Source organism: Pseudoflavonifractor sp. 524-17, from assembly GCF_009935845.1.
Classification (GTDB): domain Bacteria; phylum Bacillota; class Clostridia; order Oscillospirales; family Oscillospiraceae; genus Pseudoflavonifractor_A.
On sequence record NZ_QWEK01000031.1, the window covers coordinates 1 to 48369 of the forward strand.

The following is a 48369-nucleotide window of genomic DNA, read 5'->3' on the forward strand; positions in this document are numbered from 1 at the left end:
CACAGACAACAAGCCCTTTCGGCTGCTTGAACAATTTTACCGCCTTATTTTTGTCTAACTTTTTGGGCGCACTTCACTTGGGTCCCGCGGCTTTTTTGTGGGGGACGACTTGCGCTTGTGCCCTTGAAGGGGCAGGTCCGGTATGATACAATAGGGTCCAACGCAAAATCTGAGGTTGGAGGTCCGCCGTGAAGGAACTTGAACAGCTGCCCATCCCACTGCTCCAGTGGTTTCAGGACAACGCCCGGACGCTGCCCTGGCGGTCCGACCCCACGCCGTACCATGTGTGGGTGTCGGAGATCATGCTCCAGCAGACCCGGGTGGCGGCGGTGCTGGAGTACTACCGCCGGTTTATGGAGGCCCTGCCGGAGGTGGCGGATCTGGCCTTGGTGGAAGAGGACCGGCTGATGAAGCTGTGGCAGGGGCTGGGGTACTATAACCGGGCGCGCAACCTCCAAAAGGCCGCCCGGCAGGTGATGGAAGAATTTCACGGGGCCTTTCCAAACACCTATGAGGAGATTCTCTCTCTCGCCGGGGTGGGGGAGTACACCGCCGGGGCCATCGCCTCCATTGCTTTTGGCGTTCCGGTGCCGGCGGTGGACGGCAACGTCCTGCGGGTGGTGGCCCGGCTCACCGGGGACGAGGGGGACGTCACCCGGCCGGAGACCCGCCGCCGGATGCGGCAGGCCCTGCTGGACACCATGCCCCGCAATCTCCCCGGGGACTACAATCAGGCCCTGATGGAGCTGGGGGCCATTGTGTGCCTGCCCAACGGGGCGCCCCTGTGCGGGCAGTGCCCTGCGGCCCCCCTCTGCGCCGCCCGGCGGGAGGACCGGATCGCCCAGCTGCCGGTGAAGGCGGCGAAAAAGGCCCGCCGGATCGAGAAGCGCACAGTCTACCTTCTCTTTTATGGGGGGAAGGTGGCCCTGCGGCGGCGGCCGGGGCGGGGGCTTCTGGCGGGACTGTGGGAGTTCCCCAGCCAGCCCCAGGGGGAGAAGGATGTTCTGGACCGCTGGGGGATTGTCCCCCTCCCGGAGCAGGTGTGGGCCGGGTCCTCCTGCGCCTTTGCCGCCCAATCCCGGGTGGGGCGGCACGTCTTTACCCACATTGAGTGGCATATGGATCTGAAGACGGTCTTTGCCGCGGCCGGCGTCCTCCCCGCCGGGTGGGTGTGGGCGGACGCCGCCGCCCTGGAGCGGGAATACGCCGTCCCCAACGCCTTCCGCTTCGCGGCGGACCTGGCCTTGAGCGGTATGGAGGAGAGTGCGCAATGGAATTAAAGGAACTGGTTGCCGCCCAGCGGAATTATTTTAACGAGGGTCTGACCCGGAGCATCGCCCTGCGGCGGGAGATGCTCCGCCGGCTGAAAAAGGGACTGGACCGCCACGAGGAGGCCCTTCTCGCCGCCCTGGAGCAGGATCTGGGCAAAAGCCGGTTTGAGGCCTACGAGACCGAGCTGGCGGTGGTCCGGGGGGAGCTGTCCCTGGCCTGGAAGCACGCCGAGCGCTGGGGTCAGCCCCGCCGGGCCCGCACCCCCCTGTTTTTGAGCCCCGCCAGCAGCAAAATATACTGGGAGCCCTACGGCACGGTTCTTATCCTGGCACCCTGGAACTACCCGGTGCAGCTGACGCTGGTCCCACTGATTTCCGCCATTGCCGCGGGGTGTACCGCAATCGTGAAGCCCTCCGCCTACACGCCCAGAACCTCCGCGGCGGTGGCCGCTCTCATTTCCGACGTCTTCGACCCCGCCCTGGCGGCGGTGGTGGAGGGTGGCAGGGCAGAGAATACCGCCCTGCTGGAGGAGAAGTTTGACTTCATTTTCTTTACCGGCAGCGCCGGGGTGGGCCGGGTTGTGATGGCCGCCGCGGCAAAGCACCTCACCCCCGTGGCCCTGGAGCTGGGGGGCAAGTCCCCGGTGATTGTGGCCCCGGACGCCGATCTGGACCTGGCCGCCCGGCGGATTGTGTGGGGAAAATTCCTCAACGCCGGCCAGACCTGCGTGGCCCCGGATCACCTCTGGGTGCGGGAGGACGCCCGGGACTTTTTTGTGGAGAAGCTGAAAAAGCAGATTGTAAAGTGCTACGGTGAGAACCCTCTGGCCAGCCCGGATTTGGGCAGAATTGTAAACGAAAAGCACTTTGACCGCCTCCAGGCCCTGACACGGCACGGTACAGTGGCTTTTGGAGGCGGCGGGGACCGTGCCGCCCTGAAAATAGAGCCCACTGTGCTGGTGGATGTGTCGGAGGACGACCCGGTGATGGGAGAGGAGATTTTTGGCCCCATTCTCCCGGTGCTCACCTATACGGACATTGACGATCTCATCGCCCATCTCCAGACCAAGCCCCGGCCCCTGGCGCTGTACACCTTCACCCGCAACAAGTGGATGGCCAAGAAGATCAGCGACGCCCTTCCCTTCGGCGGCGGCTGTGTCAACGACACGGTACTTCACCTGGCCAACGGCAATCTGCCCTTCGGCGGCGTGGGGGAGAGCGGTATGGGGGTGTGTCACGGAGAGGCGGGGTTCCGCACCTTCTCCCACCAGAAGTCCATCCTGCGCAAATTCGGTCCCGAGGTCCCGCTGCGCTACCCGCCCCATAAGGGAAAGGGGCTGGGCCTGCTGAAAAAGCTGATGTGATACTCTTTCTTGAACGAAAAAGTATCAAAAAGAACTTCAATTTCCAGCCGAAACCCGTTGCAGTTCTTAGATTTTTGTCTGACAATGGGGAAAGAGTTTAATATGAGGAAGAGAGAATGGCAAAGCTGTATTTCCGATATGGAGTCATGGGCTCCAGCAAGACCGCCAACGCGCTGATGGTGCGCTATAACTACCAGGAGCGGGGGCAGGAGGCCCTTCTGGTCAAACCCTCCATTGACCAGCGGGACGGGGCCCGGTTTGTGGCCTCCCGGGCGGGCCTGTCCCACCCGTGCATCTATTTTTCCGACCTGGAGAAAATGCCACCGGAGGAGCTGTGCTGCTACGCCTGCATTATCGTGGACGAGGCACAGTTCCTCACTAGGGAGGAGGTGCGCTATCTGACCCTTCTGGTGGATGAGCGTAATATTCCCGTCATCTGCTACGGCCTGCGCGCCGATTTCAAAGGGGACCTCTTCCCTGGCTCCCAGGAGCTGCTGGCCTGGGCGGACATCATCGAAGAGGTGAAGACCATCTGCTGGTGCGGTAAAAAGGCCACCTGCAACGCCCGGTTCGACAAAAACGGCGTGGTGCTCAAGGAGGGGGAGCAGGTGGTGCTGGGGGCCAACGACCAGTACATCGGCCTGTGCCGCCGGCACTGGAAAGAGGGAAATCTGGGCCCCGGACACCAGAAATGTGAAACAGTGCAGTAATAAAGGGAGCCGGTTATTATGATCTGTAATCTCTGCCCCCGGCGGTGCGGCGCTCTGCGCACCCCGGACCGGGGGGAGGGCCGGTGCGCCATGCCCAGCCTCCCGGTGGCGGCGCGCTCGGCCCTCCACCACTGGGAGGAGCCACCTATCTCCGGCGCCCGGGGGGCGGGGACTGTTTTTTTCTCCGGCTGCCCTCTGGGATGTGTCTTCTGCCAAAATGAAGCAATCAGCCACAAAAATTTTGGAAAGCCTGTGCCTGTAGACCGCCTGCGGGCCATTTTCCAGGAGCTCATTGACCAGGGGGCCCACAATATTGATCTGGTCAATCCCACCCACTTCGCCCATGTGATGGCAGAGCTCCTGGACGCGCCGCTTTCTGTCCCCGTGGTGTGGAATTCTGGGGGATATGAGCGGGTGGAGACCCTGAAAACCCTGGAGGGAAAAGTGGACATCTACCTGCCGGACCTGAAATACCTGGATCCCGCGGCGGCGGAGAGGTACTCCGGGGCGGCGGACTATCCGGAGACAGCCAAGGCCGCCCTTTTGGAGATGTACCGCCAGACTGGCCCCTGCGTCTATGATGGGGACGGCCTGCTCCGCCGGGGGGTAATCATCCGCCACCTGATTCTCCCCGGTCGGCTGAAGGAGGCCAAGGCCGTTATGGACTGGGTGGCGGAGCAGTTCCCAAGGGGGGCGGTGCCCTTCTCTCTGATGAGCCAGTATACCCCCTGGGGCCGGGCGGCGGAGTACCCGGAGATCAACCGTACAATTCGGGGCTCAGAGAGGCGCAGCGCCCAGGTTTATATGGAGAACCTGGGGCTGGCCGGCTTCGTCCAGGAGGACGGTGCCGCCCAGTCCGCCTTCATCCCCGCCTTTGACCTGACCGGGGTATAGGTTTTCCGCCTGTCTCCCGGCGTCTGTTTGAAAACCAGCAGAACGCCGTCTCATATGGGGATAATTCTGATTTTGATCATTTGAGCTTGGGGGGAATAGAATGACCACAAATCTCCTGGGGGGAGGGACGCGCCTGAAGACCATGTGGCGGCTGTCCTGGCCTGCCATTATGGAACAGATTCTCTCCACCATGGTCAGCTATGTGGACACCGCCATGGTGGGGGTGCTGGGGGCGGGGGCCACTGCCGCGGTGTCGGTGAACGCCGCCTCCCTCTGGCTCATCAGCGGGATTCTGGCCGGGGTGGGTGTGGGGTACTCGGTGCAGGTGTCCAACGCCATCGGCGCCGGGGACGACAGCCTGGCACGGGACGTGATCCGCCAGGGGATTCTGGGCACCTTGGTGTGCGGGGCGGTTTCTTTGGTAATATTCCAGATTTTGGCAGGGTATATTCCCTTGTGGCTGGGGGCGAAGCCGGACGTACTGCCCCATGCCGCGGCCTATCTGCGGTACTATACCCTGGCCATGCCCTGGATAGCGGCCAGCGCCATTTTCTCCGCCATTCTGCGGTGTATGGGCAATACAAAGGCTCCGCTGATCTTCAATACCCTGGCCAATCTGTGCAATCTTGCGCTGAATTGCCTCTTTATCTATGAGACACGGACCGTCCGGCTCTTGGGCCGGGCGGTCACCGTCCCCGGGGCCGGCCTGGGTGTGGAGGGGGCGGCCATCGCCTCCGCCCTGTCCTGGACGGTGGCGGGGAGCGCCCTGCTTTTCATCGGCCTGCGTCAGGGGGACCGGTTCCGGGTCCGTTTTGCCGAGGGCCTGCGTCCCAACCGGGCGATCATCCGTATGGCGGTGTACCTGGGCCTGCCCTCGGCGCTGGAGCGGGCCACCATCAACCTGGGGCAGATCGCCCTCACCGCCCTGGTGGCCTCCATCGGCACGGTGGCCCTGGCGGCCCACCAGATTGCCAATACTGCAGAGGGGCTGTGCTACCTGCCGGCCTACGGCATCTCCTACGCCGGCATTGCCCTGGTCGGCCAGTCCGTAGGGGCCAGGTCCAAGGAGGACGCCAAGGCCTTCGGCTCTCTGGCCGCCCTGGCGGCGCTGATTTTATGCACCGTGCTGGCGGTGCTGCTCTTTCTGTTCGCCCCCATGCTGTCCGCCCTGTTCAATACGGACCCCGCCGTGGTGAGGGAGGCGGCGCTGATGCTGCGCATTGTCTGCTTTGCGGAGCCCCCATTTGCCCTGTCCATCGTCCTGTCCGGCACCCTGCGAGGGGCGCACGACGTCCGCTTCCCCATGGCCACCGGTCTGGTGTGTATGTGGGGGGTGCGGATTACCCTGGCCCTGGTGCTGGTGGGAAAGGCCGGCCTGGGTCTGGCGGGGGTGTGGATCGCCATGAGCGCCGATCTTATCCTCCGGGGGGTGCTGTGTACCCTCCGGTGGCACGGGGAGAAATGGGTGAAAAAATGCGGCCTGTAAAGGGGCGCGGCAAAAAAGGGGGGGTGGGACAGTGAAACTGGAGTCCATTACCGGGCAGACCCAGCTGGAAGCGTTCCCCGGCATCGGGGCGGCCCGGGCCAAGGGGCTGGAAAAGCTGGGCCTGACCACGGCGGAGGATCTGCTGCGCTACTACCCCAGAAGCTACGAGGACCGCCGCGTCCGCTCGTCTATCCGCTCCGCCCCGGAGGGACAGCCGGTGTGCATCCCGGCCATGGTGGCTCAGACCCCCCAGATGTCCCAGATCCGCAAGGGCCTGTCTGTGACCAAGGTGCGGGCGGTGGACAGCAGCGGCGCCATGGACGTGACCTTTTTTAACCAGACCTATGTGAAACAGGCCCTGATTCCCGGGGAAAGCTATGTGTTCTACGGCTGCGTCACCGGACAGGGGCCGCGGCGGCAGATGAGCAACCCGGTCTTTGAGCCGGAGGGAAGGGCCCGGTTCACCGGCCGGATTATGCCGGTCTACCCCCTCACCGCCGGCATCTCCAACAACCGCCTGGCGGGGATTGCCCAGGTGTGCGTGGACGCCTGCGCCGGAGAGGTGGAGGAGATCCTCCCGCCGGCGGTGCGGCGGGACCACCAGCTGGCGGCGGCGGAGTTCTCCTGCCGGAACATCCACTTCCCCGCGTCGGAGCAGGCCTTGGATCAGGCCCGCCGCCGGCTGATTTTTGAGGAGCTGTTCTGTCTGTCCGCCGGACTGTCCCTGCTCCGGGGCCGGCGGCAGACCGCCCCCGGGCCGGTGTTCAAGGGGGGGGATCTAACCCCCTTTTTCGCCCTGCTGCCCTTTACACTGACCAAGGCCCAGCGCCGGGCCATTGACGAGGCAGCGGCGGACTGTGTCTCCGGCCGGCCCATGAACCGGCTGGTCCAGGGGGACGTGGGCTCTGGAAAGACCATGGTGGCGGCGGCCTGCTGCTTTCTGGCGTGGCAGTGCGGGTGGCAATCGGCACTGATGGCCCCCACGGAAATTTTGGCGGAGCAGCACTTTCGCACCCTGTCCGCCGTGCTGGCCCCCGCCGGACTGCGGGTGGGCCTGCTTACCGGCGGGCTGGGTGCGAAGGAGAAGCGGAATGTAAAAGCGGCCCTGGCGGCGGGGGAGATCCACCTGCTGATAGGTACCCATGCCATTCTCTCCCAGGGGGTGGAGTTTGCCAAGCTGGGCCTGGTGGTGACGGACGAGCAGCACCGCTTCGGCGTAGACCAGCGGGCGGCCCTGACCGCCAAGGGGGAGCATCCCTGCCCGCCCCATGTGCTGGTGATGTCGGCCACCCCCATTCCCCGCACTTTGGCGCTGATCATCTATGGGGATCTGGATGTGAGCGTCATCGACGAACTCCCGCCGGGGCGCACGCCCATCCAGACCTTTTTGGTGGGAGAGGACAAGCGGGCGCGGATGTACAACTTTGTCCGCGCTCAGGTGAAAGCCGGCCGGCAGGTGTATATGGTCTGCCCGGCGGTGGAAGAGGCGGAGGAGGAGAGCAGCGCCAGCCTGAAAGCGGTGACTGTCTACGCCGGACAGCTGCAATCAGAGGTCTTCCCTGACCTGCGGGTGGGCTTTGTCCATGGCAGACAGCGCCCCCGGGAAAAGGAGGCTGCCATGGCGGCCTTCGCGGCGGGAGAGATGGACGTGCTGGTGTCCACCACAGTGATTGAGGTGGGGGTGGACGTGCCCAACGCCTCGCTGATGATTGTGGAGAACGCGGACCGGTTCGGGCTGTCCCAGCTCCACCAGCTCCGGGGCCGGGTGGGCCGGGGGAGCTGTCAGTCCTACTGTGTGCTGGTGACCGGCAGCCGCAATCCGGAGAGCCGGGCCCGGCTGAAGGTGCTCACCCAGACGGCGGACGGCTTCCGAATCGCGGAGGAGGATTTAAAGCTTCGGGGGCCGGGGGACTTCTTCGGCCGGCGGCAGCATGGCCTGCCCCAGCTCCGCCTGGCGGACCTGGCGGGGGATACCCGGGTGCTCAAAGAGGCCCAGCAGGCGGCGCAGGCCCTCCTCCGCGCTGACCCGGCGCTGGACCAAGCGGAACACCAGCCGCTGCGCCGTCAGGTGCAAAGGCTCTTTACCGAGCACGCGGATATTTTTAATTGACGGGGAGACAGAGGAAACGATGTTTGAAATTCGTGAGATGACAGGGGCGGACCGGGAGCTGGTCCTGCCCATGGTGAATACCTTTTACCACAGCCCCGCGGTGGAGCATCCGGTGGACCCGGCGGTGCTGGAGCGGACCTTTCAGGCGGCGGCGGACCCGGGGGAGCCCCTGCTCCGGGGGCTGGTGCTGCTGGAGGACGGACAGGCGGTGGGCTATGCCTATGTGACCCAGTGCTACTCCGGCGAGGTGGGGGGCCGGTGCGTCTTCTTTGAGGAGATGTACCTGTCTCCCCAGTGCCGGGGCAAGGGGTACGGTACACAGGTCTTCCGCTGGCTGAAGAACGCGTACCCCAACCACGCCCGCCTGCGTCTGGAGGTCACGGACGCCAACGAAAAGGCCATCCGGCTCTACAAGCGCCTGGGCTTCCGCTTTCTGGAATACCGCCAAATGGTATTGGAAGGGGACTTGCAGGCATAAAAATACCCTGGGAACGGTGTGATTGCCGCTCCCGGGGTATTTTTTTGAGTGCGGATTTTTACATGCTCCGGTCGGCCTGGAGGCGCTGCTGGACTGGGCCGTACACCCGCTCCGGCCGCCCGCGGGTGGTCATGCGGCGGGTGGAGACCACTTTTACCATACCCACTTTTTCCAGGGCGCTGAGAAAATGGTTGGCGCTGCGGTGGGTGACGGAGAGCTTTACCGCCAGCTCCCGGGCGGTAATCTGGCCGTCTGGCATACGCTTGATGGCGGTGAGCACCTTCATTACCGTCAGGGAAGACAGGCCGCACTGTGTAAAATCCCCCGCCAGCTCTTTGGGGGTGGTGGGGACCACCAGCATGGCGTCCTGGCCCAGGGGGCCGATCAGCTCCTGCTTCTCGTTGATGAGGTAGCTGCCGCCTAAAATTTCGCTCTCCCGGGCGGCGTGGACAGCGTTGAGCTTGGCGTCGTATAAAGTGGCGCCGATGCCGTAGCCGATGTGGATATGGATCCCCAGGCGCTGGAAGAGATAGTCCTGAATCATGCAGTTTTTATAGTTATTGGTACACCAGGCCACCGCCCGGCGGTCGGTGAGCACCCGAACCCCGAAGTGGGAGCGGCGGAATTCCACCCCCAGGGCTGAGTCGGAGAAAAACTGCGTCAAGGCGTTTTGCAGCAGCAGGCACTGGGCGTCCACCCAGTCGGGGTTGAGGGGGGCCTCCTGCTGGGCCAGGGCGGGGGAGAAGTTGAAGTGGATCTCCGCAGGCTGGTTCTCCTGAAGGGCGCGGATTTCAATCTCCCGAAAAAGCCCCGCGCAGGCGTCCGCAATGGTGGACAGGCTGGGGTGAGGGTAGTACACGCACATTCCCTCCCGCCGCAGCAGGGGGATAAGCCCGCTGTAGCGGGTGATGACGGCGTCAAATTTCTGGGTCCGCCAGATGGACAGCAGCTTTTGATAGTGCAGATCCTCTGTGTACTGAAAGGTCTCCGGACTGCCCCCGTCTCCCGCCCGGCCCATGGAGTCGGACAGCGTCATCCCCGAATCCGTGGTGAGAAAGTCCTCCACGCTCATGTGGATCTGGTCCAGAAAGTCGCAGTAGATGCGGGAAAAATCCGCCACGCCCTTTTCCAGGTGGAGGTGCCACAGCAGGCGGTAGAGGGCCGCGTCATCGTAATTCACCGGCACCACCGGACGCCGGCCCTTCCCCTCCAGAGACACCAGCGCCGTGGTGAAGCGCCGGCCGATGGTGAGAATGCCGTCTATGCTGGCAGGAACCTGATGGTAGGTCTTCTCCATTCCCTGGAGGGGGTCGTAATTGTAGAAGCTGGCCTCGCAGTCAAGCGCCAGCCGGTGGAACGCCTCCTCAAAATAGGGGCGGATATACTCTGTAATGATAACCGCGATTTTATATTGTTTCAAAGGGCACACATCCTCCCAAAATGTCCGTGTTTCCTCTATTGTAGCACAAATACCCCGGAATGCAACCGGTTTTCCTAATTAAAGTCTTATTAGCTCTTTTATTTTTCTTTAATTTAAGAACAAGGGGTTTTTAACTGGAATTAAGAGGGAAGATTTATCCTAAATACACAAAAATAGATGTGCTATTTAATTAAATATTGACATTGATGTGCCATGGATTATAATTATAGCATAATCTTCTTTATTAATTCTTTTAATTGGCGCTGCAGCCGGAAGAAAGGGGCGGATCATCTCATGGATCAGACAAAAGTGCGGTATAACAACCCGAAAAGGGCCCGGATTGTGGTGGAGAAGTGCCCGGTGGATCACACCGGCCGGCCCTGCCACTGCCACACCGAGGGCCAGGTTTTTGAATTTGACTTTGAGCGCTGCCCCAGCAATTTCTGCGCCGCGGCGTTCCACAATCTGTGGCCCCAGCTCCGAGTGCTTGAGCTGGGGGGGCGGCATCCCTGGGATGGGGAACCCAACGTGACCCGGGTGGCTTGTCCGGACCCGGATAAGCCCACCATTTTCCGCATTGAGGTATGGGAAGCGCCTGAGAAATAGGGCCTGGACCGTGAGATCGCAGAGAGGGGGGATGGGCCGGAATTGGCCAAACTGTTTGGAAAAGACCAAAAAGGGCAGATATGATTGATTGACAGGAGGATATGACAATGAAGATCAGAAAACAGCTTGCACAGATTCTCTCCGGCGCGCTCTTGGTGACCATGCTGGCCGCCTGCGGCGGCGGTGGCGGCGGAAGCAATCCCTCCGCGGCCCCCAATCCCTCCGACGGCGGCGGCGAGGGCGGCTACAAGGTGGCCATGCTGCTCACCGGCTATATCAACGACGCCGGCTGGAACCAGTCCGCCTATGAGGGCCTTCAGATGGCCCAGGAGGAGTTCGGCGTCACCGGGGCCTATACCGAGGCCATTCCCCAGCCCGACTTTGAGGCGGTCATGCGGGACTATGCCGACCAGGGCTATGACATGGTCATCTGTGTGGGCAATGAGTTCTCTGACGCGGCCCTGGCCGTGGCCCCCTCCTTTCCCAATGTGAGCTTTGCGGTGATGAACGGCAACAACGCCGCCGAGCCCAACGTGGGCGCCTACCGGTTTAACACCCCCGAGGCCGGCTTTACGGCGGGCGCCATCGCCGCCATGTACTCTCAGGGCGGCACCGTGGGCGTCATCGGCGGATCCACCGCCCCCCACATCAAGGACGCGGCGGAGGCCTTCAAGGTGGGTGCTCAGTACATCAATCCTGACATCAACGTGCTGATTGGCTATACCGAGACCATGACCGACGTGGCCAAGGGCAAGGAAATGGGCGTGGCGTTTATTGAGCAGGGCGCCGACGTGCTCAGCGCCAACGCCAACTCCGCCTCCCTCGGCGTCATCGACGCCGCCAAGGAAAAGGGCATCCTCCACATCGGCTACATCAGCGACCAGTACGACGTGGCCCCGGAGACCGTGATGGTGTCCATGATTCAGAGCAACCCCTTTATGATCCGCGCCATTGTGGAGTCTGGGGTGAACGGCACCTTTGAGCCCAAGCTGAACCTGTTCGGCATGAAGGAGGGTGCCCTCTACCTTAGTGACTTCCACGGCAACGACTCCAAGCTGACCGACGAGCAGAAGGCGAAGATTGACGAGATCGTGGCCGCTATCAAGGACGGCTCCTTGAAAGAGGCCGGCATCCTGCCCAAGTCCTCCTTTGAGCAGTAATCTGATTGCAAATAACCAGGGCCGGGGGCGGCGGCCCCCGGCCCTATTAAAAACAGGTTTTTAAATGCGGAAGGGAGAAAACGCTATGGGAGAAAAGGTATTGGAGATGAGGAACGTCACCAAGCGCTTTGGCAGGCTCATCGCCAATGACAAGGTCAATTTTGACCTGGAAAAGGGCGAGGTCCACGCCCTTCTGGGGGAGAACGGCGCGGGAAAGACCACTTTGATGAACTGCCTGTACGGCATCTACAGCCCGGAGGAGGGGGAGATTCTGCTTCGGGGCCAGCCCCTGGCCCTCAACGGGCCCAAGGACGCCATCGCCCACAATATCGGCATGGTCCACCAGCACTTTATGCTGGTGCCGCCCCTGACGGTGCTGCAAAATATTGTGCTGGGGCAGGAGTGCAGGCTCTCCCCCATGAAGCTGGACCGGGCCCGGCGGGAGGTGGAGGAGCTGTGCCGGCTGTACGGCTTCCAGCTGGATCTGGACACCAAGGTGGCGGACCTGTCCGTGGGCGCCCAGCAGCGGGTGGAGCTGGTCAAGGCCCTCTACCGGGGGGCGGATATCCTGATTCTGGACGAGCCCACCGCGGTGCTCACCCCCACAGAGGTGGAGGGGCTCTTTGAAATCCTGCGGCAGTTTGTCTCCCAGGGGAAGTCCATCATTATTATTTCCCACAAGCTGTGGGAGGTGAAGCAGATCTCCAACCGGGTCACGGTTCTGCGCAGCGGCGCGGCGGTGTCCACCGTCTTCACCGCCGACGTGGAGGAGTCCGACCTGGCCGACATGATGGTGGGCAAAAAAGTATCCCTCCAGTACGAAAAGACGCCGGTGAAGTCTCAGGAGGCCATCTTTGAGATGCGCAATGTAAACGTAACCGGCAGCCAGCGGGCCTCGTCCCTGAAGGATCTGTCGCTGCATATCTGCAAGGGAGAGATATTGGGCATTGCCGGCGTGGACGGCAACGGCCAGCTGGAGCTGTCCGAGGCGGTGATGGGCCTGGCGGAGATCCAGTCGGGACAGGTCTTCTTCGACGGGGAGGAGATCACCCGCGTGCCCACCCGCCGGCGCATTGAGCGGGGCTTCGCCCACATCCCCGAGGAGCGGATGACCCAGGGGCTGGTGATGAACTTCAGCGCCAGTGAGAATATGATTCTCAACTGCTACGACCGGCCGCCCTTTACCAAAAACCATATCTTTGACAACCGCGCCGTCAGGGAGAACGGCAAAAAGCTGGTGGAGGAATACGATGTCCGCCCCCGCAGTCCGGAGGCGGCGGCCCGGTCCTTTTCCGGCGGCAACCAGCAGAAGGTGATCATCGCCAGAGAGTTTTCCCAAGATCCCAAGCTGGTGGTGGCGGTCCAGCCCACCCGGGGCCTGGACATCGGCGCCAGCGAGTTCGTCCACCACAAGCTGCTGGAGCGCAAGGAGCAGGGGGCCGGCGTGCTCCTCATCTCCGCCGACCTGGACGAGGTTCTGGCGGTGTCCGACCGGGTGTTGGTCATCAATGAGGGAGAAATTATGGGGGAATTTATCCCCGGCACCATCAGCTACGGCGATATTGGTCTGATGATGGGCGGAACCAGACAAGGGAAAAAGGAAGGTGATCCTGCGTGAGTTTTTCGTTTGGAAGGCATGAGGTGCGTGTGGAGCGCAGAAAACCGTCGGAAAGCCCCTTGTTCCAGCAGCTTCTGGGCCTGGGCCTGGCATTGCTGCTGGTGATTGTGGTGACTTCGGTGCTCATTGCCCTGTCAGGCAAGTCCCCCCTGGCCGCGTTCCAGGCCATGATCAAGGGGGCCTTTGGCACCAAGAACAGCACCGCGGAGACCATGATTAAAACCGTACCCCTGCTGCTGGCGGCCCTGGGCCTGACCATCTGCTACCGTACCGGCCTGACCTCACTGGGCTCAGAGGGGCAGATTGTCATCGGCGGCCTGATGGCCACCATCGTGGGCATTTATATGGGGGGCCTGCCCAAGCCCATTCTGGTGCCCCTGGCCATGATTGCCGGCATGATCGGCGGCGGGCTGTGGGCCTCCATCGCCGGCTTCCTCAAGGCAAAGCTGGGGGTGAGCGAGATCATCAACACCATTATGCTCAACTACGTGGCCACCTATTTTGTATCCTACCTGATCTCCTCCGGCCCCCTTCAGGAGGAGAGCGGCTTCTATCCCCAGTCCGATTTGCTGTCTCAGAATGCCTGGCTGAGCAGCATCCTCCCCGGCACCCGGATGCACACAGGGGTGATTGTGGCGGCGGTGTCCGTGGTGGCGGTCTATCTGCTGCTGTGGAAGCTGCCCTTGGGCTATCAGATGCGGGCCGTGGGCAACAACCCCATCGCCGCGCGCACCAACGGCATCAAGGTGGCCCGGAACATGGTGCTGGCCATGGTGCTCTCCGGGGTATTCGCCGGCCTGGCCGGCGCCATTGAGCTCATGGGCATCCACCACCGGCTGATGAACGGCTTCAGCTCCAGCTATGGCTTTGACGCCATGGCCGTGGCCCTGCTGGGGGGGCTGCACCCTGCGGGCGTCACCGTGGCGGCCCTGTTCTTCGGCGCGCTGCGCACCGGGGCCAACACCATGCAGCGCACCCTCCAGGTGCCGGTGTCTCTGGTCAACGTCATCCAGGGCCTGGTCATTCTCTTCGTGTTGATGCAGGCGGTGCTGCGCAGCTTCACAATCAAGCTCTTTACCAGCAAAAAGGGCGCGGCGGCAAAGGAGGCTTAGTCAGTTATGGATATTTTAAGCGGATTTTTGGAGGCCATGGTGCGTATGGCCTGCCCCATCATGCTGGCCAGCCTGGGGGCCCTCTTTACCGCCCGCAGCGGAATTATCAATTTTGCCATGGAGGGCATTATGATTATGGGGGCTTTCTTTGGGGTATATGGCTCCCACATGACGGGGAACCCGTGGATTGGCGCTGTGTTTGGAATGCTGGCCGGTCTGGCGGCGTCCATGGTGCTGGGCGTGATGAGCATCTCGGTAAAAGTGGACCAGGTGGTGGCGGGCACCGGCATCAACGTGCTCTTTCTGGGCCTGACCAGCTACCTCTTCACCGTGATGTACCCCAACGGCCAGCCCTCCTCCGTCAATACCTTTCCCACCCTGCCAATCCCTGTGCTCAGCGGCATTCCCGTCGTTGGCATCCTGTTCCGGCAGAGCCTGCTGACCTATCTGGCCTTTTTGCTGGTGCCGGTGATCTGGTACCTGCTCAACCGGACTACCTTCGGCCTGTGCCTGCGGGCGGTGGGGGAGCAGCCCCACGCCGCGGACAGCCTGGGCATCCACGTGGACAAGATGCGCTATGTGGCCATCATCCTGGCCGGCCTGCTGGGCGGGCTGGGGGGCGCGGCCCTGTCTTTGGGCCAGGTGTCGGTCTTCATTGAGAACATGACCTCCGGCCGGGGGTATGTGGCCTGGTCCGCCGTGACGGTGGGCAAGTGGAACCCCTTCGGCATTATGGGCGCCTCTCTGCTCTTCGGCGGGGCGGAGGCGGTGCAGCTGCGCCTGCAGGCCATGGGCATCTCTCTGCCCCACCAGTTCTTCCAGATGCTGCCCTACGTGCTGACCATGGTGGTACTGGCCGGCGTGGTGGGCCGTACGGTGGGACCCAAGGCCATGGGCAAGCCCTTTATCAAAGGGGAGCGGTAAAATGGCCTTTTCTGTGGAAGAGATGGGTTTTCCCGTCCATTACCCCAATCCAGAGCTGCTCTCCGCCCTGACGGCGGACAGCCCCATGGAGACGCCGGAAAAGGTAAAGGCGGTGCTGGGGGAGCTGAAATTCCCGCCCGCCCCGGCGGATCGGCCCTATCTCTACGGGTGTATGGTGCTCTCTTTTGACGGGAAGATGGGCTTCCCCGACAACCCGGAGGGCACCCTCATCTCCAAGGAGAACCGGCGGGACCCCATAGGGGGGAAGACGGACTTTTGGATCATGAACGTGTGCCGGGCCTATGCCGACGGGGTAATTCTGGGCACCGGCACCCTGAAGGCCCGTCCCAGCCGGGCCTGGCGGGCGGATCTGGCGGATCCGGACCTCATCGCCGCCCGGCGGGGGCTGGGAAAACAGGACGCCGCCCCCCTGAACCTCATCGTGTCCATTGACGGGCGGGATGTGCCTTTGGAGCATCCTACATTGAAATTGCCGGAGCGGCCGGTGATTCTTACCTCCCAGGTGGGGGGCGCGTGGCTGCGGGAGCATTTGGACCAGCCGGTGCGCCTGATTGACAGCCCCTGTGATTTGAGAGAGGACCAAAGCGTGCTGCGGGTGCTCACCGCCGGGGAGGAAGTTGCGGATACCGCCGGGCTGCTGTCTCTGCTGCGCCGGAGCGGCCTGTCCCATGTGTCGGTGGAGGCCCCGGGGTATATCTGGCAGCTCATCCGGGAGGAACTGCTGGACGAGTACCTGCTCAACTACTCCGGCGTAATGGCCGGCGGCAATACCGCCCTGGGTACCTGGGCGGGACAGACCGCGGAGCGCCACCCACACGCCCTTCTGCTCAGCGTAGGGTGGCACAGGGGCTTCCTCTACACCCGGCAGAAGCTGATTTACGGAGATTCACAGGCTTGAACACCATAAACCGCCCGCGGGCGGAACGGAAAGGAAACCCAACTCATGATTAAAATTGTTGGATTGAGCGGCAGTCCCCGGAAGGGCGCGACGGAGTACGTATTGGAGCAGGCCCTGGCCGCCGCCCGGACGTTCTCTCCGGAGGTGGAGACCGAGCTGGTGACGGTCCGGGGCAAAAAGATTGCCCCCTGCAATGGCTGCGGCTATTGTAAGCGGGAGAAGACCTGGTGCTGCATTCCAGACGATATGCAGCCCCTCTTTGAAACGCTGATTGAGGCGGACGGCATTCTGGTGGCCTCCCCGGTGTATGTGATGTCCGCCACGCCCCAGATCCACGCGGTGTGCTCCCGGATGCGCCCGGCCATGCACTGCTACCCCGGAATGCTGCGCAACAAATTCATGGCCGCGATTGGCGTGGGCGGCACCCGCAACGGGGGTCAGGAGCAGACCGTCACCGACCTCATCAACCTCTTCGGCACCCGGGCCATCAACATTGTCACCAACGAATCCGGCGGCTACACCGGCGGCAAGGTCTGGTCCCAGGACCGGGGGGCGGAGGGCGCCGCCGAGGACGAGATCGGCATGAAGACCGCCACCGATCTGGCCAAAAAGCTGGCGGAGGTCTGCCTTATTTACAATAAGGGAAAAGAACTCTATAATAAGGAGCGGGAGAACGGATGAGCCGGGGATGGATTCACGTCCATGTCCTCACCATGGACGGGGAAGACCGGACCTACCCAGACGGGGGCATCCTCTACACAGAGGACGGGACCATCTCAGCCGTGGGGGAGAGCGGGGCCATCCGCGCCCAGGCGGAGGCGGAGGGGGCCCGGCTTCAGGACGGCGGCGGGAAAATCCTGCTGCCCGGCCTGGTCAATACCCACACCCACCTCTATCAGGAGCTGACCAAGGGCCGGGGGAGCGATCTGAGCCTGGAGGAGTGGTTCCCCAAAGCCATGGCCCCGGTGGGTGCGGCCCTGCGGCCCCGGCACATGGAGGCCGGGGTGGATCTGGGCATTCTGGAGGCCCTGCGCAGCGGCGTGACCACTGTGGCCGACTATATGCAGCACCAGCCGGTGCCCGGCCTGGGCATCGCGGAGCTGGAACGGGCGAAGGCCCTGGGCATACGCATGGTGTACGGCCGGGGCTACCGGGACATCGGCCGGCCCGAGGTGGTAGAGAACGCCGAGTCCATCTTTGCCGACGTGGACGATCTCCGCGCCCGGTACGAGACCGGGGACGGCATGATGACCCTCTGGCTGGCCCCCGCCGCCAGCTGGGGGCTCAGCGACAGCCTGATGCGCCAGACCCGGGCCTATGCCGGTAAAACCGGCACTCCCATTATGATGCACCTGTTTGAGACCGGCAGCGATAACACAGGGAGCCAGGAGCGCTTTGGAACAGACGCCATCGACTGGTTTGAGGAGGCGGGCCTGCTGGGGCCGGATCTGCTGGCTGTCCACTCCGTGGCCCTGGGGGAGAAGGAACTGGACGCCTACCGGCGGCATGGGGTAAGGGTGTCCTATAACCCGGTGTCCAACATGTACCTGGCCTCCGGGGTGGCGCCGGTGCGCAGGCTGCTGGATCTGGGCCTCACCGTGGGCCTGGGCACCGACGGTGCGGGGTCCAACAACAGCAACGACATGCTGGAGACCATGAAGGCCGGGGCCCTGCTGCAAAAGGCGTTTTCCCGGGACCCCCGGAGCCTCACCGCCCATGAGACCCTGCGCATGGCTACCATTGAGGGGGCGAAGGCCCTGGGGCTGGATAAACTGGTGGGCTCTCTGGAGGCGGGGAAGCGGGCGGATCTTGTCCTCTACGACCCCATGGCCAGCGTAAAGACCTGCCCGGTGTGCGGCAGCGCCGAGGCCGCCCTGGTCTATACCGGGGATTGCCGGGGGGTGGATACCGTGGTGGTCAACGGGCGCGTCCTGCTGTCCGGGGGAAAGTTCACCCAAGCGGACGAGGAGGCCATTCTGGCCCGGGCCCGGGAGATGGCCCGGGATCTGGCGGATTGTCTGGAATGATTGAATGAGACGACTGGAACGAGAAAAGGAGACGTGGACATGAGCGAAATCCGGGATTTGCAAACCTTCCTCCAGGCGCTGGAGGAGCACAACCTGCTGTTTACCGCAAAGAAAGAGGTGGACTGGAACCACGAGATCGGTTCGGTCATCGCCACCCTGGAGCCCAGCGGCCGGGCGGGATATTTTCCCCAGGTCAAGGGCAAGGAGTTCGGCGTGTGCGGCAACCTGCTGGGGTCCATGGACGCCATCGCCGTGGCCCTGGGCTGCGCCAAGGAGGAGATCACCGATTTTCTGGCGGATAAGCTGGAGCACCCCATCAAGCCCAAAGCGGTGGAGAACGCCCCCTGTCAGGAGGTAGTGCTCACCGGGGATCAGATTGATATGGGCCGTCTGCCGGTGCCGGTCCACGCCCCCAAGGACGGCGGTCCCATCATCACCGGCGGCGTCATCGTCTCCAAGGAGCTGGACGGCACCCGGCAGAACCTCTCCTTCCAGCGGATGCACGTCAAGGGCAAAGATAAGATCAGCATTATGATCAACGAGTGGCGCCATCTGAAGGAGTTCTACGACGCCGCCGAGGCCCAGGGCAAGGCCCTGCCCATCGCGGTGGCCATCGGGGCGGACCCGGTGGTCTACGTGGGCGCGGGCCTGCGGTACGACGGGGACGAGATGGAGGTGGCCGGCGCCGTCCGGGGCCGGCCTATGGAGGTGGTCAAGTGCGTCACCAACGACATCTATGTGCCCGCCGAGGCCCAGTTCATCATCGAGGGGGAGATCCTGCCCAACCAGCGGGAGCTGGAGGGCCCCCTGGGAGAGTTCACCGGCCACTACTCCGCCCCCTGGAACAGCCCCATTATCCACGTCACCGCCATTACCCACCGGAAGGGGGCCATTTACCAGACTATTAACGGCGCCTCCTTTGAGCATATCAACCTGGGCAATGTGCTGCCCCGGGAACCTTTGCTGAAAAAATTCACCACCTACGTAAGCAAGGGGGTCATCAACGTCCACATCCCTCCCTACGGCTCCGGCTTCCTGGCTCTGGTGCGGCTGCGCAAGAAGAACCCCGGAGAGCCCAAAAACGTGGCCCTGGCCGCAATGATGACCTATGTGAACATCAAAAACGTCATTGTGGTGGATGAGGACGTGGATATCTACGACCCCGCCGACGTGATGTGGGCCCTGTCCAACCGGGTCATCCCGGAGAATGACATTTTCTACGTGCCCAACGCCCAGGGGCACGAGCTGGATCCCTGCTCCGACGAGCGGGGCGTGCAGACCAAGATGGGCATCGACGCCACCCTCAGCGACGAGAGCCGCTGCCTGGAGCGGGTGCGCTATCCCCAGGTGAATCTGAAGGACTACCAGTAAGAGGGCCGTATGAAACAGTTTATTGTGGGCGTCACCGGGGCCAGCGGCACCCTGTACGCCGACCGGGTGCTCCGCCGGCTGCTGGACCTGGGGCACAGGGTCCACCTGTGCGTCACGGACGCGGGGGCCCTGGTGGCCCGGAGTGAGCTGGAGGGCTGGCCGGAGGGGGACGCCGCCGCCGTGGAGGCCGCCCTGCGGGTGCGCTACCGCTCCCAGGAGCTGTACTGGCACAACGTCCATGCCATCTGGGCCAGCATCGCCAGCGGTTCCTTTCGGACAGACGGTATGGTGGTAGTACCCTGCTCTATGGGCACTATGTCGGCCATCGCCCACGGGGCGTCCCACAATCTGCTGGAGCGGGCCGCGGATGTGGTGCTGAAGGAGCGGCGCAGGCTGATTCTCGCGGTGCGGGAAACCCCTCTTAATACGATTCACTTGCAAAATATGCTCACCCTCTCCCAGTGCGGAGCGGTGATTATGCCGGCGTGTCCCTCCTTTTATCAAAAGCCCGCCTCCCTGGAGGAGCTGGCCGACTTCTTTGCCGTACGCGTCCTGGACCAGCTGGGCCTGTACGACAGTGAGGCCCCCCGGTGGGAGGGCGAGCTGGAGACTTACTGAGCCGGAAGGCGGGAAACGAGACAAAGAAGACAAAAGGGCGCGCTGCAGAATAAAAACTGCAGCGCGCCCTTTAGGGCTTGCGGGCATAGTTCCATTTTTCAGCCGATCCCCCCATCCCGCCGGCGGGATGGGGGTGTTCCGGCGCTCAGGAGACGGTTACGATACGGATCTTGCCCCCTGACTCGGGGGATTTGTCATAGTAGACGGTCATGGTGTTGGAGTAGGAGCGGGCCTCCTCCAGGCCGGCCAGGCCGGCGGAGAACCAGTGGCCGGTGGTGCGGTTGTAGCACCAGACCGCCTCGGAGACGGGGAAGGTGATGCCGTTGACCACCATGGTCTTGGTGTCGGGGTCGTAGGCCTCCCGCTTCACGTTGGAGGCGGACTGGAGGGTGACGGAGCCGGCCAGCTTGTGGGAGCCGTCCATGGTCTCCAGAGAGGCGGCGATGCCGATGGCCTCCCGGTTGTGGAAGGTGGTGCCGCAGATCAGGGTGTCGCTGGAGCCGCCGTTCTCCACGGTGATGGTGGCGTTGCTGTACTCCATGCCGGTGGTCTCCTGGGCGGGGACGAAGCGGGCGAAGCCGTAGCTGTACTGGTCGCCGGTGACATCGTCGAAGATGAGCAGGTTGATCTTGCCGGCGTAGTCCTTGCCCACGTAGAGGATCTTGGAGGCGGGGACGGTTTCCCGGGTGATCTGGCTGTACTCGATCTCCTTGGGCTGGCCGGTGCCCACCCGCTCAAACAGGCGCACGTTCTCCGCCAGAGATACGCCGTTGACGGTGCGGCCGGCCACGCTCATGGGTCCGCTGGCCCCCCGTCCGCTCAGGCGGGAGAGATTGATGCGGCCCTCCATGCCGGAGGAGATGGTGACCAGCTGGCCCACCATGCGCTCGGCATTGGCGGCGCTGAGACCGGGGTTGCCCTCAAAGACAATGCGCTCGCCCTTAGCGTTGTAGATGTCCAGCAGAGGCTCTACCTTGGCGCTGTCCGAGGTGCAGGCGGTGACCACACCCACGGTGGTGGAGCGGGCCACGGTGGTGTCCAGCGCGCCGGCCACCCGTCCGTCCGCGGTGAGCAGCAAAGTGACCGTCTTGCCGGGGCGGAAGGCGGACAGATCGCTGACAGCGCCCGGAAGGACAGTAAACTCCTGGCCCAGCATGGTGATGGTGGCGGGGGCGGTGGGGTTGGGATAGGCGTTTTCATACATGCCGGTGAGGCGGGTGTCCGAGACGTAGAGGATCTTGGCCCCCCGGTCATAGGTGGCCACGTCGTACTGGCGCAGATCGGCCACAGTGGCGGGGACGCCGTTTTTGTAGATCTGATAGTCCGGGTCCCCCTTGGTCAGGGCGACAAAGGGGTTGGAGGTGCCGTTGGGCTTGGTGCGGGCCACCATCACGTCCTCGCTGGCCTCGGAGGCGGAGGAGAGATAGACGTAGTCCAGCTTGCCGGCGCCGCTGTAGCACAGCACCAGGGGGGTGCCGGAATAGAGGTAGGTCCACACCTTATCAAAGGTAGTGGCTTCGCCGTTTCTCCAGACCGTGGTGGTGTGGGGAATGGTGATCTGCTCTCCGCCGGAGACGGTAATATAGTTGCCGTCTACCTTGCCGGAGACGCTCACCCGGCGCAGGGTGTCGGTGCTGCTGGGGCGCAGGGTGAGGAAGTTGCCGTCCCGGTCCTGGACCATCTCCCCCCGGGTGCCCCGCAGCTGGGAGGAGAGGGAGGCGCGGTTGGTCTTGGGGGTGAGGACAGCGGTGCCGTTGGCCACGGTGACGGTGTTGGAGCCGGAACTGGCGTTGGTGCTGATGTCCAGCACCAGCGTGTCGCCGGTGAGCTTGCCCCCCAGCTTGGCCACCAGATAGCACTGGTCGCTGTCTTTCAGGTCGGTAAAGAGCAGGTTGCGGAAGAGGAGAGCGGCCTGCCCCCGGGTGAGGTGGGAGCCGCCGTCCAGGCTCAGCCCGTCGGCCAGGCCGTTCTGCCGGGCTACGGCCAGATAGCCGTCATACCAGGCCGATCCGGCGGAGATGTCGCTGGTGTTATAGCCCAGAATGCGCACGAGGATAGCCACCGCCTCCCCATAGGTGATGGGGCGGTCGGGCTGGAAGGTACCGTTGCCCACACCCATGATCAGGCGGTCCGCCGCCTGCTCGCCGTCAGAGGAGGAGCCCGTGCCCACCATATCGCCGGAGGTGGTGAGGGAGGAGGCCAGATTGATGTAGCCCCGGGCCCAGTGCTTGGGGCCTACATCCAGAAAGATGGTGCGGCCCCGCTGGGCGGGTTCCAGGGCGCCCTTGTCCATCACATCCACGGCCAGCTTGCAGAACTCGGCCCGGGTAAGGATGCCGCCGGGATTGAAGCCGCCGCCGGTGCCGCTGACCACGCCCAGCAGGCGGAGAATCTCAGCGGCCTCGGCAATTTCGGGGTCGCTGATGTCGTTGAAGCCGGCGCCGTCCGCCGCCGCGCCGGCGGGGAGGATCAACAGCCCCGCCAGAACGGCCGCCGCCAGCAGGGCGGAGACAATGCGTTTTAATTTCATAAGGTTTCTCTCTCCTTTTCTCTTGGAGTTGGGAAGACGGTTCTTAGCACCTGTCTTCATAACCGTTGGACACTGTCCGGCTCTTTTGCCGCCCCGGTGGTGAATACAGATTCTTATTCAGCCCGCAGGGCGTCCACCGGCTGGAGGCCGCTGGCCTTGATGGCGGGGTACATACCGAATACAACGCCCAGAAGCACCGATACAACTACCCCTGTGATCATAATGGAGGCGTCTGGGTTGACAATATAGCCCAGCTCCTTCCGGCAGTAGATCCAGCAGGCGGGATAGCTGGCCAGAATGCCCAGCAGGCCGCCGATGCCGCAGATGATGCACGCCTCAATGAGAAACTGGGCGATGATGCTCCGCCGCTCCGCGCCGATGGCCTTGCGGATGCCGATCTCCCGGGTGCGCTCGGTGACGGTAACAAGCATGGTGTTCATAATGCCGATGCCGCCCACCAGCAGGGAGATGGCCGCCACGCCGGCCATCATGTTCTCCTGCTTCTTGTTGGCCTCTTCCGTGGATTCCCGGCCCTGCTCCGGGCTGTAGACGCTGTAATGCCCATAGCTGTTGCCGGTGCTGGGGTCGCCGATGAGGCCGGCCAGGAAGCCGTCCAGCCGGGTGACGGCCTCGGTGAGGGCCTCCCGGCTCTTGGCCTTGGCCACAAATTCGCTCATATCGGAGTAATCCTGGCCGGAGGCGGCGAGGGCCCGTGTGGTGGAGTAGGGGAATACGATCACGTTGTCCAGAGACCAGCCCATTTCCGCGGACTCGGAAAAATCCTTCCGGGCGTAGACGCCCACCACCTCAAAGGGGACGCCGCTGAGGGTAATGGTCTTGCCGATGGGGTCGGAGTAGTCGAAGAAGAGCTCCTTGGCCCGGGAGCCCAGGACGCAGACCTGGTGGGCGGCCTTGATGTCCAGATAGGTGAGATCCCGGCCCTGGCTGATGGTAAAGTTGTTGCACAAAGACCACTGGTCGCTGCCCAGGTAGAGCTGGGGAGAGTAATCCATGGTGTCGGAATTTTTGGTGCCGTACTGCACGGTGCCCCAGATGTACACATTGGGGGTGACGCCCTCCACCAGGTCGTCTAACTGGAGGCAGTAGTCATAGAGACTCTGGAACAGATTGGCGCTGCCGGAGCCCCATTTGTAAGCGGAGATCTGAATCTGATTGGTACCCATGCTCTCATAGTAGGCCATGATCTCCTTGCTCTGTCCCTTGACATAGGTAATCTGGGTGATGACGGCGGCCAGGCCGATGATGATGCCCAGCATGGTCAGGAAGGTGCGGCCCCGCCGGGCCACGATGGATTTAAAGGCCATTTTGATGGAGCGGACCAGATTCACAGCCAAGTCACCTCCTGCTGTCTGTCCTCGATAATGACGCCGTCGGAGATGCGCACCACACGGGGGGCGGTGGCGGCAATGCCATTGTCGTGGGTGATGAGAATAATGGTAGTCCCCTCTTTATAGAGCCTGCGGAGAATCTCCAGCACGTGCTGGCCGGTCTTGGAGTCCAGGGCGCCGGTGGGCTCGTCGGCCAGGATGATGGGGGGATGGGTGGCAATGGCCCGGGCAATGGCCACCCGCTGCTGCTGTCCGCCGGACATCTGGGTAGGCTTGTGCTCGCAGCGGTCGGCCAGATTGACCCGCTCCAGGGCGTCCATGACCCGTTCCTCCCGCTCCCGGGCGCGGATGCCCTGATAGACCAGAGGCAGCTCCACATTTTCATAGGCGGACAGGGTGGGGATGAGATTGAACCCCTGGAAGATAAAGCCGATCTGCTTGTTGCGGATGTGGGAGAGCTGGCGGTCGCTGCGCTCGGTGATATCAGTGCCGTCCAGGTGGTAGTCCCCGTAGGTGGGGATGTCCAGACAGCCCAGTATGTTCATCAGCGTGGACTTGCCGGATCCGGACTGGCCCACGATGGCGACGAACTCCCCCCGGTCGATGGAGAGAGAGACGCCGTTGAGGGCCCGCACCTCGTTTTCGAAGCCCTCGTTGTAAATTTTAAAGACGTTTTGGATTTGAATGAGCAACGCGGTCACCTCCGGTCAGGCCCGGCAGCGGAATCAGAACCCTGGATTCACAGCCATGAAACGCCGTCCAGCGTTCCCCGGCTATGAATGCAGGTTCTTACCAGCTGTCGGCCTGCTCCTTATTGTAGTTTGTAAAGACTTCGTCCCCCTCGTTGAGGCCGGACTTGATCTCTACCGTGGAGTTGTCCGACAGGCCCACCTCCACCGGGACCGCGTAGAAGCCCTCCGGCACGTCCTTCTGCACCTCGGGAGAGAGCTCAATGGCGTTGTCGGGGGCGCTGTCCGCCTTGAGATAGACTACGGAGATGTTGTTGCCCTCGATATCGCTGATATAGCGCACACAGATGCCCGGGACCACAATGCAGTCCAGGCTCTCGTTGGCGGCGAAGCTGTAGTCCAGGGACTGGCCGCTGCGCATGGCGCCGTCCGGGTTATCCACCCGCACGGAGACGGAGTAGGTGGTGATGCCGTTTTCCGACTTGGGTTCCAGGCTCACCGCGTCCACAATGCCCATAAAAATGTTGCCGTCCCAGTCGCTGAGGTCGATGGTCATGCCGGTCTGGATGCCGGAGATGTTCCGCTCGTCCACGTCGATGGTGACGGTCATGATGGCGGTGTCGGCAATGGAGACGGCCACCTTGCCGCTCTCCACGTCTTCCCCCGCCACCAGAGAGCAGGACATGACCGTGCCGCTGATGGAGGCCACGGCGTTAAAGTCTCCCAGGGCCTTCTGGGCGTCGGCCAGCTTCTTCTGGGCGTCCACGATCTGTTCGTCTTTGGCGGCGATCTGTTCGTCTTTGGCAGCGATCTGCTCGTCCTTGGCGGCGATCTCGTCCTCCTTGTCCTTGATGCGCTTTTGGACCTCCTTATCCCCCTGGATCACCAGGGCCTGGCCCTCGGTGACGTCGGCGTAGTTGAGCAGGCGGCTCTCCACCACGGGGCCGTCCAGGGCGGTGGTGATCTCCCGGGTCTCGTAATATTTCAGCTGGCCGTTCTGGTAGGGGTAGATGGCGGTGCCGTCGGCGGCGGTGAGCGCCACAGAGGCGTCCATGCCCTCGGTGAGCGTCTCGGGATTGTCCATGACCACCACCACCTCAAAGCACTTGGAGCCCTCGGGGGTGATGAAGCTGACCTTGTTGATGGCCTCCACCGTGCCGGGGAAGGAGCCCATTACCGCTGGAATGGATACCTGGGCGCTCTGGCCGGTTTTGATGTCGTTTTCATAGGCGTAGCTGTAGTAGAGGGACAGGCGGAGCTTTTTGTCGTTCACCAGCACCGCTACCTTGGTATTGGCGGACAGGTTGTTGTCCTTGTGCAGGTCCTCCACCTGGACCAGCTTGCCGGAGAAGGGGGCGCGGACGGTGAGCTTGTCAATGTCCTTTTCGATCTCCTGCCGCTCCTCCACCAGGTCAGCCCGCTCCTTTTGGAGGTCGGCCCGGTCTTTGAAGAGGCCGGCTTTTTCCTCCTGGAGGCTGGAAATATTCTTCTCCGCGTCGGTGACAGCCTGGTGGGCGGCCTCGCTGTAAATGGCATAGAGGGGATCCCCCTGCGTGACCTGGTCCCCCTCGGCCACATAGACCTCCTGAACGGTGCCACTGGCGGTGAGGGTGATGGTCTCCGTGGACTTGGCCCGGGCCACGCCGCTGCCCTGCACCATACTGGAGATGGAGCCCCGGTAGGCAAAGTCGGTCAACACGTCTCCCTTGTCCTCCGGCGGATCGGACAGAACATTTTTCCAAAGAAAATAGCCGGACACGGCCAGGGCGATTAACAGCACGATGGCGGTAATAATGCTGCGTATATTCCGCTTGCGCCGCTTCTTTTTCAAAGGCGCGCCGGGCGGCGTAGGACCGGGCTGGACGGGGGCGGCGGGCGCCTCTGCCTTGGCAAGAACGGGTGTCTGCTGTTCCGACATAGTTCATAACCTCCTGCAATTCTTACTTTCATCAGGCGACTTGATTATAGCACAGCCGGGGGCCCAGGGTAATGTCAATTTGGTGACAAGTTCTTAACAAAACCTTAAAATTTTGTCATTTTCAAAAAGGACGCCGGCGACCGTTCTTTCTTTAGACGCAGGAACAGAGAAAAAGTTCACTCAAAATCAAAAAAATAGGAAAAGCCCGCTGCCTCGATTGAGAGACAGCGGGCCATCCACAAGGAAAGATTCCAAAATGAGAACAAGTTCAGGAAAAGCGTCCTGCTTTTCCAATCCTTATTATACAGGAAGACAGGCGGCGCGTCAAGGGGAAAAACGGCGAGGGCCAACCGCTTGCAGCAGCGCCCTTACATGCTTATCATACCCCCCGGCGGGGCGCTGTCAAGGCGGGTTTTGGCGGGGGAGGGGGCGTCCCGGCGGGCGCAGTCACAAAACGGAAGGAATCTTACACGTTTGTTACAACTGCGGAAAAGCGGTTGACGAAATCGCCGCGATGATTTAAAATGCGAGCATGAGGCAAGGGGAGTTATACGCCGGTGAAGGGGCGAAAAGTTCTGAAAACTGGCGAAAAAACTCTTTTTGGCTCAAATTCGAACAAGGAGGAACTCCAAAATGAGAAACCTCAAGAGAGCTCTCAGCATGGGCCTGGCTTCCGTCATGGTAATGGGCATGATGGCCACCGGGGCCGGCGCTGCGGGCTACGAAGATTTCGCCGACAAGGACGAGATCAAGAACGCTGAGGCGGTCAACACCATGGTTTCCCTGGGTGTGATTTCCGGCGCCAACGACGGCACCTTCCAGCCCGAGGGCACCCTGACCCGCGCTCAGATGTGTACCCTCGTCGCCCGTATGCTGGGCGGCGGCAAGGACCCCGTCCTGGGCGACGGCGGCAAGTCCAGCTTCAAGGACACCCAGGGCCACTGGGCTGAGACCTACATCGCCTACTGCGCCAACCTGGGCATTATCGCCGGTGTGGGCGACGGCAACTTCAAGCCCGACGACCCCCTGAACGGCACCGCTGCCGCGAAGATGATCCTCTGCGCCCTGGGCTACAAGCCCGAGTTTGAGGGCATCGGCGGCGCCAACTGGGAGCTGGCCACCAACACCCTGGCCAGCAAGATCGGCCTGTACAACGATCTGGACAGCCTGAACCCCTCCGTGACCATCAACCGCGACAACGTGGCCCAGATGATCTACAACGGTGTGCAGGCCCTGGAAGTGGAGTACCGCAACCTGGATGGTCAGCATGACGGCACCGTCTACGCCACTGAGAAGGGCACCATGCTGTGGAACCGCTTCAAGGTCCGCAAGGTAGAGGGCGTGGTTGAGGCCACTGACCTCATTGCCCTGAAAGACGGCACCACCGTCACCGGCAAGAGCCGCCTGACCGATGTCCGCTACAACGGAGCGGCCTGGGAGAATGAGGATGGTTCTTCCCGCTCCTACACCTACCCCATCGACATTGACGACGAGCTGCTGGGCCAGCGCGTGGTTATCTACGTGAAGGGCCTGAGCGACCTGTCCCCCAACTCCTCCAACATGGAGGTCATCGGCTCCGTGATTGTCTCTGACGACAACACCATCGTGGAGACCACCGGTCGGCTGAAGGACAGCAACGCTGTGAAGGACGCCGTGAAGAAGGGCGGCCTGTCCATGCCCACCAGCGTGGAGAGCGTGAAGGTCACCGAGAAGGATGACTTCAGCAAGACCAACGGCCAGGAGCAGATGCCTGGTGTGCATCAGCGGTTCATCGACAACGACGCCGACGGCACCGTTGACGTGATTGTCGCCAAGAACCCCGCCCTGGCCAAGGTGAACACCTACAACACCAAGGACAGCAAGCTGAACCTGTCCGGCATCGGCTCCGTTGACTTTGAGGACATCCTCAACGCCGACGAGGTGGACGCGGGCGACTATGTCCTGGTGTACAACTATGAGGGCACCTACATTCTGGAGCAGGCTGAGTCCGTCTCTGGCACTGTGACCGCCTATGTTCACAACAGCACTGCCACGCTGAGCAAGATCACCATGGACGGCACCAACTACGGCGTCGGCTCCGGTGAGATGCTGGCCAGCGACCTGATCAAGCCCAATGCCGCTGATCAGTTCCCCGACCTGGTGGACGGTTCCTACACCCTGTACCTGGATCCTCACGGCAACATCCTGGGCTATGTTGAGGACGAGGGCACCATCGGCAACTATGCCGTCATCACCGCCGCAAATGTCACTGAAAGCAAGGGCTTCAGCTCTGCTGAGGTGAAGCTGACTCTGTCCGACGGCACCTCCGGCAAGTATGACGTGAACCTGCTGGCCTCCGCCAAGAAGTGGAACACAACCACTCAGAACGCCGCTGGCAACACCGCCAAAGAGGACGCTATGGCGACTGGGCTGAAGGGTGCGAAGGACGTGCTGGTTGCCTATACCCTGGATGACGGCAAGGTTACTCTGAGCCATCCTCAGGTTGCCAACTCGAAGACCTATGTTGAGGCGACCAACGCCAACACGGCTGGCAGCGAGCTGAACTTCAAGAGCAGCACCGCTTCCTACACCTTCGGCGGTGTGAAGGTCATGGCCGACAACAAGACCGTGTTCTTTGTTAAGGACAAGGAAGGCAGCTACTCTGTGGTCGCCGGCCTGGACAACCTGCCCGCCAGCGGCCTGAAGGCTGGGACTGGCACCAGCAGCCAGGTGATCTACTACAAGGGCGCCACCGGCAAGGACGCCATGGCCAAGGCCATCTACTTTGAGACCAATCAGAAGTTTACCTCCAGCTCCAGCTACGCGTTTGTTACCGGCACCTACACCAAGACCACCGCGAACGGCGAGACCATCCACACCTACCCCGTGGTGCTGGAGGACGGCACCGTGACCAAGCTGTCCGCCAAGAATGACGACAGCGTTGCCAAGGAAGAGGCTCACGAGTACCAGACCAGCGGCAGCTATGTCACCTTCGACAACAGCAACTTGGACCGTGTGAAGAACAACCTGGCGATCACCAACGTGGGCGCCAACGCCATCTCTGTGGCCAATGCCGAGACCGGCGAGCCCGCCGGCAGCTACGCCATCCGGGGCGCCAAGGTTTGGGACGTCCAGGACACCGACGACGTCTTTGAGACCAGATTCCAGAAGGACCAGAAGGTTGCTCTGGTGCTCACCAACGAGGGCGACGTGAAGACCGCCTTTGTCTATGATGAGATGGAAGGCACCCCCTCTCCCGCTGTTAAGCCCGGCGACGTGACCGAAGGCGTGACCGGCGACGGTGTGGATGGTAGTGGCAACATCACGATCACTGCCGGCCAGACCAGCCTGCCGAAGTTCAAGGTAGAGTTCCAGGCGGACAGCGACAAGGATCCCATTGTAAAGGTTAACGGTGAGCGGATTAGCGTCAGCAAGAAGATCACCCGCGCCGTTGCAACGTGGGTTGGCGAGTATCAGATTAAGTCGAGTGATCTGAATAACGGCAAGATTCCTCTGGAGGTGAAGATCACCACTCAGAAGGATGACATGGATCCCGTCACGACTACCATGAATTACAATCTGACCTACACCTATAAAAATGCCAACGACACCGAAGCTGTCTCCGTTCTGCCCTAAGCAGTAATACCCGTGCCCCAGGCCCGAGATGGGCCTGGGGCGGGGTTTTAACCTGCCGTCTCATTGGACGGCAATGTAGTTATACCTCCAGTTTCCGGTGTTTGTGCCGGCGGTTCCGGCGATTTCCGCCACCTGAAATCCCCCGGGGACAATCTCCACCCAGTTGGCGGTTTCATTTCCCGCCGGGGAGCCGGTTACGGCCAGACCGCCGTAGCCGTTGGAGTTGCTTATGCCCCGGGAGAGATAGACCCAGACGGCCTTAGGGGTAAAGCCCAAGGGGATAACCCTGGTACGTGCGTCGTCCCCGATGTAATACCCCACAATGACATGGCTTCGCGCCTGGAGGGCGGAAATTGCCTGCTCTGTAGAGGCCTTGTCGGCTTTCTGGCTGAGGGCGGCATGGATGCCGGTCAAGGTGCTGCTGACGCTGTCCAGGCTCTGGCTGAGGGCGGTTTTGTCGGCTTTCTGCGCCAGGGAGGTTTGGATGCCGCCGATTGCGGTGTCGATTTTTGCGAAATCGCCGTTGAAATCTGAGCGCAGGAATTTGTCGGTCCCCACCCACTGGTGGAGGCCGCAGTTTGGTGTGTAAGACGCCATAGATTTTTCTCCTTTACGTTGATAAAGGAGGGCGGGGATTCCCGTTTCGGGGGACAAAAACGTCTCCCCATTTCCTGATTTTCAGCAAAATCAGGCCCAGCTTTGCGAATTCTTCAGGCGGGCCCCTTGATTGCCCCCTGATTTGTATAGAGCCAGAATGTTTAACAGAGGTGAGGAAGATCATCAAGAAGATTCCACAGGCCGCGGGACCCTTTCTTGTCGGGGCGGCGTTTTTTCTGACGGTGTGTCTGAGCTCGGCCTCAACGGTAAAAGTGGCCGGGATGGCGCTGGCGCTGGGTGCGGTTGCGGCGGTGCTTCTGCGCGGGAGCGCCGTGAGGGGGCGGCTTTACGCGCCGGTGCTTCTGCTCGCCGCGGTGGTGGTGATGGATGGGGTGTCCACGCTGTACGCTGTGACGGGCAAGTTCGCGTTATACGAGTTTCTGAAGGTGTTCGCGTCGTTTTGCCTGGTTGTGATCCTGCTGGCGGCGGCGCCCGGGGAGGGGGCCCGGCCTGGGCGGTGGATTGCCGCAGTGCTGGAGACCAACTGCGCGCTGGCGGGGCTGGTGAGCATGGATCTGCTGTCCACGCGGTGGCTGAGCGGGGCGCTGGTATCTGCGCTGGGCCGTGTGACGCCGGACTACAGCCAGCTGGCGGGCGTAGAGCCCGGGGTGCGGATGCTGTCTATTTTTACCAACCCCAACACCTTCGCGGGGTGCGCGGGGCTTGGTGTGCTGCTGTCTTTGGGCCTGGTGAGCTCGTCGGAGCGCGGATGGGAGCGCCGCGCCCACTTGTCGCTGCTGTTTGTGAACGCGCTGTCCTTTGTGCTGGCGTTCAGCCTTGGCGCCAGCGGGGCGATTGCGGTGGCCTTCCTGGTATTCCTGGCGCTGGAGGGGAAGGAGCGGCGTGGCGGTCTTCTGATCGTGATGGTGGAGACGCTTGTGCTCACGGTCCTCGCGGCGGGGGTGATCTCCCAGACCTCCCTTCAGCCGTGGGACGGTGTGGATCCGGTCCCCCTGGTGTGTACGGTGCTGGGCGGGGCTGCGCTGTGTCTGCTGGACCGGTTCGCGGGGAAAAAGCTGGCGGACAAGCTGTTGGGCCGCGGGCGGCTGGTGCTGTGCCTGATCGCCGGCGTTCTGGCTGTGCTGATTGCCTTTGGGGCGGTGGCGGTGAGCGTCACCGGCCCTGTGACGCTCCAGCCTGGGGAGGGGCTGCGCCGGGCGGCGTATCCCCAGCCTGGAACGTACACCCTGAGCGTCCAGGGGGATGCGCCCCTGGAGGTGGTGATCGAGAGCCAGAACCAGGCGGAGACCATGATGCACACCAGCACAGTCCTGTACGCAGGCGCGGGCGCGGAGGCGGTGTTTACCGTCCCGGCGGACAGCCTGGTGGTGTACTTCAACCTGTCGGCGCCGGAGGGGGGGACGTTTTCCCGGCTCTCCTTCGCCGGGGAGGGGGGCTCGGGGAAGGTGCCCCTGCACTACCGCCTGCTGCCTGGGTTCATCGCCAACCGTCTGCAGGGCCTCCTGGCCAACGAGAACGCCATCCAGCGGCTGGTCTTCTTCTCGGACGGCCTGAAGCTGTTCCGCCACAGCCCGGTGATCGGGCTTGGGATGGGCGCCTTTGAGAGCGGGGCGAAGGGTGTGCAGTCCTTCTACTACGAGACCAAATACGCCCATAACCACTACGTGCAGCTGCTGGTGGAGACCGGCGTGGTGGGGCTGGGGCTGTTCCTGGCCCTGCTGGCGGGGTGCGCCTGGGCGGTGTGGCTGTCCCGGCGGTCGGAGCGGGTGCATCCCCTGACGCCCGCGCTGGGGGCGGCGCTGGTCTTCGCGGCGATCCACGGCGGCACGGAGGTGGTGTTCTCCGCCTACCCCTACCTGCCGTTGGCGTTTGGAGTATTCGGCCTGATCAACCTGTGCTGCGGGGCGGCCCTGCCGGCGCCCAGGCTGGGGGGGAGGGCGCGGCGGCTGGCCCTGGCGGGCATGTCCGTACTCATCACGGCCTACGCCGTGCTGCTGGGAGGCAATATGGCGGCGCGGCGGCTGGTCAGCGAAGCGCCGTCGCTGGAGAGCCTGGAGCGTGCGGTGAAGCTGGACCGGTTCGAGTGGGCGGACTATATGCTGTCCTATGTCCACAGCGTCACGGGCAAAGAGGTGGAGGAGCCGGTGCGGGAGCAGGCGGACGCCTACGCCGCCCGCCTGACCCGTGTGGACTCCAACACCATCCCCATCTACCTGGCCCGGTACTATTTCAGCACGGGCCGTGTGGAGTCTGGGTTTGCTATGGTGGAAAAGTATGTGGAGTATGTGGCGGCGGACCCAGCCGCGTGGCAGAAGGGTTTTGATCTGCTGGCGGAGTACGAGGCGGACACGCAGGAGTTCCGCACCGGGGTCATCCGTCTGGCTGGGAAGCTGGCGGAGTGGAACCGGGAACATATGGGGGAGATCAGCCTGAATGAAGCAGCCCAGAGCCTGATCTCCCGGATGTCGCCATGATCCGGGAGAATCAGCGGCTGCTCAACCAGGTCAACGTGATCAGCGACGGTGCGATCCTGCTGCTCATGCTCCCGATTGCCTACTGGATGCGCTTTTTCGTGCTGCCTGGCGGGGTGGTGAACGTGCCGTTTGCGCGCTACCTGCGCCTGAACGCGGTCTTTACGGCGGTGCAGCTGTTCACGTACGCAACCTTCGGGCTGTACCAGTCCTTTCGGAAGAAAACCCTCCAGCAGGAGCTGTACCGGCTGTGGCAGGCGAGCCTGCTGGACATGGCGCTGCTTCTGAGCTGGCTGTTTGTGGAGCGTGAGATCCACTACTCGCGGGTTACCTTCGCCCTGTTCTTTGTGCTGAGCACCGGGGCGCTGAGCGGGAAGCGCGTTGTGCTGCGCAGATGCCTGCGGTATTTCCGGCAGAAGGGGTACAACCAGAAGCACGTTCTGATCGTGGGCGGCGGCGAGATGGCCGCGAAGTATTTGGAGAAAATCCGTGGGGACCGGGAGCTGGGCTACCTGCCCATCGGGTACGTGGCGGAGGGCGGGGGCGCAGGCCTTCCGGGCGTGGAGCGGCTGGGCGGCTTCGACGTGCTGGAGGCGCTGCTGGAGGCGTACCGTCCGGACGAGGTGGTGTCCGCCATCGGGCTTGGGGACTACCACCGCACGCCGCAGATCATCGCCGCGTGCGAGAAGACGGGGAGCAAGCTGTCGCTGATCCCCTTTTACGCGGACTACATGCCCTCCAGCCCCCAGTTTGACGACCTGAACGGGCTGCCGCTGCTGAATCTGCGGCGCATTCCCCTGGACAACTGGGGCAACGCGTTCTGCAAGCGGGCGATGGATGTGATAGGGTCCGGGCTGCTGCTGGTGCTGAGCAGCCCGGTGATGCTGGTATGTGCCATAGGGGTGCGCCTGTCCTCGCCTGGGCCTGTGATTTTCAAGCAGAAGCGGGTGGGCCGGGACAAGAAACCCTTTTATATGTACAAATTCCGCTCCATGCGCCTGAACGGCGCGGAAGATACCGGCTGGAGCGGGCGGACGGACAGCCGGAAGACCAGATTCGGGGCGTTTCTGCGAAAATGCTCTCTGGATGAGTTTCCCCAGTTCTGGAATGTACTCAAGGGAGATATGAGCCTGGTGGGCCCCCGGCCGGAGGTGCCCTACTATGTGGAGCAGTTCAAGGAGGAGGTGCCCCTGTACATGGTCAAGCACCAGGTGCGGCCTGGGATTACCGGGTGGGCGCAGGTGAACGGCCTGCGGGGGGACACGTCCATCAAGCGGCGGATTGAGCACGACATCTACTACATCGAGCACTGGAGCCTTCGGTTTGACCTGAAGATTTTGTGGAAGACGCTGTTTGGTGGAAAGTTCCTCAACGACGAGGCAGTGAGGTAAGGAGGGTGTGCGTGGCGAGAAAAGTACTGTTTACCGCCTCCACCTGGGGCCATCTGGTGAACTTCCACCTGCCGTACCTGCGGTATTTTCAGGAGGCGGGCTGGGAGGTCCACGCGGCGTGCGGGGGGCCTGCGGCGGCGGTTCCCTGCGCGGAGCGGAGCATTTCCCTGCCCTTTGAGAAGCGGCTGGGCGCCCCGGAGAATTTCAGGGCGGCAGGCATCCTGCGCAGGCGGATCCAGGCGGAGGGGTATGAGCTGATCTCCACCCACACGGCTCTGGCGGCGTTTTTCACCCGGCTGGCGGTGAAGGGTCTGAAGGAGCGGCCGAAGGTGCTGAACATGGTTCACGGGTACCTCTTTGACGGCGGCACGCCGGCGGTGAAGCGGAATATGCTGCTGGCGGCGGAGCGGTGGACAGCCTCTGAAACCGACCTGCTGCTGACTATGAACCAGTGGGATTTCGACGCGGCCCGGCGGTACCGTCTGGGCCGGCGGATTGGATACATCCCCGGGGTGGGGGTGGACTTCTCCCGGCTGGCGGAATCCGGCGGGGAGGCGGGGGCCGGAGGCCGCCTGAGAGCGGACTGGGGCATCCCGGAGGACGCCTTCGTCGTGCTGTACGGGGCAGAGTTCTCCAGGCGGAAGAGCCAGTGGGTGCTGATCCAGGCTATGGCGCGGCTTCCGGAGGAGGCAGTGCTGGTGCTGGCTGGGGAGGGGGCCCTGCTGGCGGAGTGCAGGGCGCTGGTCCAAAGCCTGGGCCTGTCCGGGCGGGTGCTGTTTCCCGGCCACGTGCCCCTGGGGCCGTGGTACCGGGCGGCGGACGCGGTGGCGTCCGCCAGCCGGAGCGAGGGGCTGCCCTTCCATATCATGGAGGGCATGTACATGGGCGTGCCTGTTGTGGCCAGCCAGGTGAAGGGACATACGGATCTGATCCGCCACGGGGAGAACGGCCTGCTGTGCCCCTACGGCGACCCAGACGCCTGTGCCGGCCAGATACGCGCCCTGCTCCGCGACCCCGCGCTGGGGATCAGGCTCGCCCGCAGGGCGCAGCAGGACGCCGGCCGCTATGCCCTGGACGCGGTCTTCCCCCTCGTCCGGACCCAATACGACAGCCTCTTCCACACCAAAGCTCCCGCCTATGCGAGTTAGACGGAACCATGGCCGGGAATTTTATCGAAAGACGCAGGAGGAACACAGGTGAGCAAGAAAAAGGGAGCCATAAGTCAGAAACATCCCCAGGAGGCGCCGGTGCGCATTCCCAGGTTTTGCGCGGGAATCTTCCTCTTGTACTGGCTGTTGATCGCGGCCTTTTATGTTCTGGCGGGGGAGCAGCTGCATCTGCGGCAGTCCCGCGGCGCGCTGGAGCTGCCGGCGGCGGAGTCCGGCACGGTGGAGCTGTGCCAGGGCGCGGTGGTGGAGCAGTGTTTTACCGCAGAGATCCAGCGGTTCCAGTCGGTGAGCGTCCAATGGGGCACCTATTACCGCCCCAACGCCGGGACCGTCGCCATAGAGCTGTGGAACCTGGCGGACGGAAGCCTGCTCCTCAGTCAGAGCTATGACGCGGCCGCCATCACGGAGGGCGGGCTCACCACCCTGACGGCGCGGGAGCCCATAGAGGGAATCTACGGCGCACCCCTGCTGCTGAAGGTCTATGCCGACTGCCAGCCCGGAAGCGCGCCCTCCCCCCTGATGAACCAGTCCGCCCCGGCGCAGGAGGGCTTCTCACTCTCCTTAAACGGCGCCCCCGCACAGGGCACCCTGTGCTTCTCCGCCTCGGGCGAGGACTATATCTGGACGGGGCTGCACTACTGGGAGTTCGCCGCCGGCTTCGGCGCGGCGCTGGCCCTGGCGCTTATCTATATCTGGCGCCGCTGGGCCGCGGGAAAGCACAGCTATGTGGTCTACGCCCTGACCGCACTGAAACAGTACCGCTTCCTCATCCGGCAGCTGGTGAGCCGGGATTTCCGCACCAAGTACAAGCGCTCCGTGCTGGGTATGTTCTGGAGCTTCCTCAACCCCCTGCTCACCATGATGGTGCAGTATTTTGTCTTCTCTACCATTTTTCGCTCGGATATCCCCAACTATGCCGCCTACCTGCTTATCGGCATCGTGTCCTTCAACTTCTTCTCCGAGGCCTGCGGCATGGCCCTGACCTCCATCATCGGCAACGCGCCGCTGATCACCAAAGTCTATATGCCAAAGTATATCTACCCCCTGACTCGTGTCATGTCCTCCGTGGTCAATCTGGGCATCTCCCTGATCCCGCTGGTTATCGTGTGCGTGGCCACCGGGGTGGAGTTCCGCAAATCCGCTGTGCTGGCCTTCTATTTTTTGGCGTGCCTGATGATCTTCAGCCTGGGGCTGGGGCTGCTGCTGTCCTCGGCCATGGTCTTTTTCCGGGACACGCAGTTCCTGTGGGGGGTGTTCAGCATGATGTGGATGTACGCCACGCCTATTTTCTATCCAGAGAGCATCCTGCCGGAGGAGTTCAAGTTCATCCTGCGGATCAACCCCTTGTATTATTTCCTGAAAAACATCCGTATGTGTATTCTGGACGGCCTGTCCCCGGAGCCGGCAATCTATGTCCAGTGCCTTTTAATGGCGTTTGGGATGCTGGCGGCGGGGGCGGTTGTGTTCCGCGGGAGCCAGGACCGCTTTGTGCTGTATCTGTAAGGAGGCGGCGATGAGCAAGACAATGATAGAGGTCTCCAACGTGACCATGCGCTTCCGCATGAACAGCGACCGGATCCTCTCCCTGAAGGAGTTCGTCACCACCGCCCTGCGGGGGAAGCTGGACTACCGGGACTTCACCGCCCTGGAGGATGTGTCCTTCACGGTAAAGAAGGGGGAGACGCTGGGGCTGGTGGGCCGCAACGGCGCGGGCAAGTCCACCCTGTTAAAGGTAATCTCCGGCATTCTCAAGCCCACCCAGGGCAGCGTGGCCGCCCACGGCAACGTGGTGCCCATGCTGGAGCTGGGCAGCGGGTTCGACTTTGACCTGACGGGGAAGGAGAATATCTTCCTCAACGGGGCCATCCTGGGGTACAGCGAGTCCTTTCTGAAGGAAAAGTACCAGGAGATTGTGGACTTTTCCGAGCTGGGCGAGTTCATCCACGTGCCCATGCGCAACTACTCCTCGGGAATGGTGGCAAGGCTGGCCTTCTCCGTGGCCACCATGGTACACCCGGATATCCTGATTGTGGACGAGATCCTCGCCGTGGGCGACGCGCAGTTCCAGGAGAAAAGCAAGGCCAGGATGATGGAGCTCATGGGAGGCGGCACCACCGTGCTCTTCGTCTCCCACAGCATTGACCAGATCAGGGATATGTGCTCCAGGGTCCTCTGGCTGGAACAGGGTATGGTAAAGATGCTCGGCAGGACCAATGAGGTGTGCGATGCCTATGCCATGTGACGCGCCGGACATCAAGATCTTTGTCTCCCGGCGGATTGACCTGGACAGCGCGGCGGTGGACAATCCCCTTTATGTGCCGGTGCGGTGCGGGGCGGTGTTCGACCCCGGCGCAGACGCCCGGTTCCAGGGGGACGACACCGGGGACAATATCTCCCAAAAGCGGATGAGCTTCTGCGAATTCACCGTGCAGTACTGGGCGTGGAAAAACGCGCAGGCGGACTATTACGGCCTGTGCCACTACCGGCGCTACCTGTCCTTTGCCCCGCGGGAGTACCGGCCGGGCGACCACGGCCTGGTGCCCTGCGCGGTGCTGTCCCCCAGGACCATGAGGCGGTTCGGGCTGCTGGACAGGGAGAACATGGCGGCGGAGATCGCCCGGTATGACCTTGTGATCCCCCAGCCCGCAGCCGTGGAGCGCATGCCCCTGCCCCATGGAACGGCAAAGACCGTCCGCCAGCTGTGGGAGGCCCACGACGGCCTCTTCTTCGAAAAGAAGGTCATCGACCGGATGTTTTCTCTTATCAAGGAGTTGGCGCCGGAGTACAGCGCCTCCGCCAGGGCCTACTTCGGCGGCGGCCTGCACCGGGGGTACAACTGCTATGTGATGAGCCAGGTACTGTTTGACCGGCTGTGCCGCTTCCAGTTCCCCATTATGGAGGCGGTGGAACGGGAGCTGGACACTGCCGGCTGCACCCCAGAGATGCGCCGCACCCCGGCCTACGTGGGGGAAATGCTCTTCGGCATCTTCCTCCACCACGTGATAACGAACGAGCAGTGGCGCGTCAGCCAGCGGCAGCTGGTCCTCTTTGGCGAGACCAGGGCCATGGCCCCCGCGGCCCTGGCCCGATGGTATGCCACCTATTGGCTGGACCGGCTGACAAGAGCGGCGGTCAAACCCTTTTTCCCCCTGGGATCCAACCGGAGGGAGGCCTGTAAAAAAGTCTATTACCGCCTCACCAGGGCGGGTATAAATGAGAGAGAGTAGGTAGTTTGATGGAAAAGCAGTTTAAGCCAGTCCCCGATGTGGAATGCCTCAAGTATCATGGAACTCCGGAGAAGCCCGACATTAAGATCTTTGTGTCCCACCGGATTGACCTGGACAGCGAGACCATTGACAACCCCCTTTATATCCCCGTGCGCTGCGGCGCGGTCTACGATGAGCGCGAAGGCATTACCATGCTGGGGGACGATACAGGGGATAATATTTCAGAGAAGCGATTAAGTTTCTGTGAGTTAACAGTTCTATATTGGGCCTGGAAAAACATAAAAGCAGATTACTATGGATTGTGTCATTATAGAAGATATTTCTCATTTTCTGATGAGAAACTAAAAGAAGATATTTGGGGAAATATAAACTTTGATTTTATCGATGATAATGCAATAGAAAAGTTGGAAAACCATGAAGGGAAAATGAGAGATATTATCACCAAAAATGATATGATAATATCGGCGCCTTTTGTTGATAAAAAATCTGTATATGTACAATATGAACACACGCCAGCATTACATATTAATGATTTAGACAAATGTTTAAAGATAATAGAAAAATATTACCCAAAGTATGCTGATTCGTCAAGAAAATATATATTTGGGAAAAACTTATATCCATGTAGTATGTTTATCATGAATGCTAAACTTTTCGATGAATACTGCACGTTTTTATTTGGCGTATTAGAAAAATTTAACGAGAAAAAGAATTATGAAAATTATGGACAAGAGGCTTTCCGTACTTGTGGTCATCTTGGAGAACGGTTGTTAGGTATATTTTATATATATCACTGTAAGAAAGAAGAAAAATTGAAGTTTCGCATTTTGCAACGTTCAATTTTTTGGAATACGGAAAGAAATGAATTCCCAGAGCCTGCATTTTCTCATAACAACATTCCAGTAGTTCTGTCGAGCAGTGATTACTACGTACCTTATGCAGCTGTAACAGTTTTATCAACGTTACAACATGCATCTAAGCAATTTAATTATGATTTTATATTTTTATATAATTCAATTTCAAACAAAAACAAAGAACTACTGAGGAAAATTATGGATAATTATTCTAATGTATCTATTCGGTTTTTTTATATTACTCCGTTAATAAAAAAGTATAAATTTGTTGCAAATAATCATGTAAGCGACGAAACCTTTTATAGGCTATTTGTGCAAAAAATTTTTAAAAACTACAAGAAAATAGTTTACCTTGATAGTGATCTTTTAGTCAAAAATGATATTTCAGCTCTATATAAGATTGACATTGGAGATAATCTAATAGCTGCCACGCCAGACGCTGATTGGCTTGGACAATATAATGGAGCGATACCTGTAGTAAAGCCATACTGCGATAAGAAATTAAAATTGAGTAATCCATATTTATATTTCCAAGCAGGTGTTCTTGTCTTCAACATCGAAGAAATGAGAGATACCTTTGGTGATGACGAACTCGCTGAATTTGGAAGTAAGTGCGAGTATATGTATGTTGATCAAGATGTTCTTAATGTTAAATGTCAAGGAAGAGTATATTTTTTGGATATACGTTGGAATATTATGTCGGCATGTGGAGGTGGTAGGACCCAAAATATTAAGACATTTACACCACTTCCCATTAAAGAAATGTATTTTAAAGGGAGAGAAGATCCATATATTATTCACTATGCTGGATATTTAAAACCTTGGGATGATCCAAGTGAAGACTTTGCGTCAGAATTTTGGGAATTAATCAGGGGTACTATTTTATATGAGATAATTTTACAAAGGATGGCTTCTCATACATCATGGCAAACATCGGCAGATTATTTGAATTGGTATAATACGTATGCAAAGATATTTGACACCCGCTCTGGTGCCCGTAAATTTGCGGACAAGCTCCTTCCCCCCGGCACAGGCCGTCGGGAGTTCGCCAAAAAGCTGTTGCCCAAGGGGTCTCTGCGCTGGCGGTTCTGCAAGCAGATTTACTACATTTTCAGGCCAAAATACCGTCCTAAAAAGGAAGTTGACGTTGAGGATCTTATAGAAGAAGAGGAAGATTGATCATAAGGGAGTATCACAATGAAAGTTGTCATTTTGGCTGGGGGCTTTGGCACGCGGATCTCAGAAGAAAGCCAGTTCAAACCCAAACCCATGGTGGACCTCGGAGGTATGCCCATTTTGCTTCACATTATGAAGCTGTACAGCCACCACGGGTTCAACGAGTTCATCATCTGCGCGGGGTACAAGCAGCACGTAATCAAGGAGTACTTTGCGGACTATTTCCTCCACACCTCGGACATTACATACGACTTCACCAAGGGGCGCAGCGAGATGACGGTGCATCACAACTCGTCGGAGCCGTGGAAGGTGACGGTGGTGGACACGGGGCTGAACACCATGACCGGGGGCCGGGTGAAGCGTGTGAGGGAGTACATCGGGGAGGAGCCCTTTCTGCTCACCTACGGCGACGGGGTGTCGGACCTGGACGTCACGGAGCTGGTGAACTTCCATCGGTCCCATGGGAAGCTGGTGACCATGTCGGCGTACAACGCGGGGCAGCGCTTCGGCGTGCTGGACATCGGGGCGGACGGAGCGGTGAAGGAGTTCCGGGAGAAGACCCAGGGAGACGGCAACCTGATCAACATCGGCTTTATGGTGTGCCAGCCGGAGTTTATGGACTACATTGAGGGTGACTCCACGGTACTGGAGAAAGCGCCGCTGGAGGCGGTGGCCCGAGAGGGGCAGCTCATGGCGTACAAGCACTCAGGGTTCTGGCAGTGCATGGACACGGTGCGTGAGAAGGAGCGTCTGGAAACGCTGTGGGCCGGCGGGCAGGCGCCCTGGAAAGTGTGGGAAGACTGATGGACAGACAGGAACTGGAATTTTACCGGGGCAAACGGGTCTTTGTCACCGGCCATACCGGGTTCAAGGGGAGCTGGCTGTGCCGGATTTTGGCGGGAGCCGGAGCCATTGTCACCGGCTATTCCCTGGAGCCGCCCACCCAGCCCAATCTCTTTTCCCTGGCGGGGCTGGAGGGGAAGATAACCTCGGTCATCGGGGACGTGCGGGACCGGGCGGCCCTTATGGCCGCGTTTCAGGCGGCCCGGCCGGAGATTGTCCTCCACCTGGCGGCCCAGCCCATCGTCCGGGACAGCTACAAGGCCCCGGCGGATACCTATGCGATTAACGTAATGGGCACCGTGAACCTTTTGGAGTGCGTCCGCCTGGTTCCGGGGGTGAGGAGCTTTTTGAACGTGACCACCGACAAGGTGTACCACAATAACGAGTGGGTGTGGGGCTACCGGGAGGACGAGCCTCTGGACGGCTTCGACCCCTACTCCAACTCAAAATCCTGCTCGGAGCTGGTGACGCACAGCTATCAAAGCAGCTTCTTCGCCGGGGACGGCGCCCCCGCCATTTCCACCGCACGGGCGGGGAACGTCATCGGCGGCGGGGACTTTGCCAACGACCGGATTCTGCCTGACTGCGTCCGGGCGGCGCGGGCGGGCCGGCCCCTGGGCGTGCGCAATCCCTGCTCCACCCGCCCCTATCAGCACGTGCTGGAGCCCCTGATGGCCTATCTGCTGATCGCCAAAAGACAGTACGAGGATAAATCCTGCGCGGGCTGGTACAACGTGGGCCCGGACGAGCACGACTGCGTTACCACCGGCCAGCTGGCGGAGCTGTTCCGGGAAGCCTGGGGGGAGGGCTTTGCCTGGCTGAATCAGGCGGAGAAGGACGCCCCCCACGAGGCCAATTTCCTGAAGCTGGACTGCTCCAAACTGAAGGCCGCGTTTGGCTGGAGGCCGCGCTGGCGCATCGCCCAGGCCGTCCAGAAGACTGTGGAGTGGACCCGGGTGTGGCTGTCCGGCGGAATGATTCCCGCCGAGATGGACCGGGAGATTGGGATGTATTTGGAGGAGGGCGCACAATGAAAAAGGTGATTGTATCCGGTGCCAACAGTTTTGTAGGCAGTGCCCTGGTTCGGGAGTTGTTGCATCATGAGTATGAGATCTATGCTTTGGTTCGGGACGGGTGCTCCAGCAATCTCCCCCAAAGTGAGCGGGTGCATTTTGTCCCCTGCGATCTGGCGGAGACGGCCAGCTTAAAGGACCGCTTGCCCAAGCAGACGTATGATATCTTCTTTCACTTTGCATGGGCAGGCGTTGCGGGACCCGCCCGGGCGGACACGCAGCTCCAGCTGCAAAACGCCCAGTGGACGGTGGATTCCCTGCGGGCGGCGAAGGAGCTGGGCTGTGGGCGGTTCCTGTGCGCCGGCAGCATTATGGAGTATGAAGCTATGGCCGCGGCCTATACCCAGGGGAACCGGCCTGGAATGGGGTATATTTACGGCGGCGGTAAATTGGCTGCCCATGTGATGTGCATGTCGGTGGCGGCGGAGCTTGGGATTGACCTGATCTGGCCGGAGATTACCAACACCTATGGCGTGGGGGAGAAAAGTCAAAGAGTGGTATGTACCACCATACAAAAGTGCATCCGGGGGGAGGCGCCCCAGTTCACCGCCGGGACCCAGAATTACGACTTTGTCTACATAGACGATGTAGCCCGTGCCTTCCGGCTGATTGGAGAGAAGGGCAAGCCCTTCCACGAATATCTGATTGGCAGCTCCACAGCCCGCCCCCTGAAGGAATTTTTGCTGGAAATGCAGCGTGCCATCGCGCCGGAGCTGGACTTCCAGTTTGGGGATATTCCCTTTACTGGCATTGATCTGCCCCTGAATAAGTTTGACTGCGCCCAAACCGAGGCGGACACCGGTTTCCGGGCGGAAATCAGCTTTGGCGAGGGCTGCAGGCGTACTATGGAGTGGTGGAAATCAATGGAGGACAGGGCATGAACCGTAAGTTTGAGTTTAAGGAGACCGCTATTTCCGGCCTGATTGAGGTAACTCCCTTCAATGCCGAAGATGTGCGCGGCTGCTTCACCAAGGATTATTCCAAAGAGGTCTTTGAGGCAAACGGCATCCGCCATGACTTGGCGGAGGTGTTTTATACCACCAGTCATAAAGGGGTGATACGCGCCCTCCACTTCCAGCGGGTGAGGCAGCAGCCGAAGCTGGTGCGGTGTATCTGGGGTCATGTTTGGGATGTGGTGGTGGACCTGCGGAAGGACAGCGGTACCTTTAAAAAGTGGCTGGCCTTTGATTTAATCGGGGAAACGCACAATGAGATTTTGGTGCCTGCGGGCTGCGCCCACGGATATCTGGTGCTGGAGGACTCCATTGTCTCCTATAAGTGTGGGGAAAAGTTCTATGGGGAGTATGATGACGGCATCCTGTGGGACGACCCGGATATCGGTGTGGCGTGGCCGCTGGAGTTGATTGGCGGCAGAGAGAATGTCATCCTGGCGGAAAAAGATAAAACCCTACAGAGCTTCCAGGCGTTTATAGAGACCTATGGAGGATTCTGATATGGACTGTTTGGTTGTGGGGTGCGGGCTGTGCGGCGCTGTGATCGCCCGCCACATGGCGGAACGTGGGAAGCGGGCAGTAATCTGGGAGCGCCGGGACCACATCGGCGGCAATCTGTACGACTATGTGGACGAGCATGGATTTTTGGTCCAGAAATATGGCCCCCACACCTTTCATACCCCAAAGAGAGCGCTTTATGACTACATGTGCCGCTTTGAGCAGTGGCAGGACTATCAGCTGACCTGCGGCGCGGAGTGGGGCGGAAAATATACGCCCACTCCGTTCAATTTTACCACTATCGATACCTTCTACCCGCCGACGGAAGCAGAGCGCCTGAAAGAAAAATTGAAGAAGGAGTTTGCTGGCCGGGAAACCGCTACCGTGGTGGAGGTGCTGGAGCATCCCGATCCGGAGGTGCGGGGCTACGCGGAATTTCTCTTCCGGAACGACTACGCCCCCTATACCGCCAAGCAGTGGGGTGTGCCGCCGGAGCAGATCGACCCCAGCGTCCTCAAGCGGGTGCCTCTGCGCTTTTCCTATGGAGAGGGCTATTTTGACGATCCCTATCAAGCTATGCCCGTCCACTCCTTCACCCGTTTTTTTGAGAATCTTCTGAACCATCCCAACATTGAGGTAAAACTCGGGATAGAGGCGCTGGAACATCTGAAGGCTGAGGACGGAAAGCTTTTGTTGGACGGGAAGGAAGCCACGTTTCCTGTCGTCTATACCGGAGCGCTGGACGAGCTGTTTGGCGGCATTTACGGGGCGCTTCCCTACCGCTCCCTGCGGTTTGAGTGGAGATACGAGGAAAAGGACAGCTTACAGCCCGCTCCCGTGGTAGCCTATCCCCAGGAGAAGGGCTATACCCGGATTACCGAGTACAAAAAGCTGCCGGTCCAGGACAGGCCCGGGACCAGCTATGCGGTGGAGTACCCCCTCCCCTACCGGGAGGGAGAGAAGCTGGAGCCCTATTATCCCGTTTTAACCAAAGAGAGCCAGACGCAGTTTGCGCGGTATCAGGCCCTGGCGGACCGGATTCCCAACCTCATCCGCTGCGGCCGCCTGGCGGATTTTAAGTACTACAACATGGACCAGGCCTTGGAACGGGCCCTGGAGACAGTAAAAAATTATAACAGGGGAACGGCCCTGGACCCAGCGGACGGGCGGTCTTTGAATTTATCCCTAAAGCGGCACCAATAGACAATATTTTTTACCCATTTTGTATGTACCGCTGCAATCCAAAAACGCTGTCCGGCGGCTGCCTGCCTGTCGCCTAAATGTTGAGGCCGCCTTTCCCCTGTCCCCATCAGTTTTTCCCCTATTTCTTTCTCTCCATTCGCTTTTGTGCTCCCAGCGTCTTGTCCATGAGGGGTGTTCAGAGTATAAAAAGGAAGCTTACTCCAATTGGAGCAGCTTCCTTTTTATACTGTTTCTCCCCCAAAAGTCTGTTTTGCAGCTCCGGAGGGCTATTTCTTTCAAAGGTGTGCGGTTAGTTAATATTTCTCAGGGCGTCTAAAACGCTTTCCGGTTCCGCTGTTTCAGTAAATACCCCAATGTAACAATCTCCAGAATGGATATAAGCAGCACCATTTTCTTCAAGAATGGACACGGTTATTTCTTCCGCAGAGGAATAAATACTTATATCAGTTTTCGGCTTATAGTTTAAAACACAAACGGTAAAAAGAGAGCCAATCGTTTCCGGGTTGGGTGCGACGGCACCGCCGTCCTCTGTAAACTGCTGTCCGGGGATTGTACCGGAGATATATTCAACCCGTAACATATTATACTGTGTTCCATCCTTCATGATGGTATTATAGATACTTCCGCGCCCGTAATGAAAATTCCCCGGCAGTTGACTGGGAAGGTGTTCTGCCAACTCATGGCTCAATGCTTCGCTTTCCGTAAGACTTATAATACCTGCTGAATCCACATTTTCTTCGCTTTCGGCCGCGGGATATACAGCAACGCTATACATCATACCTTCATGGCCTCCATCTATTCCGCCGCTGCCAGTACCGGGAATTGAAACGCCGCCAGGTGTTGTGTTTTGCTGCAAAAAGACGGTGGTTCCCACAATAAGGCATAGGCAAGCCGCTATTGCGACCCAAACCTTCCAACCCAATTTCTTCTTCATCATTGTTCTAGCTCCTTTCACGATGTCATCATCAAGTTCACCAAGGACTTCAAAAAAATCTTCTTTCCTCATAGCTCAAAGCCCCTTTCTGTCAAATATACTTTTAATTGTTTCCGTGTCCGTTCCAGCGTCTTCGATACAGTGCCCTGCAACATTCCATAATTGTTTGCAATCTCTGAAACTGAATCTGCATACCAATAACGGCAGACAAAAACGCCTCGCTTCTCTGGTGAAAGGCTCCTTACAAAAGAATTGATTGCCTTTACCAGTTCCTGGCGGTCAAGCGTTTGTTCTACGTTGTCGGTGTCTGATACACAGTCAGCCAGTTCCTCTAAAACAAGTGCTATCTCACCACCGCCCCGTTTTTCAGCATGGTCGTGTTTATACTTGTTAAATGACAGATTTCGTGTGATTTTACCAAGGAATGTTGCTAGTTGTTCGGGCCAATGGGCCGGCATGGAGTTCCAGGCATTTAAATAGGTGTCATTGACACATTCTTCTGCATCTTCTTCGCTGTTTAATATGTTCCTTGCGATGGTCTTGCAGTAATGGCCGTATTTGTCAGACGTTGCTTTAATGGCCTGGTCGTTTCTGTCCCAATACAACTGGATTATGCCATTATCATTCATACAAATCCCCCTTTCACCTATATACACAGCTTCTAGATAAAAATCTGACGCTCATTTCTAAAATATTTTTCACATTATATCATACTGTTGATCTGATAGTAACGGAAAAGAGACTGTCCACCCAAGGTGAGCAGCCTCTTTTTATAGCAGTTGTATCCTAATACAACTATTTATTCGCGGTAACGCCCGCTCCAGAGGGGGGCCTATCCTGCCGGACACTGTCTCCCGGTATGGTCGATGGTGTACTCCCCCGCAAGGATGAGCTGTGAAATGGGCACGAAGGTGTACCCCTCCTGGAGGAGGCACTCGATGATGCTTGGGAGGGCCTCTGGGGTGTGGAGGGCGGCGTTATGGAAGAGGACGATAGACCCCGGCCCCACCTTTGCGGTCACCCGCTTTGTGATGTCGGCGGCGGAGAGATCCTTCCAGTCCAGGCTGTCCACGTCCCACTGGATGGGCTCCATGCCGATGGAGCGGACGGAGGAAATTACGGTGTCGTTGTACTCGCCGTAAGGCGGGCGGATGAGCGTAGGGCGCACGCCGGTGACGGCCTCGATTTTATCGTTGCACGCCTCCACGTCGGCGATGATCTCGGCGCTGGAGAGCTGGTTCATGTGGGCGTGGGAGTCAGAGTGATTCATCACCTCGTGCCCCGCGTCGTGGAGGGCCTTTACCGACTCTGGATACTTCTCCACCCAGTCCCCCACCACAAAAAAGGTGGCCTTTACGTTGTACTTATCTAAAATGTCAATAAGCTGCTGGGTGTCCTCGTTGCCCCAGGCGGCGTCGAAGGAGATGGACACCATCTTCTGGTCCCGCTGGACGCAGTAGATGGGCAGCTGGCGGCTGGCGGCGGCGGCGCCCACGATAGCCGGGTGATTGACCACGGTAAACATCAGCACGGCGATGAGGGCGCAGGCGGCGAAAAGCAGGTGTTTCCGCTTCAAAACCAAGAATCTCACAAAAAATCCCTCCCGAAATATGTTGTCCTCTCCAAACTGTATGCGAAAAACCGGCCATAGTTGCACGGTTTTGTGCTTTTGTCCAGGCGGGGCCCCCGCGGAGGGGATGCTCCCCCCTCTGGCCTCCCCCAAAGCGTGGACGGGCGGCCTGTGAATTCATCGGACACGAAATAAAGTAG

At 60.4% G+C, this 48369-nt stretch carries 39 protein-coding genes; 30 read left to right on the forward strand and 9 right to left on the reverse strand.

The window, feature by feature from the left end:
• The first annotated feature begins 188 nt into the window (after positions 1-188).
• From mutY to D1159_RS11995, 7 genes are all read left to right on the forward strand, one after another.
• A complete protein-coding gene (gene mutY, locus D1159_RS11965; protein ID WP_161845896.1) occupies positions 189-1280 on the forward strand; it encodes an A/G-specific adenine glycosylase in 1092 nt (363 codons plus the stop codon).
• Positions 1271-2635, forward strand: a complete 1365-nt coding sequence (locus D1159_RS11970; protein ID WP_161845897.1) for an aldehyde dehydrogenase — start codon at positions 1271-1273, stop codon at positions 2633-2635. Before mutY ends, D1159_RS11970 begins: the two co-directional genes overlap by 10 nt.
• A gap of 116 nt (positions 2636-2751) precedes the next feature.
• Positions 2752-3345, forward strand: a complete 594-nt coding sequence (locus D1159_RS11975; protein WP_161845898.1) for a thymidine kinase — start codon at positions 2752-2754, stop codon at positions 3343-3345.
• A gap of 18 nt (positions 3346-3363) precedes the next feature.
• Positions 3364-4239, forward strand: a complete 876-nt coding sequence (locus tag D1159_RS11980) for a 4Fe-4S cluster-binding domain-containing protein (RefSeq protein ID WP_161845899.1) — start codon at positions 3364-3366, stop codon at positions 4237-4239.
• Positions 4240-4339: 100 nt separating this feature from the next.
• Positions 4340-5725: an MATE family efflux transporter gene (locus D1159_RS11985; RefSeq protein ID WP_161845900.1), complete on the forward strand. Its 1386-nt coding sequence runs from the start codon at positions 4340-4342 to the stop codon at positions 5723-5725.
• Between the two features lie 31 nt (positions 5726-5756).
• Positions 5757-7835 (forward strand): ATP-dependent DNA helicase RecG, encoded by a 2079-nt coding sequence (gene recG / locus D1159_RS11990; RefSeq protein ID WP_347563684.1) that lies wholly within the window; start codon positions 5757-5759, stop codon positions 7833-7835.
• Positions 7836-7854: 19 nt separating this feature from the next.
• Positions 7855-8313 (forward strand): GNAT family N-acetyltransferase, encoded by a 459-nt coding sequence (locus D1159_RS11995; protein WP_161845901.1) that lies wholly within the window; start codon positions 7855-7857, stop codon positions 8311-8313.
• Between the two features lie 58 nt (positions 8314-8371).
• Here D1159_RS11995 and D1159_RS12000 read toward each other — a convergent pair whose 3' ends face one another.
• Entirely contained in the window at positions 8372-9733 is a 1362-nt protein-coding gene (locus D1159_RS12000; RefSeq protein WP_161845902.1) for a hypothetical protein, read from the reverse strand.
• A gap of 294 nt (positions 9734-10027) precedes the next feature.
• Between D1159_RS12000 and D1159_RS12005 the strand changes: the two genes are divergently transcribed.
• The 10 genes from D1159_RS12005 (at position 10028) to D1159_RS12050 (ending at position 20088) form a co-directional block, all read left to right on the forward strand.
• On the forward strand, positions 10028-10339 hold the full coding sequence (locus tag D1159_RS12005) for a TIGR04076 family protein (RefSeq protein ID WP_161845903.1): 312 nt from the start codon (positions 10028-10030) through the stop codon (positions 10337-10339).
• A 107-nt stretch (positions 10340-10446) separates the two neighbouring features.
• A complete protein-coding gene (locus D1159_RS12010) occupies positions 10447-11499 on the forward strand; it encodes a BMP family protein (RefSeq protein ID WP_161845904.1) in 1053 nt (350 codons plus the stop codon).
• Positions 11500-11584: 85 nt separating this feature from the next.
• The gene (locus D1159_RS12015; RefSeq protein WP_161845905.1) at positions 11585-13117 is read left to right on the forward strand and encodes an ABC transporter ATP-binding protein; all 1533 of its coding nucleotides are present in this window, start codon (positions 11585-11587) and stop codon (positions 13115-13117) included.
• Between the two features lie 29 nt (positions 13118-13146).
• Positions 13147-14229, forward strand: coding sequence for an ABC transporter permease (locus tag D1159_RS12020; RefSeq protein WP_161845906.1), 1083 nt, complete (start codon positions 13147-13149; stop codon positions 14227-14229).
• A gap of 6 nt (positions 14230-14235) precedes the next feature.
• A complete protein-coding gene (locus tag D1159_RS12025; protein WP_161845907.1) occupies positions 14236-15153 on the forward strand; it encodes an ABC transporter permease in 918 nt (305 codons plus the stop codon).
• 1 nt (position 15154) lies between these two features.
• Positions 15155-16072: a dihydrofolate reductase family protein gene (locus tag D1159_RS12030; protein WP_161845908.1), complete on the forward strand. Its 918-nt coding sequence runs from the start codon at positions 15155-15157 to the stop codon at positions 16070-16072.
• A 45-nt stretch (positions 16073-16117) separates the two neighbouring features.
• Positions 16118-16753 (forward strand): flavodoxin family protein, encoded by a 636-nt coding sequence (locus tag D1159_RS12035; RefSeq protein WP_161845909.1) that lies wholly within the window; start codon positions 16118-16120, stop codon positions 16751-16753.
• The gene (locus tag D1159_RS12040; protein ID WP_161845910.1) at positions 16750-18099 is read left to right on the forward strand and encodes an amidohydrolase; all 1350 of its coding nucleotides are present in this window, start codon (positions 16750-16752) and stop codon (positions 18097-18099) included. Before D1159_RS12035 ends, D1159_RS12040 begins: the two co-directional genes overlap by 4 nt.
• Before the next feature lie 39 nt (positions 18100-18138).
• Positions 18139-19470 carry a UbiD family decarboxylase gene (locus tag D1159_RS12045; protein WP_161845911.1) on the forward strand — a complete coding sequence of 444 codons (1332 nt, stop codon included), beginning with the start codon at positions 18139-18141 and terminating at the stop codon, positions 19468-19470.
• A 9-nt stretch (positions 19471-19479) separates the two neighbouring features.
• On the forward strand, positions 19480-20088 hold the full coding sequence (locus D1159_RS12050) for a flavin prenyltransferase UbiX (protein WP_161845912.1): 609 nt from the start codon (positions 19480-19482) through the stop codon (positions 20086-20088).
• Positions 20089-20233: 145 nt separating this feature from the next.
• Here the strand turns inward: D1159_RS12050 and D1159_RS12055 are convergent, their stop codons facing one another.
• The 4 genes from D1159_RS12055 to D1159_RS12070 form a co-directional block, all read right to left on the reverse strand.
• Positions 20234-22618, reverse strand: coding sequence for an S-layer homology domain-containing protein (locus tag D1159_RS12055; protein ID WP_161845913.1), 2385 nt, complete (start codon positions 22616-22618; stop codon positions 20234-20236).
• Between the two features lie 113 nt (positions 22619-22731).
• Positions 22732-23967, reverse strand: a complete 1236-nt coding sequence (locus D1159_RS12060; RefSeq protein ID WP_161845914.1) for an ABC transporter permease — start codon at positions 23965-23967, stop codon at positions 22732-22734.
• The gene (locus D1159_RS12065) at positions 23964-24659 is read right to left on the reverse strand and encodes an ABC transporter ATP-binding protein (RefSeq protein ID WP_161845915.1); all 696 of its coding nucleotides are present in this window, start codon (positions 24657-24659) and stop codon (positions 23964-23966) included. The genes D1159_RS12060 and D1159_RS12065 overlap by 4 nt, the downstream gene beginning before the upstream one ends.
• A gap of 97 nt (positions 24660-24756) precedes the next feature.
• A complete protein-coding gene (locus tag D1159_RS12070) occupies positions 24757-26574 on the reverse strand; it encodes an efflux RND transporter periplasmic adaptor subunit (RefSeq protein WP_161845916.1) in 1818 nt (605 codons plus the stop codon).
• Positions 26575-27207: 633 nt separating this feature from the next.
• On the opposite strand from D1159_RS12070, the gene D1159_RS12075 reads away from it, so the two are divergent.
• Positions 27208-30189: an S-layer homology domain-containing protein gene (locus D1159_RS12075; protein WP_161845917.1), complete on the forward strand. Its 2982-nt coding sequence runs from the start codon at positions 27208-27210 to the stop codon at positions 30187-30189.
• A 60-nt stretch (positions 30190-30249) separates the two neighbouring features.
• On the opposite strand, the gene D1159_RS12080 is transcribed toward D1159_RS12075, so the two are convergent.
• Complete coding sequence (locus D1159_RS12080; protein WP_161845918.1) at positions 30250-30786, reverse strand: hypothetical protein; 537 nt, start codon at positions 30784-30786, stop codon at positions 30250-30252.
• Positions 30787-30956: 170 nt separating this feature from the next.
• Here D1159_RS12080 and D1159_RS12085 point away from each other — a divergent pair, with 170 nt between their 5' ends.
• The 12 genes from D1159_RS12085 to glf are packed head-to-tail and all read left to right on the forward strand — an operon-like array spanning position 30957 to position 45665.
• Positions 30957-33281: an O-antigen ligase family protein gene (locus D1159_RS12085; protein WP_161845919.1), complete on the forward strand. Its 2325-nt coding sequence runs from the start codon at positions 30957-30959 to the stop codon at positions 33279-33281.
• The gene (locus D1159_RS12090) at positions 33278-34669 is read left to right on the forward strand and encodes an undecaprenyl-phosphate glucose phosphotransferase (protein WP_161845920.1); all 1392 of its coding nucleotides are present in this window, start codon (positions 33278-33280) and stop codon (positions 34667-34669) included. The genes D1159_RS12085 and D1159_RS12090 overlap by 4 nt, the downstream gene beginning before the upstream one ends.
• An 11-nt stretch (positions 34670-34680) precedes the next feature.
• Positions 34681-35817 carry a glycosyltransferase gene (locus D1159_RS12095; RefSeq protein ID WP_161845921.1) on the forward strand — a complete coding sequence of 379 codons (1137 nt, stop codon included), beginning with the start codon at positions 34681-34683 and terminating at the stop codon, positions 35815-35817.
• Positions 35818-35865: 48 nt separating this feature from the next.
• Positions 35866-37341, forward strand: coding sequence for an ABC transporter permease (locus tag D1159_RS12100; protein WP_347563685.1), 1476 nt, complete (start codon positions 35866-35868; stop codon positions 37339-37341).
• Positions 37342-37351: 10 nt separating this feature from the next.
• Positions 37352-38080, forward strand: coding sequence for an ABC transporter ATP-binding protein (locus D1159_RS12105; RefSeq protein WP_161845922.1), 729 nt, complete (start codon positions 37352-37354; stop codon positions 38078-38080).
• A complete protein-coding gene (locus tag D1159_RS12110; protein ID WP_161845923.1) occupies positions 38064-39065 on the forward strand; it encodes a DUF4422 domain-containing protein in 1002 nt (333 codons plus the stop codon). Before D1159_RS12105 ends, D1159_RS12110 begins: the two co-directional genes overlap by 17 nt.
• Positions 39066-39073: 8 nt before the next feature.
• On the forward strand, positions 39074-41098 hold the full coding sequence (locus tag D1159_RS12115; protein ID WP_161845924.1) for a DUF4422 domain-containing protein: 2025 nt from the start codon (positions 39074-39076) through the stop codon (positions 41096-41098).
• Positions 41099-41116: 18 nt separating this feature from the next.
• Entirely contained in the window at positions 41117-41899 is a 783-nt protein-coding gene (gene rfbF / locus D1159_RS12120) for a glucose-1-phosphate cytidylyltransferase (RefSeq protein WP_161845925.1), read from the forward strand.
• Positions 41899-42972 (forward strand): CDP-glucose 4,6-dehydratase, encoded by a 1074-nt coding sequence (gene rfbG, locus D1159_RS12125; protein ID WP_161845926.1) that lies wholly within the window; start codon positions 41899-41901, stop codon positions 42970-42972. The genes rfbF and rfbG overlap by 1 nt, the downstream gene beginning before the upstream one ends.
• Entirely contained in the window at positions 42969-43892 is a 924-nt protein-coding gene (locus D1159_RS12130; RefSeq protein WP_161845927.1) for an NAD(P)-dependent oxidoreductase, read from the forward strand. Before rfbG ends, D1159_RS12130 begins: the two co-directional genes overlap by 4 nt.
• Positions 43889-44464, forward strand: coding sequence for a dTDP-4-dehydrorhamnose 3,5-epimerase (rfbC, locus tag D1159_RS12135; RefSeq protein WP_161845928.1), 576 nt, complete (start codon positions 43889-43891; stop codon positions 44462-44464). Before D1159_RS12130 ends, rfbC begins: the two co-directional genes overlap by 4 nt.
• Position 44465: 1 nt before the next feature.
• Positions 44466-45665 carry a UDP-galactopyranose mutase gene (glf, locus tag D1159_RS12140; protein ID WP_161845929.1) on the forward strand — a complete coding sequence of 400 codons (1200 nt, stop codon included), beginning with the start codon at positions 44466-44468 and terminating at the stop codon, positions 45663-45665.
• A 289-nt stretch (positions 45666-45954) separates the two neighbouring features.
• Here the strand turns inward: glf and D1159_RS12145 are convergent, their stop codons facing one another.
• The 3 genes from D1159_RS12145 to D1159_RS12155 all read right to left on the reverse strand — a co-directional run bounded on the left by D1159_RS12145 (position 45955) and on the right by D1159_RS12155 (position 48190).
• Positions 45955-46671: a hypothetical protein gene (locus D1159_RS12145; RefSeq protein WP_161845930.1), complete on the reverse strand. Its 717-nt coding sequence runs from the start codon at positions 46669-46671 to the stop codon at positions 45955-45957.
• On the reverse strand, positions 46668-47228 hold the full coding sequence (locus D1159_RS12150; protein WP_161845931.1) for a sigma-70 family RNA polymerase sigma factor: 561 nt from the start codon (positions 47226-47228) through the stop codon (positions 46668-46670). Before D1159_RS12150 ends, D1159_RS12145 begins: the two co-directional genes overlap by 4 nt.
• Before the next feature lie 203 nt (positions 47229-47431).
• Entirely contained in the window at positions 47432-48190 is a 759-nt protein-coding gene (locus D1159_RS12155) for a polysaccharide deacetylase family protein (protein WP_161845932.1), read from the reverse strand.
• Positions 48191-48369: the final 179 nt, after the last annotated feature.

Bases quoted from the DNA above. Each gene is read 5' to 3' on its own strand.
- D1159_RS11970 (WP_161845897.1), top strand. From the start codon at position 1,271: ATGGAATTAAAGGAACTGGTTGCCGCCCAGCGGAATTATTTTAACGAG.
- D1159_RS11975 (WP_161845898.1), top strand. From the start codon at position 2,752: ATGGCAAAGCTGTATTTCCGATATGGAGTCATGGGCTCCAGCAAGACC.
- D1159_RS11980 (WP_161845899.1), top strand. From the start codon at position 3,364: ATGATCTGTAATCTCTGCCCCCGGCGGTGCGGCGCTCTGCGCACCCCG.
- D1159_RS11985 (WP_161845900.1), top strand. From the start codon at position 4,340: ATGACCACAAATCTCCTGGGGGGAGGGACGCGCCTGAAGACCATGTGG.
- D1159_RS11995 (WP_161845901.1), top strand. From the start codon at position 7,855: ATGTTTGAAATTCGTGAGATGACAGGGGCGGACCGGGAGCTGGTCCTG.
- D1159_RS12005 (WP_161845903.1), top strand. From the start codon at position 10,028: ATGGATCAGACAAAAGTGCGGTATAACAACCCGAAAAGGGCCCGGATT.
- D1159_RS12010 (WP_161845904.1), top strand. From the start codon at position 10,447: ATGAAGATCAGAAAACAGCTTGCACAGATTCTCTCCGGCGCGCTCTTG.
- D1159_RS12015 (WP_161845905.1), top strand. From the start codon at position 11,585: ATGGGAGAAAAGGTATTGGAGATGAGGAACGTCACCAAGCGCTTTGGC.
- D1159_RS12025 (WP_161845907.1), top strand. From the start codon at position 14,236: ATGGATATTTTAAGCGGATTTTTGGAGGCCATGGTGCGTATGGCCTGC.
- D1159_RS12030 (WP_161845908.1), top strand. From the start codon at position 15,155: ATGGCCTTTTCTGTGGAAGAGATGGGTTTTCCCGTCCATTACCCCAAT.
- D1159_RS12035 (WP_161845909.1), top strand. From the start codon at position 16,118: ATGATTAAAATTGTTGGATTGAGCGGCAGTCCCCGGAAGGGCGCGACG.
- D1159_RS12040 (WP_161845910.1), top strand. From the start codon at position 16,750: ATGAGCCGGGGATGGATTCACGTCCATGTCCTCACCATGGACGGGGAA.
- D1159_RS12045 (WP_161845911.1), top strand. From the start codon at position 18,139: ATGAGCGAAATCCGGGATTTGCAAACCTTCCTCCAGGCGCTGGAGGAG.
- D1159_RS12050 (WP_161845912.1), top strand. From the start codon at position 19,480: ATGAAACAGTTTATTGTGGGCGTCACCGGGGCCAGCGGCACCCTGTAC.
- D1159_RS12055 (WP_161845913.1), bottom strand. From the start codon at position 22,618: ATGAAATTAAAACGCATTGTCTCCGCCCTGCTGGCGGCGGCCGTTCTG.
- D1159_RS12070 (WP_161845916.1), bottom strand. From the start codon at position 26,574: ATGTCGGAACAGCAGACACCCGTTCTTGCCAAGGCAGAGGCGCCCGCC.
- D1159_RS12075 (WP_161845917.1), top strand. From the start codon at position 27,208: ATGAGAAACCTCAAGAGAGCTCTCAGCATGGGCCTGGCTTCCGTCATG.
- D1159_RS12080 (WP_161845918.1), bottom strand. From the start codon at position 30,786: ATGGCGTCTTACACACCAAACTGCGGCCTCCACCAGTGGGTGGGGACC.
- D1159_RS12090 (WP_161845920.1), top strand. From the start codon at position 33,278: ATGATCCGGGAGAATCAGCGGCTGCTCAACCAGGTCAACGTGATCAGC.
- D1159_RS12105 (WP_161845922.1), top strand. From the start codon at position 37,352: ATGAGCAAGACAATGATAGAGGTCTCCAACGTGACCATGCGCTTCCGC.
- D1159_RS12110 (WP_161845923.1), top strand. From the start codon at position 38,064: ATGCCTATGCCATGTGACGCGCCGGACATCAAGATCTTTGTCTCCCGG.
- D1159_RS12115 (WP_161845924.1), top strand. From the start codon at position 39,074: ATGGAAAAGCAGTTTAAGCCAGTCCCCGATGTGGAATGCCTCAAGTAT.
- rfbF (WP_161845925.1), top strand. From the start codon at position 41,117: ATGAAAGTTGTCATTTTGGCTGGGGGCTTTGGCACGCGGATCTCAGAA.
- rfbG (WP_161845926.1), top strand. From the start codon at position 41,899: ATGGACAGACAGGAACTGGAATTTTACCGGGGCAAACGGGTCTTTGTC.
- D1159_RS12130 (WP_161845927.1), top strand. From the start codon at position 42,969: ATGAAAAAGGTGATTGTATCCGGTGCCAACAGTTTTGTAGGCAGTGCC.
- rfbC (WP_161845928.1), top strand. From the start codon at position 43,889: ATGAACCGTAAGTTTGAGTTTAAGGAGACCGCTATTTCCGGCCTGATT.
- glf (WP_161845929.1), top strand. From the start codon at position 44,466: ATGGACTGTTTGGTTGTGGGGTGCGGGCTGTGCGGCGCTGTGATCGCC.
- D1159_RS12145 (WP_161845930.1), bottom strand. From the start codon at position 46,671: ATGAGGAAAGAAGATTTTTTTGAAGTCCTTGGTGAACTTGATGATGAC.
- D1159_RS12150 (WP_161845931.1), bottom strand. From the start codon at position 47,228: ATGAATGATAATGGCATAATCCAGTTGTATTGGGACAGAAACGACCAG.